The 56,458-nt window shown below is 61.8% G+C and carries 54 protein-coding genes, 3 tRNA genes and 3 pseudogenes (1 of these 60 cut by a window edge); 41 read left to right on the forward strand and 19 right to left on the reverse strand.

The features are described from left to right. The 11 genes from NCCP436_RS11665 to NCCP436_RS11715 all read left to right on the forward strand — a co-directional run. On the forward strand, window positions 1-888 hold an 888-nt coding region (locus NCCP436_RS11665), incomplete at its 5' end, for an AMP-binding protein (protein ID WP_220804175.1). 170 nt (window positions 889-1,058) lie between these two features. Further along, complete coding sequence (locus NCCP436_RS11670) at window positions 1,059-1,514, forward strand: GNAT family N-acetyltransferase (protein ID WP_220804176.1); 456 nt, start codon at window positions 1,059-1,061, stop codon at window positions 1,512-1,514. A 299-nt stretch (window positions 1,515-1,813) separates the two neighbouring features. Next, on the forward strand, window positions 1,814-2,641 hold the full coding sequence (locus tag NCCP436_RS11675) for a zinc-dependent peptidase (RefSeq protein WP_220804177.1): 828 nt from the start codon (window positions 1,814-1,816) through the stop codon (window positions 2,639-2,641). Window positions 2,642-2,719: 78 nt separating this feature from the next. Then, window positions 2,720-3,247, forward strand: coding sequence for an inorganic diphosphatase (ppa, locus tag NCCP436_RS11680; protein ID WP_220804178.1), 528 nt, complete (start codon window positions 2,720-2,722; stop codon window positions 3,245-3,247). A 392-nt stretch (window positions 3,248-3,639) separates the two neighbouring features. Further along, a complete protein-coding gene (locus tag NCCP436_RS11685; RefSeq protein WP_220804179.1) occupies window positions 3,640-5,277 on the forward strand; it encodes a methyl-accepting chemotaxis protein in 1,638 nt (545 codons plus the stop codon). 2 nt (window positions 5,278-5,279) lie between these two features. Then, window positions 5,280-5,771, forward strand: a complete 492-nt coding sequence (locus NCCP436_RS11690; protein WP_220804180.1) for a chemotaxis protein CheW — start codon at window positions 5,280-5,282, stop codon at window positions 5,769-5,771. A gap of 4 nt (window positions 5,772-5,775) precedes the next feature. Further along, entirely contained in the window at window positions 5,776-7,020 is a 1,245-nt protein-coding gene (locus NCCP436_RS11695; protein ID WP_220804181.1) for a CheR family methyltransferase, read from the forward strand. Next, the gene (locus NCCP436_RS11700) at window positions 7,013-7,681 is read left to right on the forward strand and encodes a chemotaxis protein CheW (protein WP_220804182.1); all 669 of its coding nucleotides are present in this window, start codon (window positions 7,013-7,015) and stop codon (window positions 7,679-7,681) included. The genes NCCP436_RS11695 and NCCP436_RS11700 overlap by 8 nt, the downstream gene beginning before the upstream one ends. Next, entirely contained in the window at window positions 7,678-9,933 is a 2,256-nt protein-coding gene (locus NCCP436_RS11705; protein WP_220804183.1) for a hybrid sensor histidine kinase/response regulator, read from the forward strand. The genes NCCP436_RS11700 and NCCP436_RS11705 overlap by 4 nt, the downstream gene beginning before the upstream one ends. Beyond that, window positions 9,930-10,934 carry a chemotaxis response regulator protein-glutamate methylesterase gene (locus NCCP436_RS11710; protein ID WP_220804184.1) on the forward strand — a complete coding sequence of 335 codons (1,005 nt, stop codon included), beginning with the start codon at window positions 9,930-9,932 and terminating at the stop codon, window positions 10,932-10,934. Before NCCP436_RS11705 ends, NCCP436_RS11710 begins: the two co-directional genes overlap by 4 nt. A gap of 45 nt (window positions 10,935-10,979) precedes the next feature. After that, window positions 10,980-11,993 carry a PleD family two-component system response regulator gene (locus NCCP436_RS11715; protein ID WP_220804185.1) on the forward strand — a complete coding sequence of 338 codons (1,014 nt, stop codon included), beginning with the start codon at window positions 10,980-10,982 and terminating at the stop codon, window positions 11,991-11,993. Window positions 11,994-12,023: 30 nt separating this feature from the next. Here the strand turns inward: NCCP436_RS11715 and eutC are convergent, their stop codons facing one another. The 3 genes and pseudogenes from eutC to NCCP436_RS11730 all read right to left on the reverse strand — a co-directional run bounded on the left by eutC (window position 12,024) and on the right by NCCP436_RS11730 (window position 14,521). Next, window positions 12,024-12,827, reverse strand: coding sequence for an ethanolamine ammonia-lyase subunit EutC (gene eutC, locus NCCP436_RS11720; RefSeq protein ID WP_220804186.1), 804 nt, complete (start codon window positions 12,825-12,827; stop codon window positions 12,024-12,026). Further along, window positions 12,824-14,215, reverse strand: a pseudogene (locus NCCP436_RS11725) (ethanolamine ammonia-lyase subunit EutB). Before NCCP436_RS11725 ends, eutC begins: the two are co-directional and overlap by 4 nt. 6 nt (window positions 14,216-14,221) lie before the next feature. Beyond that, the gene (locus tag NCCP436_RS11730) at window positions 14,222-14,521 is read right to left on the reverse strand and encodes a TRAP transporter large permease subunit (protein ID WP_220804188.1); all 300 of its coding nucleotides are present in this window, start codon (window positions 14,519-14,521) and stop codon (window positions 14,222-14,224) included. On the opposite strand from NCCP436_RS11730, the gene NCCP436_RS11735 reads away from it, so the two are divergent. The 4 genes from NCCP436_RS11735 (at window position 14,499) to NCCP436_RS11750 (ending at window position 16,946) form a co-directional block, all read left to right on the forward strand. Further along, window positions 14,499-14,786 (forward strand): aminotransferase class I/II-fold pyridoxal phosphate-dependent enzyme, encoded by a 288-nt coding sequence (locus tag NCCP436_RS11735; protein WP_220804189.1) that lies wholly within the window; start codon window positions 14,499-14,501, stop codon window positions 14,784-14,786. The genes NCCP436_RS11730 and NCCP436_RS11735 overlap by 23 nt on opposite strands. A gap of 177 nt (window positions 14,787-14,963) precedes the next feature. After that, window positions 14,964-15,350, forward strand: coding sequence for a hypothetical protein (locus NCCP436_RS11740; protein WP_220804190.1), 387 nt, complete (start codon window positions 14,964-14,966; stop codon window positions 15,348-15,350). After that, on the forward strand, window positions 15,334-16,575 hold the full coding sequence (locus NCCP436_RS11745; RefSeq protein ID WP_220804191.1) for an FAD-binding oxidoreductase: 1,242 nt from the start codon (window positions 15,334-15,336) through the stop codon (window positions 16,573-16,575). Before NCCP436_RS11740 ends, NCCP436_RS11745 begins: the two co-directional genes overlap by 17 nt. Window positions 16,576-16,595: 20 nt before the next feature. Further along, window positions 16,596-16,946, forward strand: coding sequence for a RidA family protein (locus NCCP436_RS11750; protein ID WP_220804192.1), 351 nt, complete (start codon window positions 16,596-16,598; stop codon window positions 16,944-16,946). A gap of 279 nt (window positions 16,947-17,225) precedes the next feature. On the opposite strand, the gene NCCP436_RS11755 is transcribed toward NCCP436_RS11750, so the two are convergent. After that, the gene (locus NCCP436_RS11755) at window positions 17,226-18,101 is read right to left on the reverse strand and encodes a DMT family transporter (RefSeq protein WP_220804193.1); all 876 of its coding nucleotides are present in this window, start codon (window positions 18,099-18,101) and stop codon (window positions 17,226-17,228) included. Between the two features lie 319 nt (window positions 18,102-18,420). Beyond that, window positions 18,421-19,014: a DJ-1 family glyoxalase III gene (locus tag NCCP436_RS11760; RefSeq protein ID WP_220804194.1), complete on the reverse strand. Its 594-nt coding sequence runs from the start codon at window positions 19,012-19,014 to the stop codon at window positions 18,421-18,423. Between the two features lie 167 nt (window positions 19,015-19,181). Here NCCP436_RS11760 and NCCP436_RS11765 point away from each other — a divergent pair, with 167 nt between their 5' ends. From NCCP436_RS11765 to NCCP436_RS11780, 4 genes are all read left to right on the forward strand, one after another. Beyond that, entirely contained in the window at window positions 19,182-20,474 is a 1,293-nt protein-coding gene (locus NCCP436_RS11765) for an NCS2 family permease (protein WP_220804195.1), read from the forward strand. Window positions 20,475-20,609: 135 nt separating this feature from the next. After that, window positions 20,610-21,698, forward strand: coding sequence for a tRNA (uridine(54)-C5)-methyltransferase TrmA (gene trmA / locus NCCP436_RS11770; protein ID WP_220804196.1), 1,089 nt, complete (start codon window positions 20,610-20,612; stop codon window positions 21,696-21,698). 99 nt (window positions 21,699-21,797) lie between these two features. Next, a complete protein-coding gene (locus NCCP436_RS11775) occupies window positions 21,798-22,232 on the forward strand; it encodes a DUF411 domain-containing protein (RefSeq protein ID WP_220804197.1) in 435 nt (144 codons plus the stop codon). Between the two features lie 45 nt (window positions 22,233-22,277). Next, entirely contained in the window at window positions 22,278-23,138 is an 861-nt protein-coding gene (locus tag NCCP436_RS11780) for a neutral zinc metallopeptidase (RefSeq protein WP_220804198.1), read from the forward strand. 173 nt (window positions 23,139-23,311) lie between these two features. Here the strand turns inward: NCCP436_RS11780 and NCCP436_RS11785 are convergent, their stop codons facing one another. After that, a complete protein-coding gene (locus NCCP436_RS11785; protein WP_220804199.1) occupies window positions 23,312-23,911 on the reverse strand; it encodes an HAD family hydrolase in 600 nt (199 codons plus the stop codon). After that, window positions 23,908-24,777: an acyl-CoA thioesterase II gene (gene tesB, locus NCCP436_RS11790; RefSeq protein WP_220804200.1), complete on the reverse strand. Its 870-nt coding sequence runs from the start codon at window positions 24,775-24,777 to the stop codon at window positions 23,908-23,910. The genes NCCP436_RS11785 and tesB overlap by 4 nt, the downstream gene beginning before the upstream one ends. A gap of 233 nt (window positions 24,778-25,010) precedes the next feature. Between tesB and NCCP436_RS11795 the strand changes: the two genes are divergently transcribed. After that, window positions 25,011-27,551, forward strand: a complete 2,541-nt coding sequence (locus NCCP436_RS11795; protein WP_220804201.1) for an EAL domain-containing protein — start codon at window positions 25,011-25,013, stop codon at window positions 27,549-27,551. On the opposite strand, the gene NCCP436_RS11800 is transcribed toward NCCP436_RS11795, so the two are convergent. Next, the gene (locus tag NCCP436_RS11800) at window positions 27,538-28,092 is read right to left on the reverse strand and encodes a GNAT family N-acetyltransferase (protein WP_220804202.1); all 555 of its coding nucleotides are present in this window, start codon (window positions 28,090-28,092) and stop codon (window positions 27,538-27,540) included. The genes NCCP436_RS11795 and NCCP436_RS11800 overlap by 14 nt on opposite strands. A 35-nt stretch (window positions 28,093-28,127) precedes the next feature. On the opposite strand from NCCP436_RS11800, the gene NCCP436_RS11805 reads away from it, so the two are divergent. Continuing rightward, window positions 28,128-29,045: a histone deacetylase gene (locus tag NCCP436_RS11805; protein ID WP_220804203.1), complete on the forward strand. Its 918-nt coding sequence runs from the start codon at window positions 28,128-28,130 to the stop codon at window positions 29,043-29,045. A 77-nt stretch (window positions 29,046-29,122) separates the two neighbouring features. Then, the gene (locus NCCP436_RS11810) at window positions 29,123-29,947 is read left to right on the forward strand and encodes a bifunctional 2-polyprenyl-6-hydroxyphenol methylase/3-demethylubiquinol 3-O-methyltransferase UbiG (protein WP_220804204.1); all 825 of its coding nucleotides are present in this window, start codon (window positions 29,123-29,125) and stop codon (window positions 29,945-29,947) included. Window positions 29,948-29,954: 7 nt separating this feature from the next. On the opposite strand, the pseudogene NCCP436_RS11815 reads toward NCCP436_RS11810, so the two are convergent. Continuing rightward, window positions 29,955-31,087: pseudogene (locus tag NCCP436_RS11815) on the reverse strand (aminotransferase class V-fold PLP-dependent enzyme). A gap of 113 nt (window positions 31,088-31,200) precedes the next feature. Here NCCP436_RS11815 and NCCP436_RS11820 point away from each other — a divergent pair. From NCCP436_RS11820 to yacG, 9 genes and pseudogenes are all read left to right on the forward strand, one after another. Continuing rightward, window positions 31,201-32,454 carry a TIGR03862 family flavoprotein gene (locus NCCP436_RS11820; RefSeq protein WP_220804205.1) on the forward strand — a complete coding sequence of 418 codons (1,254 nt, stop codon included), beginning with the start codon at window positions 31,201-31,203 and terminating at the stop codon, window positions 32,452-32,454. Window positions 32,455-32,551: 97 nt separating this feature from the next. Beyond that, complete coding sequence (locus NCCP436_RS11825; protein ID WP_220804206.1) at window positions 32,552-33,559, forward strand: response regulator; 1,008 nt, start codon at window positions 32,552-32,554, stop codon at window positions 33,557-33,559. Between the two features lie 4 nt (window positions 33,560-33,563). Next, entirely contained in the window at window positions 33,564-33,998 is a 435-nt protein-coding gene (locus NCCP436_RS11830) for a PAS domain-containing protein (RefSeq protein ID WP_220804207.1), read from the forward strand. An 84-nt stretch (window positions 33,999-34,082) separates the two neighbouring features. Continuing rightward, entirely contained in the window at window positions 34,083-34,640 is a 558-nt protein-coding gene (ampD, locus tag NCCP436_RS11835; RefSeq protein WP_220804208.1) for a 1,6-anhydro-N-acetylmuramyl-L-alanine amidase AmpD, read from the forward strand. Continuing rightward, window positions 34,637-35,470 (forward strand): regulatory signaling modulator protein AmpE, encoded by an 834-nt coding sequence (gene ampE / locus NCCP436_RS11840; protein WP_220804209.1) that lies wholly within the window; start codon window positions 34,637-34,639, stop codon window positions 35,468-35,470. The genes ampD and ampE overlap by 4 nt, the downstream gene beginning before the upstream one ends. Before the next feature lie 1,249 nt (window positions 35,471-36,719). After that, window positions 36,720-36,890: pseudogene (locus NCCP436_RS17850) on the forward strand (HAMP domain-containing protein); the annotation flags it as partial. Between the two features lie 150 nt (window positions 36,891-37,040). Beyond that, window positions 37,041-37,745 (forward strand): methyl-accepting chemotaxis protein, encoded by a 705-nt coding sequence (locus NCCP436_RS17855; protein WP_375709491.1) that lies wholly within the window; start codon window positions 37,041-37,043, stop codon window positions 37,743-37,745. Window positions 37,746-37,857: 112 nt separating this feature from the next. Then, window positions 37,858-38,466 carry a dephospho-CoA kinase gene (coaE, locus tag NCCP436_RS11850; RefSeq protein ID WP_220804277.1) on the forward strand — a complete coding sequence of 203 codons (609 nt, stop codon included), beginning with the start codon at window positions 37,858-37,860 and terminating at the stop codon, window positions 38,464-38,466. Beyond that, window positions 38,463-38,657: a DNA gyrase inhibitor YacG gene (yacG, locus tag NCCP436_RS11855; RefSeq protein WP_220804211.1), complete on the forward strand. Its 195-nt coding sequence runs from the start codon at window positions 38,463-38,465 to the stop codon at window positions 38,655-38,657. The genes coaE and yacG overlap by 4 nt, the downstream gene beginning before the upstream one ends. Before the next feature lie 156 nt (window positions 38,658-38,813). On the opposite strand, the gene NCCP436_RS11860 is transcribed toward yacG, so the two are convergent. Both NCCP436_RS11860 and NCCP436_RS11865 read right to left on the reverse strand, forming a co-directional pair. Continuing rightward, window positions 38,814-39,029, reverse strand: a complete 216-nt coding sequence (locus NCCP436_RS11860; RefSeq protein ID WP_220804212.1) for a hypothetical protein — start codon at window positions 39,027-39,029, stop codon at window positions 38,814-38,816. Window positions 39,030-39,133: 104 nt separating this feature from the next. Next, window positions 39,134-39,820, reverse strand: coding sequence for an energy-coupling factor ABC transporter permease (locus NCCP436_RS11865; RefSeq protein WP_220804213.1), 687 nt, complete (start codon window positions 39,818-39,820; stop codon window positions 39,134-39,136). 146 nt (window positions 39,821-39,966) lie between these two features. Between NCCP436_RS11865 and NCCP436_RS11870 the strand changes: the two genes are divergently transcribed. The 3 genes from NCCP436_RS11870 (at window position 39,967) to NCCP436_RS11880 (ending at window position 42,194) form a co-directional block, all read left to right on the forward strand. Then, a complete protein-coding gene (locus tag NCCP436_RS11870; protein ID WP_220804214.1) occupies window positions 39,967-40,596 on the forward strand; it encodes a DUF1780 domain-containing protein in 630 nt (209 codons plus the stop codon). Between the two features lie 59 nt (window positions 40,597-40,655). Beyond that, the gene (locus NCCP436_RS11875; RefSeq protein ID WP_220804215.1) at window positions 40,656-40,829 is read left to right on the forward strand and encodes a DUF3094 family protein; all 174 of its coding nucleotides are present in this window, start codon (window positions 40,656-40,658) and stop codon (window positions 40,827-40,829) included. Between the two features lie 63 nt (window positions 40,830-40,892). Next, the gene (locus NCCP436_RS11880) at window positions 40,893-42,194 is read left to right on the forward strand and encodes an NAD(P)/FAD-dependent oxidoreductase (RefSeq protein WP_220804216.1); all 1,302 of its coding nucleotides are present in this window, start codon (window positions 40,893-40,895) and stop codon (window positions 42,192-42,194) included. Window positions 42,195-42,293: 99 nt separating this feature from the next. Here NCCP436_RS11880 and NCCP436_RS11885 read toward each other — a convergent pair. The 4 genes from NCCP436_RS11885 to ettA form a co-directional block, all read right to left on the reverse strand. Continuing rightward, a tRNA-Lys gene (locus NCCP436_RS11885) sits at window positions 42,294-42,369 on the reverse strand. 7 nt (window positions 42,370-42,376) lie between these two features. Continuing rightward, window positions 42,377-42,453: transfer RNA gene (locus NCCP436_RS11890), tRNA-Pro, on the reverse strand. 9 nt (window positions 42,454-42,462) lie between these two features. Next, window positions 42,463-42,538 (reverse strand) — tRNA-Asn (locus tag NCCP436_RS11895). A 348-nt stretch (window positions 42,539-42,886) separates the two neighbouring features. Next, on the reverse strand, window positions 42,887-44,554 hold the full coding sequence (gene ettA / locus NCCP436_RS11900) for an energy-dependent translational throttle protein EttA (protein ID WP_220804217.1): 1,668 nt from the start codon (window positions 44,552-44,554) through the stop codon (window positions 42,887-42,889). A gap of 390 nt (window positions 44,555-44,944) precedes the next feature. On the opposite strand from ettA, the gene NCCP436_RS11905 reads away from it, so the two are divergent. From NCCP436_RS11905 to NCCP436_RS11925, 5 genes are all read left to right on the forward strand, one after another. Next, complete coding sequence (locus tag NCCP436_RS11905; RefSeq protein WP_220804218.1) at window positions 44,945-49,141, forward strand: GGDEF and EAL domain-containing protein; 4,197 nt, start codon at window positions 44,945-44,947, stop codon at window positions 49,139-49,141. Window positions 49,142-49,274: 133 nt separating this feature from the next. Continuing rightward, a complete protein-coding gene (gene glyA, locus NCCP436_RS11910) occupies window positions 49,275-50,528 on the forward strand; it encodes a serine hydroxymethyltransferase (RefSeq protein ID WP_220804219.1) in 1,254 nt (417 codons plus the stop codon). A gap of 131 nt (window positions 50,529-50,659) precedes the next feature. Then, entirely contained in the window at window positions 50,660-51,058 is a 399-nt protein-coding gene (locus tag NCCP436_RS11915) for an AprI/Inh family metalloprotease inhibitor (protein ID WP_220804220.1), read from the forward strand. 20 nt (window positions 51,059-51,078) lie between these two features. Further along, complete coding sequence (locus NCCP436_RS11920) at window positions 51,079-51,345, forward strand: hypothetical protein (RefSeq protein ID WP_220804221.1); 267 nt, start codon at window positions 51,079-51,081, stop codon at window positions 51,343-51,345. 171 nt (window positions 51,346-51,516) lie between these two features. Beyond that, window positions 51,517-52,155, forward strand: a complete 639-nt coding sequence (locus NCCP436_RS11925; protein WP_220804222.1) for an OmpA family protein — start codon at window positions 51,517-51,519, stop codon at window positions 52,153-52,155. A 51-nt stretch (window positions 52,156-52,206) separates the two neighbouring features. Here the strand turns inward: NCCP436_RS11925 and NCCP436_RS11930 are convergent, their stop codons facing one another. Further along, window positions 52,207-52,713 carry a DUF3015 domain-containing protein gene (locus NCCP436_RS11930; RefSeq protein WP_220804223.1) on the reverse strand — a complete coding sequence of 169 codons (507 nt, stop codon included), beginning with the start codon at window positions 52,711-52,713 and terminating at the stop codon, window positions 52,207-52,209. A 161-nt stretch (window positions 52,714-52,874) separates the two neighbouring features. On the opposite strand from NCCP436_RS11930, the gene NCCP436_RS11935 reads away from it, so the two are divergent. Further along, window positions 52,875-53,249, forward strand: a complete 375-nt coding sequence (locus NCCP436_RS11935) for a PilZ domain-containing protein (protein WP_220804224.1) — start codon at window positions 52,875-52,877, stop codon at window positions 53,247-53,249. Between the two features lie 210 nt (window positions 53,250-53,459). On the opposite strand, the gene NCCP436_RS17660 is transcribed toward NCCP436_RS11935, so the two are convergent. Together NCCP436_RS17660 and radA are read right to left on the reverse strand one after the other, a co-directional pair. Further along, a complete protein-coding gene (locus tag NCCP436_RS17660) occupies window positions 53,460-53,594 on the reverse strand; it encodes a hypothetical protein (protein WP_259651487.1) in 135 nt (44 codons plus the stop codon). Window positions 53,595-53,713: 119 nt separating this feature from the next. Then, window positions 53,714-55,072, reverse strand: a complete 1,359-nt coding sequence (radA, locus tag NCCP436_RS11940; protein WP_220804225.1) for a DNA repair protein RadA — start codon at window positions 55,070-55,072, stop codon at window positions 53,714-53,716. A gap of 125 nt (window positions 55,073-55,197) precedes the next feature. Here radA and NCCP436_RS11945 point away from each other — a divergent pair, with 125 nt between their 5' ends. Beyond that, entirely contained in the window at window positions 55,198-55,692 is a 495-nt protein-coding gene (locus NCCP436_RS11945) for a GNAT family N-acetyltransferase (protein WP_220804226.1), read from the forward strand. Between the two features lie 18 nt (window positions 55,693-55,710). On the opposite strand, the gene NCCP436_RS11950 is transcribed toward NCCP436_RS11945, so the two are convergent. Then, window positions 55,711-56,458, reverse strand: the 3' end of a protein-coding gene (locus NCCP436_RS11950) for a TerC family protein (RefSeq protein WP_220804227.1). Its footprint extends 803 nt past the window's final position; the window shows 748 of its 1,551 coding nt (coding positions 804-1,551); its start codon lies off the right edge, out of view — the gene reads right to left on this strand; its stop codon occupies window positions 55,711-55,713.

The raw sequence follows: 56,458 nt of genomic DNA on the forward strand, positions 1-56,458 counted from the left end.
ACCGCCATCCGCGCCATGATGGCCGAAGGCAAGGCCGCGGTCGAAGGCGCCGACGGCTCCAGCCTGCGCCTGCTGGGCTCGGTGGGTGAGCCGATCAACCCGGAAGCCTGGCAGTGGTACTACGAGACCTTCGGTCAGAGTCGCTGTCCGATCGTCGATACCTGGTGGCAGACCGAAACCGGGGGATTCATGATCACTCCACTGCCTGGCGCCCACGGGCTCAAGCCGGGGTCAGCGACTCGACCATTCTTCGGCGTACAGCCCGCATTGGTGGACAACCTGGGCAATATCATCGACGGTCCGGGCGAAGGCAACCTGGTGATCCTCGACTCCTGGCCGGGCCAGGCGCGCACCCTGTACGGCGACCACGACCGCTTTGTCGACACCTACTTCAACACCTTCAAGGGCATGTACTTCACCGGTGACGGAGCCCGCCGCGACGAGGATGGCTACTGGTGGATCACCGGCCGTGTGGATGACGTGCTCAACGTTTCCGGTCACCGCATGGGTACCGCCGAAGTAGAGAGCGCCATGGTCGCGCACCCGAAAGTGGCCGAGGCGGCCGTTGTCGGTGTGCCGCACGACATCAAGGGTCAGGGCATCTACGTTTACGTCACCCTGAACGCCGGTGAGGAAGCCTCCGAGCAGCTGCGCCAGGAACTGAAGAACTGGGTGCGCAAGGAAATCGGTCCGATTGCCACGCCGGACGTGATCCAGTGGGCGCCGGGCCTGCCGAAGACCCGTTCGGGCAAGATCATGCGGCGTATCCTGCGCAAGATCGCCACGGCCGAGTACGACAGCCTGGGTGACATCTCCACCCTGGCTGATCCGGGCGTGGTGCAACACCTGATCGACACCCACAAGCAGATGCAGGCCGCCTGCGCCTGACTCACAGCCGCAGGAGCCTTCCCCCGGGCCGGCTCCTGCAGCGCCCCTTCTGCAAAAAATCAAACGCTTGCTTGGATTGCCTATTCAAACGTCTTTCAGGCAGCATCCGGCCATCGGCTCGTCCAATAGTGGCGTTGCCAACCTATCCCTCACGCAATGCCGAGGCCACCATGCGTATCGTCCAAGCCACTCTGGAACACCTGGATCTGCTGACGCCCCTGTTCGTCAAATACCGCGAATTCTACGGCGAGCTGCCCTATCCCGAGTCATCACGCAAGTTTCTGGAAAAACGCCTGACGCGCAAGGAGTCGGTAATCTACCTTGCGCTGGCCGACGACGAAGAGCGTCTGCTGGGCTTCTGCCAGCTCTATCCCAGCTATTCGTCCCTGGCCCTCAAGCGCGTCTGGATTCTCAATGATATCTATGTGGCTGAGGATGCCCGCCGCCAACTGGTGGCGGACCGTCTGCTGCACACAGCCAGGCAAATGGCCAAGGACACCAATGCCGTGCGCATGCGCGTGGCTACCAGCCGTGACAACCAGGTGGCACAAAAAGTTTACGAATCCATCGGCTTTCATGAGGACAGCCAGTTCAAGAACTACGTTCTGTCCATCAGCGAAGACTAGGCTCCGCACGAAAACCTTCGCGCGAAGCTCAGCAGGGAAAGAACAGGCGAAGAAGCTCGGTTCACGTGCTGTACATGATCATTGCGAACCTGTTCCTAACACCGCATAACCTAACCCGGGTACTTTTCGTAAACACTCCAGGCTCGCCCAAGGTTTCTTCTGAGCTTACTTATCGGCACAGCCTATTAGGTACTGCATAACAATCGATTTGAACGAGGCGAAAGAGTGACCTGCCCCGGGCTTGTAGCAAGCCACACAGCGCCTTAAGGTTCGCAGCCAATTCTCACGAAACCTTAGCTATGTGGTCATTCAAGGCCTGGCGCCGACGCCGCATCCTTCAACGCCATCAGATCCAGCCCGCGCAGTGGCAAGCAGTGCTCGCGCGTCTGCCGATCCTCGATGGGTTAAGCGAACAGGAGTTGCAACGGTTGCGTGAGCGCGCCGTGCTGTTTCTCCACGACAAGCGTCTGACTGCCCTGCCCGGCGTCACTCTGGGCGAGCACGAACGCCTGCTACTGGCCGTCCAGGCACAACTTCCACTGCTTAATCTGGAGGATCTGGACTGGTATCAGGGCTTCCACGAAATCGTTCTCTACCCGGACGACTTCCTCAGCCCCCAGCGCTACCGCGACGCCAGCGGCGTCGAACATGAATGGGACGATGCCCGCAGTGGCGAAGCCTGGCAGCAGGGCCCGGTGATCCTTGCCTGGCCCGGCGTCGAGAGCAGCGGTGGCTGGGCGGGTTACAACCTGGTGATCCATGAGCTGGCGCACAAACTCGACATGCTCAACGGTGGCGCCAACGGTCTGCCACCGTTGCACCGCGACATGCGTGTGCAGGACTGGGCCAGCGCCATGCAAAGTGCATACGACGCACTGAATAAGGAGCTGGATGCGAACCCCGAGGCGGAAACCGCCATCGATCCCTATGCCGCAGAGGATCCGGCGGAATTCTTCGCCGTGACCAGCGAGTATTTCTTCAGCGCGCCGGATCTGCTGGAAGCCGCATTTTCAGAGGTCTACAGGCAACTGATGAGGTTCTACCGCCAGGATCCGCTGCAGCGCCTGCGTCGCCTGCAGGCCGAACACCCCGACTACCGGCCAGTCGAAAACACGACCAATGACTAAGCACGCCGCCGTAGTAACGCCTTCTGAATGCGCCTATAATGCGCCCCACTTTTTTGGCCCCTCCCTGGGAGTTCCCCCATGAGCTACAGCAAGATCCCGGCCGGTAAAGACCTGCCGAACGACATCTACGTTGCCATCGAAATCCCGGCCAACCATGCGCCGATCAAATACGAAATCGACCATGACAGCGACTGCCTGATGGTTGACCGCTTCATGGCCACCCCCATGTTCTACCCGGCCAACTACGGCTTCATCCCGCACACCCTGGCCGACGACGGCGACCCGCTCGACGTACTGGTCGTAACTCCTTACCCGGTTGCTCCGGGTTCAGTGATCCGCGCTCGCCCGGTGGGCGTACTGCACATGAGCGACGAAGCCGGTGGCGACGCCAAACTGGTTGCCGTTCCGCACGACAAACTGACCGTTCTGTACAAGGATGTTCAGGAGTACACCGACCTGCCCCCGCTGCTGATTGAGCAGATCAAGCACTTCTTCGAGAACTACAAGGATCTGGAGAAGGGCAAATGGGTCAAGGTAGAAGGCTGGGGCAGCGCTGAAGAAGCCCGTGGCCTGATCAACAAGGCAGTCGCGGCCTACCAGAAGTAAGCCCTGACACCTTCATAAAGCCGGCCACAAGCCGGCTTTTTTATTACTCGGAGAAATCCTGCGGCAAGTCGTGGTTTAAGAAACCCTCCACGCCCTTCCTGCACAAATCATCTCTGGCAACTTTCGAACGTTTCTGGAATCCGTAAACTGGCCGCCTTCATCGGTCCCGTGCTATTCATCACCACTCCCGGCCGGTCGGTTTCGATACTTCGGCCCACCCGGCAAGATCGGAATTCCTCTGTCATGAAATCAACGAAAGCTCCATTCCTCAGCTTCAGCTCCTGCCATCAACCTCATTCAGAGCAAATAGCATCGCCAAACTCTGGCAGAAAGACAGCATGCCGATATGCTGTATATGACACTTTTCAAGATCAACTGGCTGGCCTACACACATGATCAACCTGACCGTACGCACTCGAATCATCGTCAGCTTCATGCTGATCATTACCATCCTGGTGCTGCTGGTAGGTATTTCCCACACGCGCCTGACCGCTATAGAAAATGAGGCCACAAGCATACGCAACGATGCGATCGCCGGCCTAAACCAACTGAGCAAGGTGCAACACAATTGGGCGCGCCACATGCTCGATACCCGTCGCCTGCTGCTTCGCTACGGCGATGATGGAATCGAAAGTGCCACCGTGCTTGCTTCTCATCGCGAGGATCTGGCCACAAGCGAGAAGGGGCTGACCGAAAGCCTCGACGCCTTTCTGAAAACAATTACCGTAGAAGAAGAGCACAGGCTGGCAGAGCGACTGGACGAAGAAAAGCTGCTCTATCTGAGAAACCATGCCCAAATGCTGGAAATTCTCGAACATGCCGGCCTTGAAGAAGCCCGCGCCTTTAGCCGGGATCATGTTTATACGGAATGGGAGACCGGCCAGAGCACGCTGGGAGAGCTCTTTGCTCTGGGCTCCGAACGTACCGACCGTGCCGCTGAGATGATTCGTGAGTCGGTAAACAAGCTGGAGATTGCTCTGATCATTGCGATCCTGCTTGCCATCGCCATCTCGGCCATTTGCGGCTGGCTGATGATGCGAGCCATCACTCAGCCGGTCGAGAGTATCGTCAATACCCTGAAGATTCTGGAAAACGGCGACCTCTCGGCCACCCTTGATCTGCATCGGCGCGACGAATTCAACGCCATCGAGATAGGTTTCAACAGCATGGTCAGGGAGTTAAAGAACCTGGTCGGCAATGCCCAGCGTTCAGCCGTGCAGATGATCACGTCGGTAACCGAGATCGCCGCCACCTCCCGTCAGCAGCAGGCCACTGCCACAGAAACGGCTGCCACTACCACGGAGATAGGTGCCACCTCCAGGGAAATAGCAGCCACATCGCGTGATCTGGTACGCACCATGGGAGAGGTATCAGACAATGCCGAGCAAACCTCCATTCTTGCCGGCACCGGTCAGCTCGGGCTGTCACGCATGGAGGAAATCATGCACCAGGTGATGGGGGCTGCCGACGTGGTCAACGGCAAGCTTTCGATCCTCAACGAGAAGGCCGGCAACATCAACCAAGTGGTCACCACCATCGTCAAGGTGGCCGACCAGACCAACCTGCTTTCGCTCAATGCGGCCATCGAGGCGGAAAAGGCCGGTGAATACGGCAAGGGCTTCGCCGTGGTGGCCGTGGAGGTGCGCCGCCTTGCTGACCAGACCGCAGTAGCCACCTATGACATCGAGCAGATGGTGCGCGAAATCCAGTCTGCGGTCTCCGCCGGGGTGATGGGCATGGACAAGTTTTCCGAGGAGGTGCGCCGCGGTATCGGCGAGATGGCACAACTGGGCGACCAGTTGAGCCAGATCATCCAGCAGGTACAGGCACTGGCACCGCGCATCCAGATGGTCAATGAAGGCATGCAAGCCCAGTCAACCGGCGCCGAGCAAATCAATCAGGCACTGGTGCAACTGAGCGAAGCCAGCAGCCAGACGGTCGACTCGCTGCGTCAGGCCGGCAGTGCCATAGACGAGCTGAACCAGGTCGCCAATAACCTGCGCGTTGGCGTCAGTCGCTTCAAGGTCTGAACATGCCGGCCACCCGCAAGACCCAATCCGGCGAACTGCACCTGCAGTTCCGCCTCGGCCCGGACCGCTATGCCCTACCAGCCAGCGCCGTGGTCGAAGTGCTGCCCAGACGGCCGCTGAAGCAGTTGCCCGAGGCCCCCGAATGGGTTGCTGGACTGTTCGAGCATCGTGGCCGGATGATTCCGGTTATCGACCTGCCCTGCCGCCTGCTGGGTCAAGCAGCTCGCTCGCGCAGCAGCACACGCTTGGTACTGGTTCGCTTCGACGCCCGCCTGGGAGAAAATTCGCCTGTACTCGGCCTGCTGCTGGAGCAGGCAACCGAAACCCTGCGCCTACATCCCGAACAATTCGTCGCTAACGGCCTGGAGGCAGTGCTGCCGAATTATCTGGGCCCGGTTCAGAAAAGCGCACAAGGTGTCATCCAGCGCATAGAAGTCGATCAGTTGCTCGACGATGCACTGCGCGCCATGTTGTTCCGTGCAGGCAAGGACTGACGCCATGCTTGAGCAGATCGAACGCCTGCTAAAGCAACGCATCGGCCTGGACGCCGAATCGGTTGGGCGCAGTGTCATTGAACGCGCCGTGCGTCAACGCATGAAGGCCATCGGTCAGCACGAAGCGGAAACTTACTGGTTGACCCTCTGTAGCTCGCCCGGAGAGCAGCAGGCCCTGGTAGAGACGGTCGTAGTGCCGGAAACCTGGTTTTTCCGCTACCCCGACGCATTCCGGGCTCTGGCACGCCTGGCTCTGGAGCGGCACGCACAGTTGCAGGGGGCTCGCACCCTGCGCCTGATCAGCCTGCCGTGCTCCAGTGGCGAGGAACCCTACTCCATGGCCATGACCCTGCTCGATGCCGGTTTTGCCCCGAGCCAGTTTCAGATCGACGCTCTGGATGTCAGTGAGAAGGTACTGGAGCATGCGCGCCGAGGCCTGTACGGACGCAACTCGTTCCGCGGCAATACCCTGGAGTTTCGCGAACGCTACTTCCGCGAGCAGGCAGGTGAATTTCTGCTCGACGAGCGTGTGCGCTCCTGCGTACGCCTGCGCGCCGGCAACCTGCTCGACAGCAATTTGCTCACGACAGAGCCACCTTACGACTTCATCTTCTGCCGTAACCTGCTGATCTACTTTGACCGCGCCACACAGCTCCGCGCACTCCAACAGCTCAAGCGCCAGCTGCAACCCGAAGGCCTGCTATTCGTCGGTCCGGCCGAAGCCAGCCTGGCCAGCCAGAATGGTCTGCAAGCACTGGGGCACCAGCAGACCTTCGCCTTCCGTCTGTCACCCGCCACAGCAGCGGAACAACCGCCTCCCCGGGTACCGGACTGCCGCCCGCGCACGCGTGCCACGCCAGTGCCGCGTCTAGCTGCCACTGCCAAGCCACGAGCGAAGTCCCTTGAGGCCAAGCCCACACCCGCTCCGGCGAAGAGCAGCGATCTCTGGCAGGAAGTCGCCAACCTGGCCAATGCTGGTCGTAGTGCCGAAGCCCGCCTGCTCTGCGAACGTCAACTGCAACAGCAAGGGCCTTGTGCAACCGCATACTACTGGCTGGGGCTGCTCAGCGACGCAGACGGCAACGACGAACAGGCCAGCGCCTACTATCGTAAAGCGATCTATCTCCAACCCCGGCACCGCGAAGCGCTGGCTCACCTGGCTACACACCTGGAAGCCCAGGGGGACATGGCCGGCGCCAAGCGCCTGTATCAGCGGGCGCAGACCGATGGAGTAGCGGACAATGACTGATACCAGACACCAGACTACAGTGGACGACTGCTGGAATCGCATCGGAGTTTTCGGCGACAAAAGCTGCCCGCTGGTGGAGCGACATATCCACTGCCGCAACTGCGAAACCTACAGCGCTGCGGCCATTACCCTACTCGACCGCTATGGCGACAGTCTGTCAGACAGTGGCAACTACGGAAAAGACGAAGGCCGGCAGCACAGCGCCGAGCAAAGCTCGCTATTGATTTTCCGTCTTGGTGACCAATGGCTGGCCATCGCCAGTCGCTGCCTGGCCGAGGTCATGCCCGTTTCCCCCGTGCACGGCCTGCCCCACCGACGCAAGCGCGGCCTGTTGGGCGTGATCAACGTGCGCGGGACGCTGGTTGCCTGCCTGTCATTGGAGGAACTGCTGGGACTGGATGGCGCTACGCAAAACCACCATGAACGTCGGGTAATACCGCGCATGCTGATCCTGCAGAGCGACAGCGGCCCACTTGTGGTACCGGTCGACGAGATCCGCGGTATCCAGCGCATCCCCGACCATGCGATCAGTCCAGGCAAGGGCGATGCCGGCCAGACCATCAGCCGCTTCACCCTCGGCGTACTGCAATGGCAGGGATACAGCATCACCCTGCTCGACGAAGAACCACTGCTGCACCATATGCTGGGGAGCCTTGCGTGACACCGGACCAGATGAGGGATGCCTCGCTACTCGATCTCTTCCGCCTGGAGGCGGAGGCACAGAAGCAGGTACTCGAAGCCGGCCTGCTGATTCTTGAGCGCGAGCCGTCCAACGCCGCCCAACTGGAAGCCTGCATGCGCGCAGCCCACTCGCTCAAGGGTGCAGCTCGCATTGTCGGACTGGACGCCGGCGTACAGGTCGCTCATGCCATGGAAGATTTGCTGGTAGCTGCTCAGGAGGGCGTGCTACGCCTGCAGCCCGAGCATATCGACACGCTGCTGCAAGGCTCGGATCTGCTGCTGCGCATTGGCCAGTCCCAGCCCGAGGAAGGGCTTGAGGAACGGGTCGAAAGCGTCAGCAAGCTGCTTCAAGAGCTGCACGGCCAGGCACTTCCCAGCCTGCCGCCAGCGCTTGCTGCGACAATACCTTCTCCCGTCCCGCTGCCCCCCGAAACCGGCAGTCAGCCGGCCGCGACACAGTACGCCGAGAGCGAACGTGACGAGCGAGCCCACCGCGTGCTGCGGATTTCCGCCGAGCGCTTCGACCACCTGATCGACCTTTCAGGCAAATCCGTTGTGGAATTCCAGCGCACTCGGCCGTTGAGCGAGTCGCTGCACCGTCTCAAGCGCCAGCAGGAGTCGGCCCGGCGCACGCTGGAAACACTGCGCGAACACCTGCTGGGCCAACTGCAGGATCCCACGACACAGACCCTGTTCAACGAAAGCCGCAATCTGCTGATCGAATGCCAGCAACAATTGCAGGCCCATCAGGAGCTGTTCGAGGACTTCGTCTGGCATGGCAGTCAGCGCACACAGCAACTGTACGATCTGGCACTGGCTTCGCGAATGCGCCCCTTTGCCGATGGTGTCACCGGCATGGCTCGCATGCTGCGCGATCTGGGCCGCTCGCTGGGCAAACAAGTACGTCTGGAGATTGAAGGCGAGCACACCCAGGTCGACCGGGACGTACTGGAACGGCTGGAAGCACCGCTGACCCATCTGCTGCGCAACGCTGTCGACCACGGCATCGAAGAGCCAGCTGTGCGCAGTGCCAAGGGCAAGCCGACAGAAGGCCGTGTGCTGCTGCAGGCGAGTCACCATGCCGGGATGCTGGTGCTGAAAGTCAGCGACGATGGCGCCGGAATCGACCTGAAGGACGTCGCCCAGGCTGTGATAGAGCGGCACCTTGCGCCGAGCGAGCAGGTAGCGCGGATGACCGAGGACGAGTTGCTGGCTTTCCTGTTCCTGCCCGGTTTCAGTATGAGCAACCAGGTCACCGAGGTTTCTGGACGCGGCGTCGGCCTTGATGTCGTACAGCACGAGATCCGCCGCATGCGTGGCAACGTCCGGCTGACACAGCAAGCCGAGGGCGGCTGTCACTTCCATATCGAACTGCCACTGACCCTGTCGGTAGTACGGGCTCTGGTAGTGACCATTGGCGGCGAAGCCTATGCCTTTCCGCTGGTGCAGATCGAGCGCATGCTGCGTGTACCACGTTCATCCATCGTCCAACTGGAAGGGCGACAGCACTTCTGGCTGGATGGCGAACATGTCGGTCTGATATCGGCCGCGCAACTGCTGCAATGCGAAGAGAGACCGGGCGAGGACGACAACATCGCGGTGGTACTGATCCGCAACCGTGAGCAGTGCCACGGCCTGGCCGTGGAAAGTTTTACCGGCGAGTTCACCCTGGTGCTGATGCCTCTCGACGCCCGCCTGGGCAAGCTGCGTGACGTTGCCGCCGGAGCCCTGCTGTCCGACGGCACTCCGGTGCTGATCCTCGACATCGACGACCTGCTCAATTCGGTGGACAAGCTGCTCGGCGAAGGCCGGCTTGATCGCGTCGATGCCGGCAGCCAGATCCGTCACAGCCAGCGCAAGCGCGTGCTGGTGGTGGACGACTCGCTGACCGTACGCGAACTGGAGCGCAAACTGCTGCTCAGCCGGGGCTACGAGGTTGCCGTGGCGGTTGACGGTATGGATGGCTGGAATGCCCTGCGTGGCGACGCCTTCGACCTGCTGATCACCGACATCGACATGCCGCGGATGGATGGTATCGAGCTGGTAAGGCACATTCGCCAGGATTCGCGCCTGCGCAGCCTGCCGGTGATGGTGGTGTCCTACAAGGATCGCGAAGAAGACCGCCGCCGCGGTCTGGAAGCCGGCGCCGACTATTATCTGGCCAAAGCAAGCTTCCATGACGAGGCGCTGCTCGATGCCGTACAGACCCTGATCGGAGCCCCCCGCGAATGAAGATCGCCATCGTCAACGACATGCCTCTGGCAGTCGAGGCCCTGCGCCGGGCGCTGGCAAGCGAACCGGAACTGCAGATCTGCTGGGTCGCCCGCAACGGCGAGGAGGCTGTTCAATTTTGCCGCGAAGAGCGCCCGGATCTGCTACTGATGGACATGCTCATGCCCGGAATGGACGGTGTGGAGGCAACCCGGCGGATCATGCACGACACCCCTTGCGCCATTCTTATCGTCACCGCCGACGTCGAGCGCAATATGGCGCAAGTGTTTGCCGCCATGGGTGCAGGCGCGCTGGACGTGGTCGCAGCTCCGTCGCTTGGTTCGCAACAGTTGCTCGATGCCGCCACTGTGCGGCGCAAGATACACAACATGGCCTGGATGATCGGCCACAAGACCTCTCACTCGGGAAAGCCATCCCGCTGCCCGGTTAATGCCAGCAAGGACAAGCGCCTGGTCGCCATCGGCGCCTCGGCCGGCGGGCCTGCCTCACTGGTGGAACTGCTGCGCCAGATGCCAGCCGACTTTCCCGCCAGCATCGTGTTGGTACAACACGTCGATGAGGTATTTGCTGCCGGCATGGCCGAGTGGCTGGGCACTGAGTCGAACCTCCCGGTACGCCTGGCCCGGGAAGGCGACTCACTGCTCCCCGGTGCGGTACTGCTGGCCGGCACCAACAATCATCTGTACCTGTCAGCCGAGGGCAAACTGACCTACCGGCGCGAGCCAACCGAGCAGGTCTACCGGCCATCAATCGATGTATTTTTCGACAGTGTGGCCAGCCACTGGCGTGGCGAGGCTATCGGCGTGCTGCTGACCGGAATGGGTCGCGACGGTGCCAGGGGACTGCTGCATATGCGCAAACGCGGCTTCCACACCATTACTCAGGATCAGGCCAGTTGCGCCGTCTATGGTATGCCCAAGGCCGCAGTGGCGCTCGAAGCGGCAGTCGAGGTGCTACCGCTGGAACGGATCGCCCCACGACTAATAGAGCGATTGAGCTAGCAATCCTCCATGCCACCCCCCCAGAACAACGGCGGAGATACCCACATGCAAGGGAAAAAATGCGACCGCAGCCACCATCTTGGCCTGCCTGACTACTCCATGATGGTGCTGCTAGTAGACGATCAGGCCATGGTAGGCGAGGCGTTGCGCCGCGCCCTGAGTGAAGAAAGCGACATCGACTTTCACTTCTGTTCGGATCCACAGCAGGCCCTCAGCGTGGCCCAACAGATCAAGCCAACGGTGATCCTGCAGGATCTGATCATGCCCGGAGTGGATGGCCTCGAGCTGCTGACCCGCTACCGTGAAGCACCGGGCACTCAAGATGTTCCCATCATCGTGCTGTCGACCAAGGAGGATCCGCAGGTCAAGAGCGCAGCTTTCGCAGCTGGCGCCAACGACTACCTGGTAAAGCTGCCCGACAACATCGAACTGCTGGCGCGCATCCGCTACCACTCGCGTTCCTACCTGACCATGCTGCAGCGCGACGAGGCATTTCGTGCCCTGCGTGAAAGCCAGCAGCAACTGCTTGATACCAACCTGGTACTGCAACGGCTGATCAAATCGGACGGACTGACCGGCCTGGCCAATCGCCGTTACTTCGACGAGTATCTGGAAATCGAGTGGAACCGTGCTCTGCGCGATCAGAGCGAACTAGCCCTGCTGATGATCGATGTCGATTACTTCAAGGCTTATAACGATCTCTATGGTCATGTGGCCGGTGATGAGGTGCTGCGCCGTGTCGGCGAAAAGCTCAAGACCTGCAACTCGCGCGCATCGGATCTGACCGCACGTTACGGTGGCGAGGAGTTCGCTGTAATCATGCCGGGCACCTCGGCAGGAGGCGCGCGCCTACAGGCGGAGAAGATTCGCCGTGAAGTTGAAGCCATGGGCATTCCGCACGATCTGCCCACGCAGGGCTCCTCGGTCAGTGTCAGTATCGGCGTCGCCAGCCTGCGACCAACGCCGGAGGGCGAGCCGCTGAGCCTGGTGGTCAAGGCCGACGAAGGCCTCTACCTGGCCAAGCATGGAGGCCGCAACCAGATCGCCATAGCCCGCTAGCGTGCTACACGATCGGTTCCAGCGCAGCGCTCAGACCGCGTCGGTGCTCAGGCGAAACAACGCCTGCGGCGCCTCGGCGCCCAGTTCATGAGTCTGGGTTTCGTCCTTCAGCGCGACACCGCTCAGGCCACGGCGTAAGGCTTCGCGCAGCAGATAGGCAGCACGCGCAGCTGCCTCATCAACAGGTTGCCCAGCCGGCCGTATATTGGAGATGCAGTTACGCTCAGCATCGTGGCGACCGCTCCGCGGTGCATAGGTCAGGTACAGACCAAGGCTGTCCGGCGAACTCAATCCAGGGCGCTCGCCAATGAGCACCAGCACCAGTCGGGCGCGCAATAACTCGCCCACCGGATCGCCCACCGCCACCCGTCCCTGAAGCACGATGCTGGCTGGCCCGATTGTCAGCCCGGCGCTCTGCAACTGCGGCAGCAAAGCATCGATGAACGGCACCGCATGCTGCTGCACCGCCATTGCCGACAGACCATCGGCAATGACGAAAGCCAGGTCACAGGGTTCGCCGCCCAAGGCCTGCAACTGCTGGGTCGAAGCTTCGTCCAATACGCGTCCCAGATCCGGGCGGCGCAGATAGGTTTGCCGATCCGTTGCGGCACTATGCAGGCTGAGCACGGTTTTAAAACGCTGGCGCAGCGCCCGGGACAGCGCCGGAGCATCCAGAGGCAAATGCACCGCATCACGCGCTTGAGCGTGCGCCAGCTGAAAATCGAGCCAGGGACGGGTCGGCAGACTGGATCCCGCACGGCCCAGCGCAATGCGCGCATTGGTGAACTGGCGCAGGCGCTCCCAGGGATTGGAAGTCACGACCTTGATGCTCATGGCAGCACCGCCAGGGCACAGGCAAAGGCGCCAGGCAACTGCTGCTCCAGAGCAATGCGACCCTGCGCGTCGAAGATGCCCATTCGCTGTAGCCAATCCTAGAACTCCGGCGCCGGCCTGAGCCCCATTACCCGCCGTGCATACAGGGCATCGTGAAATGAGGTGGTCTGGTAATTGAGCATCACGTCATCGGAACCGGGAATCCCCATGATGAAGTTGATGCCGGCGTTGCCGAGCAAAGTCAGCAGGGCATCCATATCGTCCTGATTGGCCTCGGCATGATTGGTGTAGCAGATGTCGCAACCCATGGGCACGCCAAGCAGCTTGGCGCAGAAGTGATCCTCTAGCCCGGCGCGGATGATCTGCTTGCTGTCGTAGAGGTATTCCGGACCGATGAAGCCGACCACGCTATTGACCAAGAAGGGGTCGAACTCACGCGCCACGGCATAAGCGCGCACCTCGCAGGTCTGTTGGTCAACGCCATGGTGGGCATTGGCCGACAACGCACTGCCCTGGCCGGTCTCGAAATACATCAACTGGTTGCCGACGCTGCCGCGCCTGAGCGACAGCCCCGCCTCGTGCGCCTCCCTGAGCAGGCTCAGGGAAATACCAAAACTCTCGTTGGCCTTCTGCGTTCCGGCGATGGACTGGAATACCAGATCCACTGGCGCGCCCTGCTCGATTAATTGCAGGGTATTGGTAACGTGAGTCAGCACGCACGACTGGGTGGGAATCTCGTAATTGCGAATCACCTCGTCGAGCATATGCAGCAGGCGACTTACGGTCGGCACGTTGTCGGTGGCCGGGTTGATGCCGAGAGTGGCATCGCCGTTACCGTAGAGCAGGCCGTCGACCAGCGAAGCGGCGATACCGGACAGATCATCGGTCGGATGGTTGGGCTGCAGCCGCGTGGACAAGCGCCCGGGCAGCCCCACCGTATTGCGAAAGCGGGTAACCACCTGGCATTTCTTCGCCACCAGAATCAGATCCTGCAACCGCATCAGCTTGCTCACCGCCGACACCATTTCCGGCGTCAGGCCGCGCTGCAGCGCGGTCAGCGCTGCGGTATCAGCCTGTTCGCTAAGCAGCCAGTCGCGCAGTTCGCCAACGCACAGGCCGGCAATCGGGGCGAACGCCGCACGGTCGTGCTGCGCAGCAATCAGTCGGGTAACCTCGTCCTGCTCGTAATCGATCAGCCACTCCTCGAGAAAGCGCGTCAGCGGCACCTCGGCCAGCGCACGCTGAGCGGCCACTCGTTCTTCGGCAGTGTCGGCAGCAATGCCGGCCAGCACATCCCCCGAGCGCAGGGGCGTAGCTTTGGCCAGTAGCTGCGCCAGACTGCCAAAGCGGTATTCGCGTATACCGACGCGGTGGCTATAGATGGTCATGCTTGCTTAGAACCCCATCATCCGCGGCAGAGTCAGCGACAGCGCCGGGCAGTAGGTGGTCATGACCACCACCGGCAGATAGGCGAACAACAGGAATACACAGGTCGGCGAAAGCATGCGCACCAGCGGCACCTTGCCCACCAACGAGCCCAGATAGAGCAGCGGCGCCGTCGGCGGAGTGATCAGGCCCATGCCCAGGTTGGTGGCGATGATTGCGGCAAAGTGCACCGGATCGATACCCAGCTCACGCACCAGCGGCATCAACATCGGCGTGGCCAACAGAATGGCACTGGCTTTGCGAGCCATCGCTGACTCAGGGGATACGGTACTGGCCGACATGGTCACCTATCAGGGCATCGCCGCGCTGTGCCGCACCCTGGAACTCAACCTGCTGGGCGTGGCCTCTGACGAGCGCGGCATGGATCCTCAGGCTCTGCGCGAGGCTTGTCGGCGACACAAGCCGCGCGTGGTGTTCATCGTCAGCTCGATCCAGAACCCCACCGCGATCACCCTCGACGAAGAGCGTCGCCAACAGTTGGCCGAAGTGCTCGATGAAGCGGCGTCCTGGTGATCGAAGACGATGTCTACCGGCCAATCCTCGAAAAATCGCCTGCCCCGCTGGCCTATCGCCTACCCGAGCAGACGCTGTACCTGACCTCGCTGTCGAAATGCGTAGCCCCCGGCCTGCGCGTGGGATTTCGCCAGCCTGCGGGTCGATTGCTGGAGCATCGCACCGCTGTCGGCACTGGTGGCTACCCGTCTGATCGAGAGCGGCAAGGCCCGCGATTTGGTAGTGGTGCAGCGCGAGGAACTACGCGCACGCCAGGCCATCCTCCAGGAATACCTGGAAGGACTTGACGTGCGCAGTGGCGCCACCGCTCCGCACGCCTGGCTGACACTGCCCGAACACTGGCTCCATGCGGACTTCTGCAAAGCCTGCCTAGAAAACGGCGTGGCCCTGCTGCCCGGCTCCGCCTTCAGCCTCGACCCCGAACGTGCGCCCAATGCCGTGCGCATCAACCTCTCCGCCGCGCCCACCCGCGAGCAACTAGCGCGGGCTCTGGAGGTGATCGCCCGGTTGGCACACAAGGGGCCGGATCACCCACCCAGGATCGGACATGACTCCCAGACATAACGAGATTGTTGTAATCGGCGGCGGCGCCGTGGGCATTGCCTGCGCCCTCTGGCTACGCCGCGACGGCCATCAGGTAACCCTGATCGAACCCAACGCACTGGCTGCCGAGTGCTCTTTCGGCAACGCCAGCACTCTGGCCGAGTACGGTTGCACGCCGATTGCCAATGCCTCGGTGTGGGGCAGACTGCCGAGCCTGCTGTTCTCCCAGGACTCCCCCTTCGTGGTGCGCTGGTCACGCATCCCACAACTGATGCCCTGGTTGTTGCGCTTCCTCGGCCAGTGCAATACGCACGCGGCCAAGACCAATACCCACCGTCTGCTGCGCCTGCTAGAGCGTACCTACAGCGGTTACGAGCCGCTGCTTGAAGCCTCTCCCGAAGCCGCCGCACTGATTCGTCGCCGGGGCTGTCTGTACGCCTACACCACCGAGCAGGGCATGCAGGCCGGACGCGCCGAAATAGCTCTCCGCGAGTCGCTCGGCATCGAGCAGGAAGTACTCAATGCCAACCAGGTAGCCGACCTGGAGCCGGTGATGGCCGGCCAGAACGTCGGCGGCGTACTGTTCCCGCGCTCCTGCCATATCCGCAACACGCAGCAATTCTTCCAAAACCTTGCAGCACCGCTGCAAGGCAGCATCAAGCGCGCCCGGGTGCAACGCGTCGTCCCGCAGGACCACGGTGTGGCAGTGAGCTGTGATGACGGCTCCACCCTGCTGGCCGACCGAGTGGTTCTGGCCGCCGGAGCCTGGTCCGCACAACTGGCCGCCAGCTTCGGCGAGCGCATTCCACTTGGCGTCGAGCGTGGTTTCCACGTCGAATTCGACCTGGAAGAAGAACTTCTGACCCGTCCCACCTGCCCGGTGGAAAGCGCCTTCTACATGACCCCTCTGGAAGGTGGCCGCCTGCGCGCCGCCGGCACCGTCGAGCTGGCTTCGATGCGCGACCCGATCAATCTGCGCCGCACGAACTACATCGAGGAACGCGTCAGACAAATCCTGCACCTCGAACAACCTGCCAGCCGGCGCTGGATGGGTTTTCGTCCGACTCTGCCCGACTGCGTGCCGGTTCTTGGCCCCAGCCGGCAAGACCCACGCGTGCTCTACGCCTTCGGTCACCAGCACCTGGGCATCACCCTGGCCGGAGCCACCGGCCAGCTGATTGCCGACTGCATCCACGGTCGCGCTCCACAGTGGCTGGACGAATACAGCGCCTCGCGCTTTACCTGAACATCAAGCAAGGAGTCATCATGACCATCAAGCGTCTTCATACCGGCACCCGCATGAGCCAGATCGTCATCCACAACAACACCGTATACCTCGCCGGCCAGGTCGGAGAGCCCGGTGCCAGTGTGGCCGACCAGACCCGCCAGGCCATCGCTGAAGTGGAGCGGCTGCTGGCCGAGGCCGGCACCACCCCAGAGCACATCCTGCAGACCGTGATCTGGCTGGCCGACATTAACGACTTCGAAGAAATGAACAGTGTCTGGGATGCCTGGGTTCCGGCCGGCCATGCTCCGGCCCGCGCCTGCGGCGAAGCCCGCCTGGCGACCCCGGAGTACAAGGTGGAGCTGATCGTCACCGCCGCTCTGCCGGCCTGATCCTGAGCACATCAGCCCCCGCCCGCCTGCGGGGGCGCTTCACGTCCGTAGAAAGCTCCGCAAGCGCAAACCAACCGATAATCGTCGCCCCACTCTCACCAACTCACTAGCGCGCTCAACCACCGTGTGGTTACCGGGCTCTAACCCTCTCGGCAAACTCACCAGCGCATCCACTGCAGGCATGCTCTCGCCGATCACCGTCTGAATGATGTTCTCGCGAGTCTTTCCGGAACGCTCTTGCATAGCGCGCCCTTAAGAGAGTGCCTCAGTCATATGCGATCAAACCTGCCGCTGCGTCCACAATGCGGCCAGGCCGCTCAGGCAGATGATGGCAATACCGGCCAGAGCGCTGAGCTCCGGGACATGACCGAACATCAGCAGACCAAGCAGCCCGGCGAAGATGATCTGACCGTAGCCGAACGGTGCCAGCATCGCCGGCGCGGCATAGCGGAAGGAATGGGTCAGCAGCAGATGGGCCCCCATTCCGCAGCCTCCCAGAGCCAGCATTAGCAGTGCATGACCGAAGCTCGGTATCTGCCAGAAAAAGGGCACCAGCAGACTCATCATCAGCGTATTGACCAACCCGGCGAAAAAGTTGCTGGTGGTGGCGCTGTCCACCTCGCTGAGTCGGCGCGTCAGGATCTGATACAGGCTGAAGCTGAGCGCGGCACTCAGAGGCAGCAGGACTGCCGGAGTAAACAGTTCACCGCCAGGATGGACGATAACCAGCACACCGGTGAAACCGACAATCACCGCAATCCACTGCCCCAGACTTACCCGTTCGCCCAGCAGCGGCACCGACAGTGCTGTCACCAGCAGCGGCGCTAGGAAAATCACCGCAGTAGCCTCGGCCAGCGGCAGGAACATCAGCCCGGCAGTGAACAGCAGGCTGACCAGCAGCAGACACAGCGCCCGCAGAAACTGTAACCCGGGGCGCCGGGTACGCAGCACACTCAGACCGGATCGCGGCAGAAACACCACAGCCATCAGCAGGGTGTGCACGGCGTAACGTGCCCAGACGATGAGGATGATCGGGTAGAAGCCGGAGAGGTACTTGGACAGGGCGTCGTGGCTGGCAAACAGGAAGGTGGCCAGCACCATCAGGGCAATGCCGCGCAATGGCCGGCTGGTACCGGACAGGGGTGTGGAACTCATGAAATACCCGGCGAGCGGACAGACCGCAAATAGATAGGCGACTAACTATACAACCCATGAGCCACTTCCGCCTATGCCAACATCGCCTTGCGAGCTACCGGCAGACTGACGGAGCAAAGCCTGTAAAGAATCGGCAAGAGCCGCAGACAGGCCACCGGGCCCGCCTCCGCCCCAGCCTGAGCCAGTCGTTGCCAAGCACGCTCAGTCCTGAAAGCCGAGCCCCGGACACGACATACCACGCACCCGAACAGCGGTTCTTTCGTATTTCTCGTATCACGAATTGAAATAACCAGGAGGAGCTGCGCCGCATCGACCCGCGTCAGCGATGCGTTGCACTGCAGTCTGGCGGCTCAGTCCGGTCCATCACCAGCATCGCCCGCGCCACATTCTGACGAACGCTGCGTCCACACAGCTGCTCCACCAGACACAGAGCGAAGGGCAGCGCAGTGGCCGGCCCCTGGCTGGTAATGCAGTGGCCGTCGACCACCACCGGTGCGTTGACAAAACTACAGCCGCTCAGGCGCTCGGCAAAGCTTGGGTAGCAGGTCACTCGGCGCTGCTGCAATACGCCGTAGGCCTGTAGTGCCACCGCCGGAGCGGCGCAGATGGCGGCGAACAGGCCGCCGGCCTCGGCCTGACGACGCACTCGCTCAGCCAACAGCTGGCAGTCGGCCAGACGCTGCGCGCCAGGCATGCCACCGGGCAGCACGATCAGATCGAAATCCTCTGCGATCACGTCCACCAGCATGGCATCGGCGGTCAGCCGGGTGCCACGGGCACCGGTGATCATCCGCCGCGCTTCGACGCTGGCTACCACCACCTCGATATCGGCACGCCGCAGCACGTTGATCAGCGTTACGCTTTCCAGATCCTCGCTGCCATCGGCGACGGCAATCAGTGCACGCTTGCACATGGCTTATCCCTCCAAAAACAACCGTCCCAGAAGCTTCGGTGCAACTGGCAAAAGCCTGCTGCTATGATGCATGACGCAGTTAAAACCAACACTTTACCTGCCCATTGCGGGCAAGTGTGCTTTGCTGAGCATTGTCGGCGCGCCTTGCGCCTCAGGGGAGTTTCGCCATGCTGGAAAGACTGTTCCAACTCAAAGCCCACAACACCTCGGTGCGCACCGAAGTACTGGCCGGGATCACCACCTTCCTGACCATGGCCTACATCCTCTTCGTCAACCCCAACATGCTGGCCGAGACCGGCATGGATCACGGCGCGGTGTTCGTCGCCACCTGCCTGGCTGCTGCCGTCGGTTCGCTGGTGATGGGCCTGCTGGCCAACTACCCGATCGCCCTGGCGCCGGGCATGGGCCTGAACGCCTTCTTCACCTACACCGTGGTCATGACCATGGGCTACAGCTGGCAGACTGCCCTGGGCGCCGTATTCCTCTCCGGTGCGATCTTCTTCCTGCTGTCGATCTTCAAGATCCGCGAATGGATCATCAACAGCATCCCCCTGGCCCTGCGCGCCGGTATTGCCGCCGGTATTGGCCTGTTCCTGGCGATCATCGCGCTGAAGAACGCCGGCATCGTGGTCGATCATCCCGCCACCCTGGTCGGCCTCGGCGACATGAGCCAGGGCGGCGCGCTACTGGCCTGCCTGGGCTTTTTCGTCATCGCGGCGCTGGCCTATCGCAAGGTCACCGGCGCGGTGATGATCGGCATCCTGCTGGTCACCGGCCTGTCCATCGCTCTGGGTCTGTCCGAACTGCCGGGCGTGATCTCCATGCCGCCATCGCTGATGCCGACCCTGCTGCAACTGGATATCGCCGGTGCGCTGGATATCGGTCTGATCAGCGTCATCTTCGCCTTCCTCTTCGTCGACCTGTTCGACACCTCGGGAACCCTCGTGGGCGTCGCTCAGAAGGCCGACCTGCTGGACAAGGACGGCAAGATGCCGCGCCTGGGCCGTGCCCTGATGGCCGACAGCACCGCCACCATGGCCGGCGCCGCGCTGGGTACCAGCACCACCACCAGCTATATCGAATCCGCGGCCGGCATCAGTGCCGGCGGACGCACCGGTCTGACCGCCTGCGTGGTCGCAGCGCTGTTTCTGCTCAGCCTGTTCTTCGCACCGCTGGCCGGTTCGGTGCCGGCTTACGCCACCGCTCCGGCGCTGCTGTTCGTCGCCGTACTGATGATGAGCAGCCTGGCGCAGATCGACTGGGACGACCTGACCGTCGCCGCCCCGGTTGTGGCCGCCGCCCTGGCCATGCCGCTGACGTTCTCCATCGCCAACGGCATCGCCTTCGGCTTCATCGCCTGGACCGGCATCAAGTTGCTGTCCGGCCGTGCCCGCGAACTGAATGCCGCGATGTGGGTGCTCTCCGCCCTGTTCATCGTCAAGCTGGCGTACTTCGCCTGATTCATCAGACTGGAGCGTTCCCATGCAGTGTGTGGGGACGCCTCAACGCCTGCCCGCACCAGTCATCGACAGCCAGGCACGACAACATCGGCTCCGCTACAATGGCGCCCCGTTTTTCTGCCCCATGAGTGACCGATGAGCCGTCCCGCATTCGACCCCGCCACCTACGACGCCCAACTCGCCGAGAAGAAGGCCCGTCTGGTCGAATTGCTGGCGCCGTTCGCCGCACCTGAGCCCGAGGTGTTCGATTCGCCGCGCGAGCATTACCGCATGCGCGCCGAGTTTCGTCTGTGGCGCGAAGACGGTCAGCGCCACTACGCGATGTTCGCGCCGGGCGACAAGCACACACCCATCCTGCTCGACGACTTCCCCATCGCCAGCCTGCGCATCAACGAACTGATGCCGCGCCTGCGCGCGGCCTGGCAGGCCAGTGAGGCGCTGTCGTTCAAGCTGTTCCAAGTCGAGTTCCTCACCACCCTGGCCGGCGATGCGCTGATCACCCTGGCCTACCACCGTCCGCTGGACGAAGCCTGGCAGGCCGCAGCAGAAAAACTGGCCGGCGAACTGAACGTCAGCCTGGTCGGCCGTTCACGCGGCCAGCGCCTGGTAATCGGTCGTGACTACGTGAAAGAAGAACTGAACGTGGCCGGACGCAGCTATCGTTACCGCCAGCCGGAAGGCGCCTTCACCCAGCCCAACGCCCGGGTGTGCGAGAAGATGCTGGGCTGGGCCTACGAGGTGCTCGGCCAGCGCGACGACGATCTGCTGGAACTGTACTGCGGCAACGGCAACTTCACCCTGCCGCTGGCCACCCGCGTGCGCCGCGTGCTGGCCACCGAGATCAGCAAGACCTCGGTGAACGCGGCCCTGGCCAACCTGGCCGACAACGGCGTGGATAACGTCGAGCTGGTGCGTCTGTCCGCCGAGGAACTGACCCAGGCCCTGAACGAGGTGCGCCCGTTCCGCCGCCTGGCCGGCATCGACCTGAAGAGCTACAAGTTCGGCAGCGTCTTCGTCGACCCGCCGCGCGCCGGCATGGATCCGGACACCTGCGAACTGACCCGCCGCTTCCAGCGCATCCTCTATATTTCCTGCAATCCGCAAACCCTGGCGGACAACATCGCCCAGTTGAGCGACACCCATCAGGTAACGCGTTGCGCGCTGTTCGACCAGTTCCCCTATACCCATCATATGGAAGCCGGCGTACTGCTGGAACGGCGCTAGACGCCCTTCCAGCCGACCATCTGCCGCAGTCTGTTGCAACAACTTGGGCTCATCGCGATCCAAGCCTAAGCTTCCCCAACCTTCCTTCTGGAGACCGTCATGCGTCGCGCGCTGTTTACCCTCTTTCTCTTCACCGGCCTGGCCCAGGCCGGAGAGACTCTGGTCATCGACGTCCACCGCGATGCCAACTGCGGCTGTTGCAAGGCCTGGATCAGCCACCTGCAAGACAACGGCTTTACCGTTAACGATCATGTCGAGGCCGATATGGTGGAGGTCAAGCAGCGCCTCGGAGTGCCGCCCCGCCTGGCCTCGTGCCACACCGGGGTGATCGATGGCAAGTTTGTCGAAGGCCATGTGCCGGCTGCCGACATCCTGCGCCTGCGTCAGCGCCCGGATCTGATCGGCGCCGCTGTGCCGGGCATGCCGGTAGGCTCGCCGGGTATGGAGTACGGTGACCGTGTCGATGCCTATCAGGTCATCGGCCTGGATAAGCAGCGTCAGGATCAACTGCTGGCTGACTACCCCAGTCGCTGATCAGCGGCAACTACACTGCACGGATCACTATCAGGAGGACGAGCCATGCGCTGGCAACGAGGCAGACGCAGTGACAACGTGGTAGACGCACGCGGCCGCTCGGGCATGCGCGTAGGTGGCGGACTGAGCCTCGGCGGGGTCGCAATGATCGTCATTGTCGGCCTGCTGATGGGGCAGGATCCGCTGCAGATTCTCGGCCAGATTGCCGGCCAGGCCACTCAGCCGCAGGTCAGCCAGCCCGCCGGTACGCCACCGGCCGATGACCAGCAGAGCGAGTTCGTCCGGGCGATCCTCGGTGATACCGAGGACACCTGGCGCGAACTGTTTCGCAGCGCCGGCCAACAATACCGTGACCCGACACTGGTGCTGTTCAGCGGTGGGGTGAACTCGGCCTGCGGATTTGCCAGTTCGGCAGTAGGCCCCTTCTACTGCCCGGGCGACCAGCGCGTGTACCTGGACATGGCCTTCTTTCGCGAAATGGAGCAGCGCTTCGCCGCCGCCGGCGACTTCGCCCAGGCCTACGTAATTGCCCATGAGGTGGGTCACCACGTACAAACCCTGCTGGGCGTTTCGGCACAGGTCAATATGGCCCGCCGCCGTGGTGAACGGGTCGAGGGCGATGGCGGCCTGCTGGTACGCCAGGAGCTGCAGGCCGACTGCCTTGCGGGGGTCTGGGCTCACCATGCCCAGCGCCGCCATGACTGGCTGGAGCCAGGTGACCTTGAGGAAGCCCTGAACGCCGCCAGCGCCATCGGCGATGACCGCCTGCAAAAACAGGCCCGTGGTCAGGTAGTCCCCGATGCCTTCACCCACGGTACCTCAGCACAGCGCGTACGCTGGTTCCGCACCGGCTTCGACAGTGGCCGGCCCGGCAGTTGTGACACCTTCAAGGCCGCCCGCCTGTAGACAGCAGGCGGGGTTCCAAACAGGGCAGGAGAGGCAAAGAATACCCGACGCCAGATGCCCGATCGGACGAAAAGTCCCCGCGCATCGGTGCCACTTCGTCAAAACGGGTTGGGACTGCTCGCCTACAGAGCGCAAATCCGGCTTCTGCCTCGCCTGCTCTTCGCTTAACGGCTTTACCTACATAGCAGCTGCGCCAGTAACTGTCCGCAGTCACGAACATGCAGACTGGTCAGTTCCGGCCAGGGATTGTCCGGCAGATTGACCAGGACACTACGAGCGCCGGCCGCCTGGGCGCACTTCAGATCGAAGCTGTGGTCGCCGACCATTACCAGCTCGGCAGGCGCCACGCTCCAACGTTCAGCCAGGTGCAGCAGTCCGCCCGGGTGTGGCTTGGGCGGCGCCTCGTCACGACCAAGGATGTCATCGACGGCGAAGCAGTCATCAAGGCCAATGGCTGCAAGCGTCAGCAACGCCAGCTCGCGGGCATTGCGCGTGAGAATGCCAAGCCGGCAGTCACGCGCGAGCAAACTGCGCACCAGCGCCTCGGCACCCGCTGCCGGGCGGGCAGCCAGTGCCAGCTCGCGCTCGTGCGCAAGCAGCCAGGCATGCTTGGCTGCTGCCTCATCGGCAGGCAGTGCAGCCAGGTAATGAAGAATGTCGGCCTCCTGCGGAATACCCAGCTCCCGTTTGATGGCCGCAAAGTCATGTACCGCCAGGGTCAGGGTACCGTCCATATCGAATACCCAGTGGCGGGCCGCCTGTAACGTCTTCACTTCCAGTCCTCACGTAAACGGATCAGCCCCTCCTGGGCCACCGAGGCGACCAGTTCGCCCTGGCTGTTGTAGATGCTGGCACGGGAGAAACCTCGGGCGTTGCCGGCCCAGGGGCTGTCCATGCTGTAGAGCAACCAGTCGTCCATACGCAGGTTGCGATGGAACCACAGCGAGTGGTCGAGGCTCGCCACCTGCATGAATTTCTGGAACACCGAGACGCCGTGCGGCTGCAGCGAAGTGATCAGCAGGTTAAAGTCGCTGGCGTAGGCCAGCAGATACTTGTGCAGTTGCGGATCGTCCGGCAGCTCGCCAGAGGCGCGGAACCACACATGTTTGACCGGCTCGCAGGGCTTGGGATCGAAGGGGTTTATCAGCGTCACCGGACGAATCTCGATCGGCTTGTCAGCGGTAAAACGCTCGCGCAGGCGCTCCGGAATCATAGGTGCCACCAGCCGGGCCAGCTCGGTTTCCGACTTCAGGCCCTCCGGACCGACCACCTCGGGCATCTCCGTCTGATGGTGAAAACCTTCCTCATCGGACTGGAACGAGGCACTGCAGAAAAAGATCGGCTGGCCTTTCTGTACGGCAACTACCCGCCGGGTACTGAAACTGCCGCCATCGCGGGTGCGCTCGACCTGATAGAGCACAGGTAGCTCAGCATCGCCCGGACGCAGGAAATAACCATGCATAGAGTGCACATGACGCGCATCAGCCACCGTCTGGCTGGCAGCCGAAATGCACTGACCCAGCACCTGACCGCCAAACAGCTGGCGAAAACCGAGATCCTGGCTATTTCCACGAAACAGGTTCTCCTCAATTTTTTCCAGATTCAGCAAGGCCACCAGATCATCCAGAACCCGGGTCATTTCAACTTTCCTCTAAATACAGTGGTTGCGAGGGTAGACAATGGTAAAGGATCGGCAGACAAAACGCCGCCATTCGCAGCAAAAGCCCTCTTTTTCATCGCAGACTCTTGCCACAAACGTGCCATCACGACCAAAGCCTACTTGAAGGCACTTAACGCTCCGTCTTAGGGTCTAAAGCTCGCTGCAACCGCCAGACCGGTGCATATTTCCTCCAATCGTCACGGCTGATTCCCATGACAACCCGAAATCTCTCGGAAATCTTCATCCAGACTCTGGAACAAGCCGTCGACAGCGTGGTGGTCATCGACGGCAGCAACCAGGTCATGCTGTTCAATCGTGCGGCAGAGCAGCTCTGGGGCCTGAATCGCGAGCAGGTACTGAACCGCAACGTCAACCTACTGGTGCCCCCCGAGTTGCGCCAGCATCACGACGGTTACATTGAGGCCAATCGCCTCACCGGGATCAACAAAATCGTCGGCAGTACCCGCACGCTGGAAATCCGGCGCCCCGACGGCAGCACACGCTGGGGGTCAATGTCCATCTCCAAGATCGAGACTGGCAGCGAGGTGCTCTACACGGCCTTTGTCAAGGACATCACCGAACAATACCTGCAGGACGAGAAACTGCGCCTGCTCTCACTGGTGGTCGATCATACCGACAGCGCCATTCTCATAGTCGACGATCAATGGCGCATCCTCTACGTCAATGACGGTTTCACCCATATGTTCGGCTATGGCCGCGAACATCTTGATACACGCTCGCCAATGGAGCTACTGACGCCTTATCTGACGCCAGCGCGTATCGTCGCCGTCCGCACCCAGTTACTGGCCGGCAAACCCTACGCTAACGACGAGCTGATCTATTGCGCCAATGGCCAGCGCATCTGGTGTCACATGGCAGTCAACCCGATCATCGACAGTAGCGGTGCGATGAACAATGCCGTGGCGGTATTCACCGACATCACCCAGTCGAAGATGCACGAAGTACTCCAACAACGCATTCTCGAAGCGATGGCCCAAGAAGACCCTCTGGAAACGCTGATGGACAAGGCCTGTCGCGAGGTCGAACGCATCGCTCCGGAGATCACAGCCTCCATCCTGCGCGTCAGCGAGAACGGCCAACTGCAGCCACTGGCTGGCCCCAATCTGCCACCCAGCTACTGCGCGGCTCTGGAGGGCGTGCAGATCAGTCCCCGATGCGGTTCCTGCGGCACGGCCGCCTACTGCGGCGAAGCGGTACTGGTCGAAGATATCGAAAACGACCCGCTGTGGATCGACTACAAGGAACTTGCACTGCCAGCAGGGCTACGCGCCTGCTGGTCCACACCGATCAAGGACAACCACGGCCGCGTACTCGGCACCTTCGCCTTCTACTACCGCGAACGCCGAGGCCCAAGCGCCTTTCATAAGCGCCTGCTGGATGTACTGGTACACCTCTGTTCACTGGCCCTGCAACGCGAGGAAAACCGCGCCCAGATCCGTCGACTGGCCTTCTACGACAGCCTGACCCAACTGCCCAATCGCAGCCTGCTGCACGCCCAAGCCGATCTGCTGCTTGCCGAAGCAGGACGCAACACACAGACAGTGAGCGTACTGTTCGTCGATCTCGACCGCTTCAAGCAGGTCAACGACTCCCTCGGCCACCACGCTGGCGACGAACTGCTGCGCCTGGTTGCCAAGCGCCTGAGTGAAAACCGCCGGGCCGATGACATCGTCGGCCGACTGTCCGGTGATGAATTCGTTTTAGTACTGCCGCGCTGTGGCAACCAGCAGATTGCCGAGACGATCGAGCAACTGCGCCATAACCTCAGCCAACCCTGCCGGATTTCCGGAGTAACACTGTGCCCGTCGGCCAGCATCGGCATTGCCATGTTTCCCACAGATGGCCACGACATGGGCACGCTGATTCAGCGTGCCGACATGGCCATGTATCAGGCCAAGAACACCGGTCCCGGCCGCTACAGCTTCTTCAGGCATGAGTTGAACCAGTTGGCGCAGGAGCGTATGACCCTAGAAAGCGCTTTTCGCGAAGCCCTTGAGCAGGGTCAACTGAGTCTTAACTACCACCCACAGGTACGCATGGACGACGGCCGCCTGCACGGGCTCGAAGCCCTGGCGCGCTGGCACCACCCGCAGCTGGGCGAGATTTCTCCGGAGCGCTTCATCCCGCTGAGCGAGGAGTGCGGCCTGATCAACCAGTTCGGTCTGTGGGCCGTGCGCGAAGTCTGCCGCCAGTTGGCTCAATGGCGACGCAAGGGGCTATCGATCCCTGCTGTTTCGGTAAACCTCTCGCCGACCAACTTTCACAATCTCGATCTGCCGGAAACGATCGCCACAATCCTCAGAGAGAACCAATTGCAACCGGATGACCTGATCCTGGAGATCACCGAAAGCGTGCTGCTGGATAACAATCCCCGTACGCTGAATATCCTCGATGAAATACATAGCCACGGCATCCGGATGTCCATGGACGATTTCGGCACCGGCTACTCCAGCCTCAGCTACCTGCGCCGCCTGCCGGTACAGGAACTCAAGCTCGATCGCAGCTTCGTCCTCGACCTGGAACAGGACACCACCAACCAGGCGCTGGCAGAAGCGGTGATCCGCCTCGGCGAGAGCCTGAGCCTGACTGTTGTCGCCGAAGGCGTGGAAACCGCCGCTCAGCACGAAATCCTCCGCCAGCAGGGCTACCATGTGGGCCAGGGCTACCTGTTCTCCCAGCCGCTCTCGAGCGCCGATCTGGAGGTTTGGCTGCAAAATCTCAGCCAAGCCTGAGCAGGCCTTCATCCCGGCCGATGCGGTACAGCAGATGCAGACGCAGCGGATGCCCCGGCGGCAACCGTGGATGCTCGAACACACCGTCGCGGCGCATGCCAAGACGCTCCATAAGCCCCCAGGAGCGCTGGTTGGCTAGCGTGGTGAAGGCCACCACCTGATCCACGTCCAGCTCTTCGAAGGCAAACCGTAGCGCCCGCTGCGCAGCCTCACGCGCATAGCCCTGCCCCCAGTACGGGAGCGCCAGGCGCCAGCCGATCTCCACTGCCGGCGTGAAGTGCGCGGCAAAGCCGACCCGTGCCAGCCCGGCGAAGCCGACAAAGGCAGCGTCGACCTGTCGCTGCAGATACCAGAAAGTAAAGCCGTGCTCGTCCTGGTGCTCCTGCAAACGACGCAGCAACGCCTCACTGCCGGTGCGATCCAGAGGCGCGGGGAAGTGCGCCATGACCTCGGGATCCGAGCACAACCCTGCCAGGGCATCGAAATCTTCATCGCGCCAGGGGCGCAGGATCAGCCGCGCGCTGCGCAGAGGGGTCGACATATACTGGCCAGCCTAGCGTTCATCCCGGACCTCCCATGTTGCCACTGGTCTATCACGACGACTACAGCCCGCCCTTCCCCGCCGGACACCGTTTCCCCATGGAAAAATTCCGCCTGCTACGCGATCACCTGGTCGATAGCGGCCTGACCAGCGATGCCGCACTGCAACGGCCACAGCCCTGCCCGGCCAACATCCTCGCCCTGGCCCACTGCCCGGACTACATTGCCCGCTACATGGCCGGCGAACTGTCGGCGCAGGACCAGCGCCGTCTCGGCCTGCCCTGGAGCCCGGCATTAGCGCAGCGCACAGTGCGCGCCGTAGGTGGCTCGCTACTGACCGCCGAGCTGGCGTTGCAGCACGGTCTGGCCTGCCACCTGGCTGGCGGCACGCACCATGCGCACTACGATTTTCCTTCCGGCTTCTGCATTTTCAACGACCTGGCAGTGATTGCCCGCTACCTGCTGGACGCCGGTCGAGTGCAGAGGGTGCTGATCTTCGACTGCGACGTGCACCAGGGTGACGGCACTGCCCGCCTGCTGGAGGATGTGCCAGAAGCGGTCACCGTGTCACTGCACTGTGAACAGAACTTTCCGGCACGCAAGGCCCAAAGCGATTGGGATATCCCTCTGCCGTGCGGCCTCGGCGACGAGGACTACCTGAAGGTGGTGGACGATACGCTGAACTACCTGCTGCCAATCTACCAGCCGGATCTGGTTCTCTATGACGCTGGCGTCGACGTACATAAGGATGACGCGCTGGGTTACCTGCGACTGACCGATAGCGGCCTGGCTGCTCGGGACGAAGCCGTGCTGCAGCACTGCCTGGGCCGCGACATCCCGGTAATGGCCGTGATCGGCGGCGGCTACTCGAAGGACCTGCCCGCCCTCGCCCGCCGCCATGGCGTCCTCCACCACAGCGCGGCGCGCGTGTGGGCCGCGCGCGGGCTGGGCTGAGCGACAAACGCGAACAGCGCTATCGATTCGGCCATGGCATCGGCATAATCCGCCGTTGCCCTCAAGGAGAACACCTCATGGATGATTCATTCGCGCTGAACAAGGCCAACTGGAACGACCGCGCCGCCCTGCATGCGGCCTCCCCCGAGTACCAGGCGCAGCAGTTCATCGACACGGCCGAGCACCTGTCCGACGTGGTGCGCTTCGACCGTGTTCGCCTCGGCGATATCAGCGGGCTGCAGGCGGTTCACCTGCAATGCCACATCGGCACCGACACCCTGTCACTGGCGCGCCTGGGCGCCGAGCTTACCGGCCTGGACTTTTCCGATGCGTCGCTGGCGCAGGCGCGACAGCTGGCCAGTGCCTGCAACCAGCCTATCCGCTTCGTCGAGGCCCCGGTCTACGACGCTGCGCAGGTGCTCGGCGAGCAGCGCTACGACCTGGTCTACACGGGCATCGGCGCGCTCAACTGGCTGCCACGCATCGACAACTGGGCCGCCAACGTGGCCGCTCTGCTCAAGCCGGGTGGGCGACTCTTTCTGCGCGAGGCGCACCCCGTTCTGCTGAGCCTCGACGAGACCTGCGAAGGTGAGTTGCGCATCGTCCATCCGTACTTCGAACACCGCGAGCCGCTGGTCTGGGACGACGCGCAGACCTATGTGCAGACCACGGCGCCGCTGACGGCGACCGTGACCCACGAGTGGAACCACGGCCTGGGCGAGATCATCTCGGCCCTGCTGCGCCACGGCATGCAGCTGAGCGCACTGCAAGAGCACGACAGTGTGCCCTGGGAGGCGTTGCCAGGGCAGATGGTGCGCGGCGCTGATGGTGAGTGGCGCCTGCAAACGCGGCCGGAGCGCCTGCCGCTGAGCTACACGCTGCAGGCGGTGAAACGCTCCTGAGCGTGCTTCAGGGCGCCAGCACCTTGTCCAGCGCCTGTTCCAGGGTTGCCACGCTGCGCTCGACGTTGCCCAGCTTGTCCAGCCCGAACAGGCCCAGGCGGAAGGTCTGGAAGTCCGCCGGCTCATCGCATTGCAGTGGCACGCCCGCGGCGATCTGCAGGCCGACGGCAGCGAACTTGGCGCCGCTTCTGATCTGTGCATCGTCGGTGTAGCAGACCACCACGCCCGGGGCCTCGAACCCCTCGGCAGCAACGCTGGCGAAACCGCGAGCAGACAGCAGACCGCGCACCCGCCGGCCCAGCTCCAACTGCTGCTCACGCACCCTTTCAAAGCCGATATCCCTGGCCTCGAACATGGCGTCGCGGAAACGCGCCAGGGCATCGCTGGGCATGGTCGCAGGTAGGCATGTCCGCCCTGCTCGTACGCCTGCATGATCTGCAACCACCTCTTCAGGTCACAGGCGAAGCTGGTGCTCTGCGTGGCCTCGACACGCGCCCGGGCTTTCTCACTGAGCATCACCAGAGCACAGCACGGTGAAGCACTCCAGCCCTTCTGCGGCGCGCTGAGCAAAACGTCCACACCACAAGCCTGCATGTCCACCCAGAGAGTACCGGAGGCAATACAGTCAAGCACGAACAGGCCGCCAACGGCGTGTACCGCATCGCTCACGGCACGCAGGTAATCGCCCGGCAGCAGCATGCCCGAAGCAGTTTCCACGTGCGGAGCGAACACCAGCTGCGGCCGGTATTCGGCGATGCAGGCCAGTACCTCATCCAGCGGTGCAGGGGCAAAGGCAGCCTGAGCGTGCGTGGACACCCGACGAGCCTTGAGCACTCGTGCCTCGGCCGGAATGCTTCCTGCCTCGAAGATTTGCGACCAGCGATAGCTGAACCAGCCGTTACGCAGAACCAGGCACCTCTGCCCCGTGGCCAACTGGCGTGCCACCGCCTCCATGCCATAGGTGCCGCTACCAGGCACCACCGCGACAGCATGGGCATTGTAGACCTGCTTCAGCGTTGCGGAGATGTCGCGCATGACACCCTGAAAGGCCTGTGACATGTGGTTGAGCGCACGGTCCGTGTAAACCACCGAGAATTCAATCAGGCCATCGGGATCGACAGCGGGATGGATTTGAGACATGGCTGACTCCGGGCAGAAAGACTGCCCCTGAACCTGCACGAAACGCGGCCAAATGACAAGGCTGCCGATCTCTCGGGTAGAATACGTTACCTCTTTCCTGCCGCCCTGCCAGCATGTCCGCAGCCAGCTCCGTTACCGCTCACCGTGTCGCCGTCATCGGCGGCGGCCCCGCTGGCCTGATGGCCGCTGAAGTACTGGCCCGGGGCGGCGTGCGCGTCGACTTGTTCGATGCCATGCCCTCGGTAGGACGCAAGTTTCTGCTGGCCGGCGTCGGCGGTATGAACATCACCCATGCCGAGGCCAGACCAGCCTTCCTCAGCCGTTACGGCAAGCGCCAGGCAGAACTCACCGAGCTGCTACAGGATTTCGATGCAGACGCTCTGCGTGCCTGGATTCACGAGCTGGGCATCGACACCTTCGTCGGAACATCCGGCCGCGTCTTTCCAACCGACATGAAAGCAGCACCACTGCTGCGCGCCTGGCTGCGGCGCCTGCGCGAACTGGGCGTGGCCATTCACACCCGCAGCCGCTGGCTGGGCTGGAACGCCGACGGCAGCCTACGCATCGCCGGTATCGATGGTGAACAGGCAGTGTCGGCAGACGCCTGCCTGCTGGCCCTCGGTGGAGGCAGTTGGCCACGCCTGGGTTCCGATGGTGCCTGGACCTCGCTGCTACAGGAACGCGGAATACAGGTGACAGCGCTCAAGCCAAGCAACTGTGGTTTCGAAACAGCCGGCTGGAGCGAACATCTGCGCAACCGCTTCGCTGGCGCGCCACTGAAGAACGTCGCTCTGGCACTGCCAAACCAGCCAGCCCGCATCGGTGAGTTCGTGCTCACCGAGCGTGGTGTCGAAGGCAGTCTGATCTACGCCTTTTCCGCCGCCATCCGCGACACCATCGAAACCGAAGGCCGGGCTGTCGTCCACCTCGATCTACTGCCGCAGACTCCGCTGGCGAAGCTGCAACAGGCCCTGGCCCGGCCACGCGGCAAGCAATCGCTAGCCAAGCACTTGCACCGCCAAACCAGTCTGGAGGGCGTCAAGGCCGCCCTGCTGCGCGAACTTGCAGCGCCGGAGGCCTTCGCCGAGCCCGCTTCGCTGGCCCCCTGGATCAAGGAATTGCCACTCACGCTGGTACGCCCGCGTCCGCTGGATGAGGCCATCAGCAGCGCTGGCGGCGTGCGTTTCGAGGACCTGAATGCACAGCTGATGCTCAAGACCATGCCCGGAGTATTCTGCGCCGGCGAAATGCTTGACTGGGAAGCGCCCACCGGCGGCTACCTGCTCACTGCCTGCTTCGCCAGCGGCAGGGCAGCGGCAAAGGGCTTGCTGGCCTGGCTCGGCGACCGGTCAGACATCTGTCACTGAGCGGGACAACGCAGAAAGCCATCACACTCCTGTGACGCGATACTGGCGGAAGGCTATGCTCATAGCCAGCGTTCCCACACACAGGTCATTTCCCGCCGTGATTCCCCTGTTGGTCTGCGACGATTCGAACATGGCGCGCAAGCAGCTGATACGCGCTCTGCCGGCCGACTGGCCGGTATCCATCAGTCAGGCTGCGAACGGCCAGGAGGCGCTGACTCTGATCCGTCAGGGACAGGCCCGGGTAATGCTGCTGGATCTGACCATGCCGGTACTCGACGGCTACCAGACTCTTGCAGCACTGCAGGCCGAGGGCCTGAGTTGCCAGGTGATCGTGGTCTCCGGCGATGTGCAGGAAGAGGCCGTACGCCGCGCACTCCAGCTCGGTGCCCTGGCCTTCCTGCGCAAGCCTGCGGATCCTGCGGAACTGCACCGGACACTGGCCGAACTGGGCCTGCTGACGCCGTCGGAGCCCACGCCCGCCCCGGCAACAACTTCAGCGCCGGAGTTGCCGGAACTGAAAGTCAGCTTCCGTGACGCCCTGCGCGAGGTCAGCAACGTTGCCATGGGCCGTGCCGGCGCACTTTTGGCCCGGGCACTGGGAGTATTCGTACAACTGCCAATCCCCCAGGTAAACATCTTCGAAGTCGGCGAACTGCACATGACCTTGCTCGAAGCCCAGCGCGGCGAGCAATTCAGCGCCATCTGCCAGGGTTTTATCGGCGAAGCCATCGCCGGCGAGGCCCTGCTGCTGTTCCACGACTCACAGCTGCAGGACATGGCCCGCCTGCTCGGCATCCAGCCACACGACAATACGCAGAACGCGGAGATGCTGCTGGATCTGGCCAGCATTCTGATTGGTGCCTGCCTCAGCGGGATTGCCGAACAGCTGGATCTGCGCTTTTCCCAGGGCCATCCGCAGTTGCTCGGCCAGCATGCCTGTCTTGAACAACTGATCCGCGTCAACAGCCGGCGCTGGCGCAAGACCCTGGCAGTGGAGATCAGTTACAGCCTCGAAGGACACGCCATCCATTTCGACCTGCTGCTTTTATTCACCGAAGACTCGATCCGGCGCCTGACCGCCAAGATCGGCTACCTGATGGAGTGAGGCGATGCCCGCACAGATCGACATCCGCGAAGTCCACTGGCTGCTGGATATCATCCAGTGCATCGACGTGGGCATTATGGTGCTCGATCGTCAGTACCGCATCGAAGTCTGGAACGCTTTCATGGAGAATCATTCAGGCCTCAGCCCGGATCAGGTGCAGGGACGTTCGCTGTTCGAACTGTTTCCGGAAATCGACCGCCCCTGGCTGGAGCGCAAGGTCGAGAGCGTGGTATTGCTCGGCACCCGCGCTTTCAGTCTGTGGCAGCAGCGCCCCTACCTGATGCGCTTCAACAGCTATCAGCCAATCACCGGCCAGGCCGACTTCATGTACCAGAACGTCACCCTGCTGCCGCTGGCCGGCCAGCCGGTGGAGCATATCTGCCTGGTGATCTACGACATGACCGGAGTCGCGGTGCAGGCACAGCAGACCGCCGATTGAGTCATCCGCCTCCGGCAACGGCACGGCGGTTCTTGGCCGACATGGCTGGCTGCACTAGAGTGGAGGCACGTTCAGGAGCATCGCATGCAGCTCGATCTTGCCAGCGGCTGGTTCAACGGAATACGCCACTGCCCCTCGCCCAACTTCAACACCCGCCCGACCGGGGAAATTTCCCTGCTGGTGGTGCACAACATCAGCCTGCCGCCCGGAGAGTTCGGCACAGGGCGGGTACAGGCGTTCTTCCAGAACCGCCTGCCGGTGGAGGAACATCCTTTCTTTGCCGAAATTGCCTCGCTGCAGGTCTCGGCGCATTTCCTCATCGAACGCGACGGCAGCCTGACCCAGTTCGTATCCTGCCTCGACCGGGCCTGGCATGCCGGAATGTCGCAGTTCGACGGGCGCGACAACTGCAACGACTTTTCCCTTGGTGTGGAGCTGGAAGGCACGGACGACCTGCCTTATACCGATGCCCAGTACCACTGTCTGGCCGCACTGACCCGTCAGCTGCTAGCCGCCTACCCGGCGTTGACGCCGGAACGCATCCGCGGCCACAGCGACATCGCCCCCGGCCGCAAGACCGACCCGGGCCCGGCCTTTGACTGGTCGCGCCTGTATGCCGAACTGAAGGAGAGATGGTCATGAGTTTTCTGGTGATTCTGCTGGTTGTCTGGGCGGAGAAATTTTCTTCCGCACGTCAGCACATCCAGCAGGACGACCTCTGGCTCGCCCAGCTACAGCGTCTCCAGCAAAGCAGCCTGCAGCACTCACCCTGGCTCTGCCTGGCGCTGCTGGTGCTGCTGCCGGTACTGCTATTGGGCCTGCTGCTGATGTTGCTGGAACCACTGGCCTACGGCTGGCTGGCACTGCCACTGCATCTGCTGGTACTGATCTACAGCCTGGGACGGGGTGACCTGCAGGCAGCACTGGGACCGTTCCGTGACGCCTGGCGCCGCGGTGATCTACAGGCAGCCTACAGGGTGGCCGAACGGGATCTGGCCCTGCAACCGGAAGAAGGCCTGGCGCTGTTGCGGCAGGTTCAGGGGCATTTGCTCTGGCAGGCCTACCAGAGCTTCTTCGCCGTACTATTCTGGTATCTCCTGCTCGGCCCACTGGCAGCACTGGCCTACCGCCTGCTGGCGCTGACTGCCGAACGCGCCGAACTGTCCGGTTTGCGCGAGCGTGCCGGCCAACTGCGACATGCCTTCGACTGGCTGCCGGTACGAGTATTGGCCTTCAGTTTCGCCCTGGTCGGCAACTTCGTCGCTGTCAGCCGCGCTCTGCTGCATGAGCTACTGAACTGGGATCTCTCCGCCGATCAATGGATGGCCCGGGCTGGCCGCGCTGCCGCTGAGCTGGATACTCCGGTCAGCGGCGAGCACGGTGTGGAGACACTGGATCGGCTCTGGCAATTGCTGATCCGTGCCGCAGTGGTCTGGTATGCCGGTTACGCATTGTGGGTTCTGCTGGTCTAGCCTAGCCCGCAAGTAGCACAGCGCCATCTTAACCTTAAGTTACAGAGCGACAGGTCGATACGAGGTATAAAGAGCTCGCAGTCATGCCAGTTCGGTGATATTTCCGCCCTTTTTCTGCCCGCAACACCGGCGGCATCACCTCCCCAGGCTGGCTTGTCTGCAAAGGATGCCTGGCAGCGATCCATAGCGGATCGGTAGTCGTCACGGCCACATCTATAACAATAATGGCATCTGGAGAACTCCAGTGAAGACCGTGTTGTATCCGGCCATCGCGCTGATGAACCGTCTCAGCTTCGGCATGAAGTTCAGCCTGATCAGCATCCTGTTCTTCCTGCCCATGCTGATCAGCAACTTTTATCTGGTGCGCGACTCTTATCGCCAGTTCGTCGATACCCGTATTGCTCTGGACAGTCTCGAACTGCTTGGCAGCAGCCTGCAATTGCGCCGCGACCTGGAGAGCCTGAACGACCTGGCGCAGATCAACGCACTGATCGGTCAGTCCGGCCAGGCCGGCAACCTGGAAAGTCGCATCGCTCAGCTGGAAAAGACCCTGCTCGACGGACTGCAGCAACTCGAACCGGTGACTCGCGACGTCGAGCAGGCCGGCGAATTCATCAGCAAGCGCGATGAGCTGCTGGCCGAACTGCGCAACGCCCAAACCGAATCCTCGCTGCAGAGCAAGGCAGTGATGGTAGAGAAGCTGATCAGCTCCTCCCAGGTATTTATCAAGCTGGTGGTCAGCCAGGCTGGCCTCAGCCAGGATCCGCAGCGGCAGATCCGCCAGATCAGCGAACTGATCAGCAACGTCACCCCGCAGATCACCAGCGCCCTGAGCCAGGGACGCGCCATCGGCTCCTATTCTCTTGGCCAGGGCTTCCTCAATTCTGCTGCCAGCACCCAGTTCGACGAACTACTACAACGTCTCGAAAGACTGCATGCCGAGTACGGCCTAAATCTCCAGGAAGCGCTCAACGGCAACGCAGCCGCCCGCAACGGGCTGGGTAGTCTGGCCGAAGCCAGCCGCCAGACACTCAAGGACAGCGCCACGCTGTTCGAAGACCAGGTGATAGTGGCAGACAGCCTGGATACCCCGTGGAGCCAGTTCTACGACCAGGTCAGCGAACAGTTGGCCCGCACCTATGCCTTCAACGACGGCCTGCTGGCGTTCCTCGACACCCAACTGGAGCAACGCCTGGAGCACAAGCGCTTGCAGATGCTCTTGCTGGTCGCTGCGCTGGTCGGCGTATTTATGCTGATCCTCTACCTCTACAGCGGCTTCTACGTGTCCATCCGCTCCACCCTTAAGAATTTCGGCCAGGTGATGGATCGGGTCGCGGCCGGCGACATGACCGTCCACTACCAGCCACACAGCCGCGACGAACTCGGCGAACTGGGCCAGGTCTTCAACCAGACCGTGGTGCGAATCCACGAACTGATCCAGCGGGTCGGCCAGACCGTTGGCGAAGTCGGCACCCAGGCCGACCGCGTTGAACACATCTCCGGCGAGAGCAACCAGGCGGTAATCAACCAGCGCGCCCAGATCGAACAGGTTGCCACAGCGATGAACCAGATGTCGGCCACAGCCCAGGAGGTGGCACGCAGCGCTGCGGCTGCCGTCAATAGCGCGCAGAGCGTCAACCAGGAAACCGTCAATGGACGCGAGCTGGTCGAGACCCAGGTGGAAGCCATTCGGAAGCTGGCCGGCGAGATCGATCAGTCGGTTGCAGTCATCAACCAGCTGGCCAGTGACAGCGCAGCCATCAGCCAAGTACTGGATGTGATCAAGGGCATCGCCGAACAGACCAACCTGTTGGCACTCAATGCCGCCATCGAGGCTGCACGGGCCGGCGAGCAGGGCCGTGGGTTTGCCGTGGTTGCCGACGAAGTGCGCAATCTGGCCAAACGCACGCAGCACTCCACCGAAGAGATCGAAACGATGATTGCCCGGCTCCAGGGAGGTGTCGATGCCGCGGTGCAGACCATGAGCAGCAGCCACCAGATGGCCGACGCCACCGTCAGCCAGTCGGCCCAGGTGCAGCAGGCACTGGAAAACATCCTCGCCGCTGTTGGCATCATCGTCGACCAGAACCAGCAGATCGCTGCAGCTGCCGAGCAGCAGACGGCGGTCGCCCATGACATCGACCGCAACATCGTCGAGATCAACCACACCGGCGAACGTACCGCCCAGGGAGCCAGCCAGACCGAGCAGGCCAGCCACGAGCTGAGCGAGCTGGTTACACGCCTGAAACAATTGATCGGCGCCTTCCGCGTCTAATCTCGCGCTGGCTCATCAACGACCATGCAAACAGGACAGATTGCCGGTTCGCATGGCCGCCCAATCCTCCTACAATCGCGACCCTGAACAGCAACGGGATCGCAATGGCGTCATGAAACCCTGGATACTCGGCCTCACTGGCGGCATCGGCAGCGGCAAGAGCGCGGCTGCCCAAGGCTTTATCGAGCGCGGAATACTGGTGGTCGACGCCGATCATGCGGCGCGCTGGGTGGTCGAGCCGGGCCGCCCGGCGCTGGCGCGCATCGTCGAGCACTTCGGCCCGCAGGTACTACAAGCCGACGGCCAGCTCGACCGCGCCGCCCTGCGCCAGCAGATCTTCGCTGATGCCGAACAGCGGCGCTGGCTGGAAAACCTGCTGCACCCGCTAATCGGCCAGGAAATTGTTCGGGTTCTGAATCAGGCCGAATCGCCCTACGCCGTGCTGGTCTCACCTCTGCTGATCGAATCCGGTCAACACCGCATGACTCAACGCATCCTGGTGGTCGACACGCCGCCCGAGCGACAGATCGAGCGCACCATTGCCCGCGACCGAAACAGCGAGCAGCAGGTACGGGCCATTATGCAGGCCCAGGCCAGCCGCGAGGAACGACTGCGCCATGCCCACGACGTTCTGCTCAACGATCGCGACCTGGCCTGGCTGGATCGCGAAGTCGAACGCCTGCACCACTTCTACCTGTCCCTGCGCGGAGGCCAGCCATGACCACTATCGTCAAGTGTCCAACCTGTGGCGCACCCGTCGAATGGAAGACGGAAAATGCCTATCGTCCCTTCTGCTGCGAACGCTGCAAGCTGATAGACCTGGGGGCCTGGGCAGCCGAACAACACGCCATTCCCGGCAACGAGCTGGAAGACGAACTGTTCAGCACCGATTTGCCGACCCGACCGCACTAGGCTCTGTACGGAGCGTCGTCGAGCGCAAGTGAGCCAAGTGAACAGGCGCTGCTTACCGATCGTAAATGCGCATTCTGAGCCTGTTTCTAACGCCGCTCCTCGATTGCACAGGTACTTTACGTACAAAGCCCAAGCTACACCGCAAGGCCTATCCCCTCAGGGGCGGATAAAGCCATAGTCGCGCTGCAGATCGAGGTTGTCAGCGAGAAATTGCAGTTCGTGTGCCAGTTCAGCGGGGGCGCGCCGACTGCCATTGAGTTCCACGCAGACCTCCGGCAATGCCCGCACTGCCAGCAACGGATCTCGCCCCTGCATCTCGGCTGCGTTCAGACTGGCCTGCAGTTGCTCTCTGGCCCATTGATGAATCGTCATGTCGTTGCCCTCCAGGCTATGCCCAGATTGCCAGCGGCGCTGTCCGGCCCTTCCTGATCCGGATCAACTGCCACGAACGATTCAATCCGCAAATGAGCGGTCATTCACTCGTCGCGCCCCTCATTCCATGGGGCCGAGAGATATCGGGTTCGATTGAAGGTTTCCAGCCAGTCCGGACAGAATACCACCAGCGCACTGACCACGGTGCCGTTGATGAAGGCCTCCGGAAACATCACCAGCCACAGGTAGCCGGCAAAATCCTGAAGCCAGGGCGGCATGGGGTACAAACCATCGAACCACAGCAATCCCATGCCGCCCAGCAGTGAGAGCAGCGTGGCCAAGGCGGCCGGAAAGAAGCCGCAACAGAAGATATAGACGAACAGGTTGCGCGGTTGCGCCCGCTCCACGCGCAGCGCGCAGAACTCGGTGACCAGTACCGGCAACAGCACCAGCAACACCCCGTTAACCCCCAGTGCAGCCAGATCGAGTCGGCCAATGGCCAACAGCCCAAGCTGGGCCGCCAGACCTGCCAGCACGGCCAGTGGCCAGTCCAGCAGCAAGGTGACGGCAGTCATGCCGATGAAATGGTAGGAAAGCCCCGAATCGAAATCACGACGCACCAGCCAGAGCAGAAAAAGAGCCAACATGGTGCCGAACAGCAGGTGCTGCCGGCGCAGATCGCTGAACAGCTCCAGCCATGGCGCCCGCAAACCCGCCCAGAACAGCGCCAATGCATAGATCAGCCAGCCGCAAAGCAGCGTTGAGAATGCCAGCAGGTTGGAAGCGATCATGCACAGACACCCTTTCATTCGTCGACAAGCCCGAAGCTACGCAGTCTACACTGCCGACCGCAGCACCGGTCGCCGTGCCTATCCACTCTGTGCCCCGGAGGCTACCTACTGGAAGGCGGGGACAGGCTACGGCTAAGCTTGATCCCATGAACGAGTCCGACTACCTGCGCCTACTAACCAGACAGGCCGAGGAAGCCAATGCCTTCCTCTCCAATGCCCGCAAGTGGGAACGTGAACGCTGGGTCTGCCAGCGACTGCTGCAGGCACTCAACGTTCGCCATCATCCTGAAGAGTTCGCAACCAGCCCGCAGGAGCCGCCAGATGTACTTTTTCGCGACGCCAACTTCGAGGTATTCTTCGTGCTCGATGAGGGCCGCCGCCTGAATGACGAATGGCGCGCCGAACTGGAGCGACGGCGTAGCGCCTTCTCGCTCAGCCAACTGGTGCGACGCGAAACTCGCCCCAAACGCATCCCAGCCAGCGAGATGCAGGCCCGACTGGGGCCCACGCTGCGCAAGAAGGCCGGCAACTATCGCGAACGAGGCATCGACCCGGGCGAGTTGGATCTGGTGGCCTTCGTCAGTCTCAAACGTGCGGTACTGGACTACAACAGCTACTTCCCACCGCCCACCGAGTACCTGCGCCAGAGCTGGCGTTCACTGTCACTGGTCAGCCCGCGTTTCGCCAGGGTGCTGTTTGCCCATCCGGATGCCCCCGACTTCCTGCGTCACAACCTGGGACGCAGCCTTCTGTTCGACGTCGGCATAGGCCTATGACTCGCCAAGGCTGGCAGGCGGGCCTAAAATGCTGCTCATTCACGCAGAGGCCCGCCGAGATGACCAGCCGCCTGAGCCCGGAAGACCAGCAGAGAGTCCAGCAGTACCTGAGCGCCCCCCAGCATCAGGTTGAACGTCGGCCCTTTCGCGTCTGGCTTCTGTTGCTGGTGGTACTGGCCGTGGTCATCGGCCTCGGACTGCTAAGCCGCTTTCTGGGAAGACTGGTGCTATGAGCTGCCTCGCGCTCTCCCGGTCCCTCCCACACTGCCTTCTTCAAAGCCTTGTGAGCAATAACCATGTCCCATCGCATAGTGATTGTCGGCGGCGGCGCCGGCGGTCTGGAACTGGCTACCCGCCTGGGTAGAAAACTCGGTCGTAGCGGCGCAGCCCAGATCACTCTGGTCGATGCCAAGCTCACCCACATCTGGAAACCACTGCTGCACGAAGTGGCTGCCGGCTCGCTGAACTCCGCGGAGGACGAGCTGAACTACGTGGCCCAGGCCAAGTGGAACCACTTCGAGTTCCAGCTTGGCCGCATGTGCGGACTGCAGCGCAGTACCCGACAGATCGTACTGGCTCCGGTACTCGATGAGGACGGCCGGCAGCTGCTGCCGGAACGGCGCATCGGCTACGACAGCCTGGTGCTTGCAGTTGGTAGTACCACCAACGACTTCGGCACGCCTGGAGCCGCCGAGCACTGTATCTTCCTCGATACCCGCGAACAGGCCGAACGCTTCCACCGACGCATGCTCAGCCATTATCTGCGTGCTCATGCCAGCACACAAACGGATAGCGCGCACATCGATATTGCCATCGTCGGTGCAGGGGCCACCGGCGTCGAGCTGGCCGCCGAGCTGCATCATGCCGCGCGCCAGCTGGCCGCCTACGGCCTCGACCGGATTCGCCCGGAGGACATGCGCATTACCCTGATCGAGGCCGGCCCGCGGGTGTTGCCGGCGCTACCGGAACGCATCGCCCAACCGGTGCACCGCACACTGGAGAAACTTGGCGTTACCGTGCTGACCGGCGCAGCTGTCAGCGAAGTGACGGCCGAGGGCCTGAAAACCGCCGATGGCCAATTCATCCCGGCCAGTCTCAAGGTTTGGGCGGCAGGCATTCGCGCACCGGCCTTCCTCAAGGACCTGGACGGCCTTGAGAACAACCGAATCAACCAACTGCTGGTGCGCCCTACCCTGCAAACCACACTCGACGACGATATCTTCGCCTTCGGTGACTGCGCGGCCTGCCCCCAACCGGGTGGCGACGGCCGCAACGTGCCTCCCAGAGCGCAGGCGGCGCATCAGCAAGCATCGATGCTGACCCGTTCACTGAGACTGAAGATCAGCGGTCAGCCGCTACCGGAGTACCGCTATCGCGACTACGGTTCGTTGATCTCACTGTCGAGCTTTTCTGCTGTCGGCAACCTGATGGGTAACCTGACCGGTAGCGTCATGCTTGAGGGCTGGCTGGCCCGGGTGTTCTACGTCTCGCTCTACCGCATGCACCAGATGGCGCTGTACGGCTTGCCGCGGACCCTGCTGCTGATGCTCAGCGACCGCATCGGCCGTAGCACCGAGCCACGCCTGAAATTGCACTGAGTCGCCCTGCGCGGGGCCTTGCGCCCCGCTCATCCGGCGACACGGAAAGCAGGCGTGCAGAAACGACAAAGCCCGCTCATGGCGGGCTTGTCGTTTTTATGGTGGGTCGTGAAGGACTCGAACCTTCGACCAATTGGTTAAAAGCCAACTGCTCTACCAACTGAGCTAACGACCCAAATAAATGGTCGGGGTAGGGGGATTCGAACTCCCGACATCTTGCTCCCAAAGCAAGCGCGCTACCGGACTGCGCTATACCCCGTCTGGAAGTTGGCTCCGCGACCTGGACTCGAACCAGGGACCCAATGATTAACAGTCATTTGCTCTACCGACTGAGCTATCGCGGAACATTCGGCCTTCCATCTCTGCAGTGCTTCAGCTTTTTGCTTTAGCGCTTCAGAGGCGCGCCATTTTACGTAGCAGAACGTCCCTGTCAACCCCCGCAAACTGCTTTTATGCCAATACCTTGCAGAGACTCCCCGTTCCCCCTGGCTGCGACGCTTGCTGGCACACTATGAAGACCTACCCGGAGCTTTCGCAGACAACCGCCCCTCTTCAGCGTCGGTTCGGCTGCATCCCTGACATACAGGTTAGCGGCCCAGGCTGCGCACACCTGAACCTGCCGTTCGGAAACGGCCAAGACGCAAACGAAAACGGAGCCCGCAGGCTCCGCTTTCAGGCGTATCACCGACGCATTACTGCGCCAGCTTCTTGTAGCGTACGCGGTGCGGCTGCGCAGCAGCTTCGCCCAGGCGTTTCTTGCGGTCGGCTTCAAACTCGGTGTAGTTACCTTCGAAGAAGGTCACCTTGCCATCGTCCTCGTAGGACAGGATGTGCGTAGCAATACGGTCGAGGAACCAGCGATCGTGGGAAATCACGATGGCCGAACCCGGGAAGTCCAGCAGCGCCTCTTCCAGCGCACGCAGGGTTTCCACGTCAAGATCGTTGGACGGTTCGTCGAGCAGCAGCACGTTGGCGCCCTGCTTGAGGGTCAGTGCCAGGTGCAAACGACCGCGCTCACCGCCGGACAGATCCTTGACGAACTTCTGCTGATCCGCGCCCTTGAAGTTGAAGCGTCCGACATAACCGCGTGACGGTACTTCGTAGTTGCCCACCTTGATCATGTCGAAACCGTCGGAAATCTGTTCCCACACGGTTTTGCTGCCGTCGAGGTTGTCGCGGCTCTGGTCGACGCTGGCAATCTGCACGGTTTCGCCGATTTCGATGGTGCCGGAATCCGGCTGCTCCTTGCCGGTGATCATGCGCAGCAGGGTCGACTTGCCCGCGCCATTGCCACCAATCACGCCGACAATGGCACCTTTGGGGATGCTGAAGGACAGGTTGTCGATCAGCACACGGTCGCCGAAGGACTTGGACACGTTGTGGAAGTCGATGACCTTGTCCCCCAGGCGCGGGCCCGCCGGGATATAGATCTCGTTGGTTTCACTGCGCTTCTGGAATTCCTGCGACTGCATTTCCTCGAAACGCTGCAGACGCGCCTTGGACTTCGCCTGACGCCCCTTGGCGCCCTGGCGAACCCATTCCAGCTCGGCCTTCATGGCCTTGGCATGAGCAGCCTCCTGCTTGGCCTCCTGAGCCAGACGGGCAGCCTTGGATTCCAGCCACTGGGAGTAGTTGCCCTCGAACGGGATGCCATGACCACGGTCAAGCTCGAGAATCCAGCCGGCAACGTTATCGAGGAAGTAACGGTCGTGGGTAATGGCTACCACGGTGCCCGGGAAGTCGTGCAGGAAGCGCTCAAGCCAGGCCACCGAGTCAGCGTCCAGGTGGTTGGTCGGCTCGTCCAGCAGCAGCATGTCGGGGGCTGACAACAGCAGGCGGCACAGGGCCACCCGGCGTTTCTCGCCACCGGAAAGGTGCTCGATCTTCGCCTCCCATGGCGGCAGACGCAGCGCATCAGCGGCTACTTCCAGCTGACGCTCCAGATTATGACCGTCAGCGGCCTGCAGGATGGCTTCGAGCTTGGCTTGTTCAGCAGCCAGTGCATCGAAATCGGCATCCGGTTCGGCATAGGCGGCGTAAACCTCATCCAGGCGGGCCTGAGCCTGCTTGATCTCGCCAACGGCTTCTTCAACCACATCGCGCACGGTCTTGCTCGGATCGAGCTGCGGCTCCTGCGGCAGGTAGCCAACCTTGATACCGGGCATCGGCCGGGCTTCGCCGTCAATCTCGGTGTCGACGCCGGCCATGATGCGCAACAGGGTCGACTTACCCGCACCGTTCAAACCCAGAACGCCGATCTTGGCGCCCGGGAAGAACGACAGGGAGATGTCCTTGAGAATTTCACGCTTCGGCGGGACGACCTTGCTGACCCGATGCATGCTGTAGACGTACTGAGCCATGGAGAACCTGACTTAAGGAAAATGGGAGCGGAAAATGGCGTGCCATGCAGACCGGACACTGGCGGCCGACATTCACCTGCCGAAACCGCTGACAGTGCCTGAGCCAGCCTGCGCGTACACTGTGAACAGCGACCTTAGTCCCTGCCGAGGCGAACGCCAACCATCGCGCGGATCGATTCAACGCGCGGGCGCAAAGCTACCGGAATGTGGACTACAGGGCAAACCTGGCGCATCGGCACATCTGGCACTTGGCCACATTTACAGGCATTCTAGCTCACCGCATGCCATCGGACAGGCCATTGCCGTCATCCCGCCTCCAGCCCGATGTAACGGCAGGACGTCAATCGCATCATTGCAACCTCTTCGCCGTAGCCGCAGGTTCATAAGCACGTGTCGAGCCCCCCGCAACTCCCCTCCTTTTCTCCGGGCGAGCCTCAACCGCCCAGCCGCCGTGAACTACTGCGACGGCTGCTGATAGTGCTGGTACTGGTCATCCTGGGTCTGCTGGCCTGGCAACTGAGTGGGCAATATCGTCAACTGCTCGACACCCGCCAGCAGCTAGCTCGCAGCTACAGCGAACAACTGGCACGCCATCTTGAGCTGAACATGCGCCTGAAGGCCAAATCCGGCCTGGCCGTACTGCAGAATAACGACAGCACCACGATTATCCCGGCACTCAGAGGGCTGTTTCCCGGCCTCGAAAGCCTGGTGAACTTTGACAGCCGCGGCAGGCTGGTCGACGACTCGGCACGCGGCACAGAAGATCTTCTGCTCATCCGCGAGTTACTGCCGCGCGATGTGCCCTACCATTTCGCCTTCAATCCTTACGACAACGACCGACTTTACCTGCTGCTGCGCCTGGACGACGGTAGCAGACGGGTGCTGCGCCTGCAGGTGAGCGTCCTGCGCGAGTGGCTGCGCGAGCAGCACACCGGCGAGCATCGCTGGCTGCTGGAAGACATACCAAGCGGCCAGGTGATTGCTCGCGCCGATGCAGCGCTGCCAGCAGATGTCGGTTTTCGGGCACCTGCTTCGGAAGAACTGGCGCAGAGCCTGCACCTGATTCCGCTAGAGGGAAGCGACTGGCAACTGCGCGCCCTGTTCGACGCCAATGCAGTTCGTCAGCAACTGGCAGGTTCTCTGAGCGGCAAGTTCCTGCTTTTTGCACTCTGCAGCCTACTGATCCTGCTCGTACTGCACGGTCTGCAACGTGAGCAACGCCGCCTGCAGCGGCTGAACAGTGAAACCCGGCGCTCCCTGCGCCAGGCCGCCACAGCGCTGGCAGCAGTTGAGGAGCGCATTTTAGTGACTCAGGCCGACGGCCGGCTGCGCTACCTCAATCCCCAGGCAGAAGCACTGTTCGGCCTCAGCAGCCTGGCCGCCTGGGATCTGCACCTGTCGGATCTTATTCCGGATCTTGACCCACAACTGCTCAGCAATGCGGACAACGTCGAAGCAGGCTCAAAACTGGTGCAAGTCACACAGAACAGCATTTCCCGCCTGTTTGCCGTCACCCGTAGAGATATCAGCGGCTTCGACTCTCAGGTCGGCTATGTCTGGGTATTGCGCGACGTCACCGACGAGCAACAGGCGATGCGCGTGCTGCAGGAGACCCGCCGGCGCTATCAGGACATTTTCGAAGGCACCGGCGTGGCCTTGTGCGTACTCGACCTCGCCGGACTGCGCGACCTGCTGTTGCAGCATAGACTGCGCGACTCAGCCGGCCTGGCGCGCTGGATGGCCACCGACGGCAGCCACCTGCAACTGGTACAGGAGCGGATCCGCATCACCGAGGCCAATCAGGTGGCGCTCAACCTGCTGGGAGTGAAATCCACGGATCAGGCCTGGCAGCAACTACTCGACAACGGCCCGCAGCGCAGCGACGACCTGTGCCGACGCTTGGCCATGGCCGTACTGGAAGGCCCCAATCTGGTGGAGCTGGAAACCCAACTTATCACCGCCCAAGGCCTGCAGCGCCATGTCTGGCTGGTACTGCGCCTGCCGGAAATGATCGAAGACTACCAGGCCGTCACTTTAAGCATCAGCGACATTACCAGCCGCAAACACATCGAGCTGTCACTGGCCGAGCGCGAGCGCTTCTGGTCCGAGGTGGTTCGCTCGGTACCAGATCTGCTTTACGTACATGACATACAAAATCGCCGACTGCTGTTCAGCAATCACAGCCTCGGCCTGCAATTGGGCTACAGCAAAGCCGAACTTAAGGCCATGCCTGGCGAGTTCTGGGTCCAGGTGCTGCACCCGGACGACAGCGAGTACTACTGGCGTATCCGTAACCTGCAGCAGGTGATCGGCGACGGCCTGCTGCTGGAGTCAACGTTGCGCTGGCGTCACCGCAACGGTCAGTGGCGCTGGTTCAGCATCCGTGAGCAGGCTCTGGCTCGTGACGAACATGGCAGGGTCAGTCGCCTGATCGGCGTGGCCAAGGACATCACCGAACAGATCCAGCGCAATCAGTCGCTACACGAGAGCGAACAGCGCTACCGCCTGCTGGCAGAGAGCATCAGCGACGTGATTTTCTCCACTGACAGCAGCCTGACGCTCAATTACGTAAGCCCCTCGGTGCAACCGGTGCTGGGCTATTCGGTGCAATGGATCATGAGTGGTGGCCTTGACAACCTTCCGGCCAATCCGCAGCAGCTCGACAGCCTGAAGCATAAGCTCGATCTGATTCGCGATGCGCTGAATGACCGCAATCGCCTGCAGCGCCTGCGTGACGAGTTGCCGGATCAACTGTTCGTACTCGACTGTCTGCGCGCCGACGGCCACAAGATCCCGATAGAACTGCGCCTGGTTCTGATGTGGGACGAAAACGGTCATTTTGAGGGGCTACTCGGTGTCGGCCGCGACATCAGTCAACAACGCCGTGCGGAAAAGGATCTGCGCATGGCCGCCACGGTATTCGAACACTCTACAGCAGCAATCCTTGTCACCGATCCGGCCGGTTATATCGTGCAGGTCAACAACGCTTTCAGTCGTGTCACCGGCTATTCCGCTGCCCAGGTGCTCGACCAGCAACCGGCCATGCTCACCGCCGATCGCCAGCAGGCCAGCCACCTGCAGTACATTCTTTCCCAACTCAGCCAGCACGGCAGCTGGGAAGGTGAGGTCTGGCTCAAGCGTCACGACGGCGAGCCCTTCCCCGCCTGGGTCGGCATCACCGCCGTACACGACGAAGAAGGCGATCTGGTCAGCTACGTCAGCTTCTTCAGCGATATCAGCGAGCGCAAGGCCAGCGAACAGCGTATCCACCGCCTGGCCTATTACGATGCCCTGACCCATCTGCCCAACCGTACGCTGTTCCAGGACCGACTGCACAGTGCCTTGCAGTATGCCGAGCGCCACGGCCAGTGGGTGGTACTGATGTTCCTTGACCTCGACCGCTTCAAGCCGATCAACGACTCCCTGGGTCATGCTGCTGGCGACCACATGCTCAAAGACGTAGCCGTCCGTCTATCCACCTGCGTCGGCGGTGAAGACACGGTGGCACGCATGGGCGGCGATGAATTTACCCTGCTGCTGCAGCCCCAAGCCAAACGCGAGAGCGCGCTGAATCGCGCCATCCACGTGGCCGAGCAGATTCTCTCCAGCCTGGCCTGCCCCTTCATCCTCGAGGGCCGCGAGTTTTTCGTCAGTGCCAGTATCGGCATTGCTCTCGCACCGCAAGACGGCGATGAACTCAGTCAGCTGATGAAAAATGCCGACACCGCCATGTATCACGCCAAGGAGCGCGGCAAGAACAACTTTCAGTTCTATCAGGCGGACATGAACGCCCGAGCGCTGGAGCGCCTGGAACTGGAAAGTGACCTGCGTCATGCCCTGGAGCAGAGCCAGTTCATACTTCACTACCAGCCGCAGTTCTCAGGCGACGGGCAGCGCCTGACTGGCGTCGAAGCGTTGCTGCGCTGGGATCACCCAACCCGCGGCCTGGTGCCACCTGGCGATTTCATTCCAGTGCTGGAAGAACTGGGTCTGGTGGTGCAAGTTGGCGAATGGGTGCTGGAAGAGGCTTGCCGCCAGATTCACCGCTGGCACGCGGCGAAGATCCGCATCCCGAAGGTGGCGGTCAACCTCTCCGCCCGCCAGTTCTCCGAAGGCAATCTGAGTACGGCCATCGCCGCCATCATCGAACGCACGGGCATACCGCCGGCCTGCCTGGAGGTCGAGCTGACCGAAAGCATCCTGATGCGTGACGTTTCCAGCGCCATGCAGACATTGGCCGATCTCAAACGCCTCGGCCTGTGCATCGCGGTTGACGACTTCGGTACCGGCTATTCATCGCTGAACTACCTCAAGCAGTTCCCCATCGACGTGCTGAAGATCGATCGCAGCTTCGTCGATGGACTGCCCGAAGGCGAGCAGGATGCACAGATCGCCCGCGCCATTATTGCCATGGCCCACAGTTTGAATATGGCGGTGATTGCCGAAGGAGTGGAAACCCAGGAACAACTGGATTTCCTGCGCGAGCATGACTGCGACGAAGTACAAGGCTACCTGCTCGGACGGCCAATGCTGGCTGGGCAGATCAGCGCGGCGTTCAGCGGCAAGGCGCTGTTCGAGCTGACCTAGCGCCACTCTCATCAAGTAAAACGATGAAGGCCTTTTGTCCAGCTCATGATCGACCTTCATGTGCCTGCTTGCGACCTTTGCGGTAGAATCCGCACCCTCTTTCATCCGCCCAACGGGTTTTCAGGGGAGTGCCATGTTCAGCCGTGATTTGAATCTTGCTCGTTTTGACGCCGAATTGTTTGCCGCGATGGAGCAGGAAGCCCAACGCCAGGAAGAACACATCGAGCTGATTGCCTCGGAAAACTACACCAGCCCTGCGGTGATGGAAGCCCAAGGCAGCGTACTGACCAACAAGTATGCAGAAGGCTATCCGGGCAAGCGCTACTACGGCGGTTGCGAGTACGTCGATGTGGTCGAGCAACTGGCCATCGACCGCGCCAAGGAACTGTTCGGTGCCGATTACGCCAACGTCCAGCCGCACTCCGGCAGCCAGGCCAACAGCGCCGTCTACATGGCCCTGCTCAACGCCGGTGACACTGTGCTGGGCATGAGCCTGGCCCACGGCGGTCACCTGACCCACGGTGCCAGCGTCAGCTTCTCCGGCAAGATCTACAACGCCGTTCAGTACGGCATCAACGATCAGGGTTTGATCGACTACGACGAAGTCGAGCGTCTGGCCGTCGAACATAAACCGAAAATGATCATCGCCGGCTTCAGCGCCTACTCGCAGGTACTGGACTTCCCGCGCTTCCGCGCCATCGCAGACAAAGTCGGCGCCTACCTGTTCGTCGACATGGCTCACGTGGCCGGTCTGGTGGCTGCCGGTCTGTACCCGAACCCGGTTCCGTTCGCTGACGTGGTTACCACCACTACCCACAAGACCCTGCGCGGTCCGCGGGGCGGCCTGATCCTGGCGCGTAAGAACGAAGAGCTGGAGAAGAAGCTGAACTCCGCCGTATTCCCGGGTGGCCAGGGCGGCCCGCTGGAGCACGTGATCGCTGCCAAGGCCGTGTGCTTCAAGGAAGCGCTGCAGCCCGAGTTCAAGGCCTACCAGGCCCAGGTCATCAAAAACGCCCAGACCATGGCTCAGGTGTTTATCGAAAACGGCTATGACGTCGTATCCGGCGGCACCGAAAACCACCTGTTCCTGCTGTCGCTGATCAAGCAGGACATCACTGGCAAGGACGCTGACGCCGCCCTGGGTCGCGCCTTTATCACCGTGAACAAGAACAGCGTTCCGAATGACCCACGCTCGCCGTTTGTCACCTCGGGCCTGCGCATCGGCACCCCGGCTGTGACCACTCGCGGTTTCAAGGAAGAGGAATGCCGCCTGCTGGCCGGCTGGATCTGCGAAGTACTGGCCAACATCGGCAACGACGAGGTCGAAGGCCGCGTACGCGAGCAGGTCAAGGCGCTGTGCGCCAAGTTCCCGGTCTACGGTAACTAAGGTTCAGCCTGCCTAAAAAACCCGGCCCCGGCCGGGTTTTTTGTGCGCAGACAATTCGCTGTGTGCGTCACAGTGCGTGCGCAGTGGCTCGCTATACTTAAGGCCCAACACATCCGCCGAGGACATCTGTCATGCGACTGCTGCCCCTGACCTGGCTGTGTTTGAGCCTTTCGCTCAGCACCACCTACGCGCAAGACGACGGCCTTAACCACGATCTCCCCAGCGATGCCACTGCCCTGACCGGCCAATGGGATCTGTGGCAAGACGGTGAGGGCGGTGCCACTTGCCCGCTGCGACTTACCGACGAGCTCACCGTGGGCGGTCTGGCGGTGCATATCGATGCGACCTGCGCTGAAGACCTGGGGCTCAGCGATACGCCACATGCATGGTTCTTGCGTCAGGACGGCGCGCTGATCATCAGCGATGCCACACGCCAGGTGCTGCTGCAGCTTTCTCCCTTGCCCGACGGCAGCTTCCGCGATGTACGCAACGGCGAATACGTCGACGCCGTACTGCTCACCCGTCCCTAGGTCACACCGGATGGTTAGCGATGGACACCCGAGCCCTGCTTTTACCCTTGATACTATTGGCCACCCCGACGTTGGCCGATGCCCCGCTGCCCAGTGCCGATCTGCCCGGTGCGCGTGACAGCGAACTGCTCAAACGCTACGAAGGCGCCTATATCATTTCCTACCAGCACAGTGAGTACGATGCCCTGCGCATTCCGCTTTCCCCTCTCAAACCCACTGACACCGCAGGCGAAACCGACGCACACAACAACCGTCTGCACCGGCCCGAGCGCAGCGTCACGGCCTAGGGCAAGACCACGCGGCTGGTCTACCTGATACCGGAGAACCGCTCACCGCTGGAGGTACTGCGCAATTATCAGCAAGAACTTGAAGCCCTGGGTGGTTCGGTTGAGTTTGAGTGCCAGGGCCCCGAATGCGGCGGCGATCCACACCGTGCCACCTCGGGAGGCGGCGGCAAGATGAGCCTGGCGCAGTATTTTCTCTACGAGGACAGCATCAAGGACGCGGCGTTCTCCAATGGCGCCTGTGCACTCACCTCCCGCATCGACGAACAACGCTTCCTCGCTGTCCGGGTACCACAAGAACACACCGACAATTGGGTTACCGTGCACACCTACCGACTAACCCCCGGCAGCTACTGCAAGCCGCTGTCCAGCCGAGTCGCGGCACTGGTACACGTGATCCAACCCAAGCTCCGCGAGCAGAAGATGGTGCAGGTCAGCGCCGACGAAATGGCAGGCGCACTGACGGCCGACGGCAGCATTGCCCTCTACGGAGTCTACTTCGACACCGACCAGGCGCAGATCAAGCCGGATTCGGCCGCAACCCTGCAGGAAATCGCCGCACTTTTACAGCAACACGCCAACCTGAAACTTCTGGTGGTTGGACATACGGACAATCAGGGGGATTACGCCCACAACCTCAGTCTGTCCGACCGTCTCGCTCAGGCGGTCAAGGCGGCGCTTGAGCAGCAGTTTGGTATCGCCCCGGCACGTTTGACAGCCGCCGGCGCAGGCATGCTCGCTCCAGTGGCCAGCAACGACACCGAAGCAGGGCGAGCAAAGAATCGCCGTGTCGCCCTGGTGAAACTCCAATAGGCGACTGGAGATAAAAAAGCCCGGTCTATACCGGGCTTTTTTCGCGGCGGATCAGGCCGATTGCTTAACGTAACGTGCCAGCTGCGCGTCGCGGCTCATAACGTCCAACGTAGCAGCCAGAACCTGCTCACTGGAAACATCAGCCCCGCTGAAAATGCTGGAGAAGTTTTCGTGGGTCACTTTGGCGAAATGCGCTCGATCCTGCGCCTCGACCCCCAGCAGAGTAGCATAGGCATCCAGTGCCTCCCCCTGCCCCTGTGCCATGTCCTCGGCAATGGAGTCGAGCATACCGTTCATCGCCAGCAGCGAACGACCGTTGTAGCCGAGCGCGCCGCTGGTATCGCAGCCATTGGTGCCGGAGGTCATGCCGAAGGTGGCGTTGCCCGAGGTACCGTTGGTGGTGGTGGCCAGAATGTGTGGTGCAAAACCACGCTGCCCCTCAAATAGCATGTTGCCCCAGCCGCAGCCGTTTCCGCCGGCGGCATCGGCAAACGCCCCTGCACTGGCCATGCTCAGCAGACCGAAGATCAAACCCTTGCCCAGCAGTCGCTTGCTCATATGTATCACTCCGTAATAATAAGTTGCGAAAAACGCATAAGTAGATTTGGCGAGATAAGCCTCGCTGTCAATCCCGTTTATCAATACCTGATGACACGAATGACGCCACCGACCCACGCATTGACTATATTCAGACTAGACTGACACAGGCGGAGTTCGGGATGACTGACAAGGATCATGACCGTCGGCGCTTTCAGCGTATCGACTTCAATGCCCCCTGCCTGCTTGTACAAGGCAAGCGACAATGGCCGGTGAAACTCCACGATCTGTCCCTCAAGGGACTGATGGTGGAGCCCCCAGGCGACTGGGACGCCGATCCCGAGCACCCGTTCGAAGTGCACATCAGGCTGGGCAATGAGGCAGAGGTAACCATGGAGGTACTACTGGCTCGCAGCCAGAACCGATACCTCGGTTTCGTCTGCAGCCACATCGACCTGGACTCCATCAGCCACCTACGGCGCCTGGTAGAACTGAACCTAGGCGACGAAGCGCTACTGGAGCGCGAGCTGAACGCCCTCGGCGAAGCCTCTGACTGACGAATATTGCTCACCTGGCGATGAAGCCCGCGCCACACAGCTTCACGATGCCAACGCGCCGATAGCTATCGGCGCGACTCAGCGCCATGCAAAAGGCAGACACCAGCCTGATCCCCGGAGGTCCTGATTGACCATGAATCCCCGGGGATCGCCCCGGTAGCGGGATGACCGACTAGCGGCCGGCGGGCTGCCCCCCCGTAGGTTAACCGCTTAGCGCAGGCGGTCACCGCTGTTGCGGCGCAGACGGCGCGCCTTAAGCTGCTGACGCTCTTTGTCGGTGAGCTGTTCGCGACGGGGCTGATCGATCTGGAAGGATTTGGCGAAAATATCGAAGAAGAGAAACACGGTGGTATACCCATTGTGGATGGATGTGCCTATTCTAGCTCAAAGTTAGGCAGCTAACTATCGATTTAGGTCAATCGCAGCTCGCCTCTGCCTCTGACATAACGCCGCACCCCGCCGCCTCACTCAAAAAGCGCATCCAGCGCCTGCTCAAGACGAGTAACCGCAATTACCTGAAGGCCCGCCGGCGGCTCTTTCGGCGCATTCCCTCTCGGCACGATGGCGCGCTTGAAGCCATGCTTGGCCGCTTCCTTAAGGCGCTCCTGACCGCTGGGTACCGGGCGAATCTCCCCAGACAGGCCGATTTCGCCGAACACCAGAAGATCATGCTCCAGGGGCCGGTTGCGCAGACTGGAAATCACTGCCGCCATCAGCGCCAGGTCGGAGGCTGTCTCCAGCACCTTGACCCCACCAACCACGTTGAGGAACACGTCCTGGTCGTAGGTCGGAATACCGCCATGTCGATGCAACACGGCCAGGAGCATGGCCAGGCGGTTCTGATCCAAACCCAGGGTAACGCGACGCGGATTGGCCAGGTGACTGGTGTCGACCAGTGCCTGAACCTCCACCAGCATCGGTCGCGAGCCTTCCCAGGTAGCCATCACTACACTGCCAGGCACCGACTCTTGGGCACGGGTAAGAAAAATCGCCGATGGATTGGACACCTCCTTGAGCCCCTTGTCGGTCATGCCGAACACGCCCAGCTCATTGACCGCGCCGAAACGGTTCTTCACAGCCCGCAGGAGACGCAGCCGACCATCGGACTCGCCCTCGAAATACAGCACAGTGTCGACCATGTGTTCCAGCACCCGAGGACCGGCCAGTGCGCCCTCTTTGGTCACGTGGCCGACCAGGAAGATTGCCGTACCGCTCTGCTTGGCATAGCGCACCAGCAGTGCTGCACTCTCTCGCACCTGAGCCACGCCGCCGGGTGCCGATTGCAACTGCTCGGTGAAGATGGTCTGGATTGAGTCGATCACCATCACCTTGGGCTTTTCCTGGCGGGCGGTGGCGATGATCGCCTCGATACAGGTCTCGGTCATTACCTTGAGGCGATCCAGCGGCAAATCCAGCCGCCGGGCACGCATCGCCACCTGCTGCTGGGATTCCTCACCTGTGACGTACAGCGCCGGAAATTGCCTGGCGATGTTGCACAGTGTCTGCAGCAAGATGGTCGATTTACCGATACCCGGATCACCACCAATAAGCACCACAGAGCCATCTACCAGGCCGCCACCAAGCACCCTATCCAGCTCTCCGGAAGCAGTGGAAAAGCGCGGAATCTCCTCAACGCTGACCTCGGCCAAAGTTCTGATATTGGCCCGGTCGCCGGCCCAGCCACTGCGTCCGGACGCGGCCCCTCCCTCAATCAGAGTCTCCACAAGGGTATTCCAGGCACCGCAATCGCCACACTGCCCGGCCCACTTGGGAAAGGTGGAGCCGCACTCGGTGCAACCGTACATGCGCTTTGCCTTGGCCATAAGGAGACTCCCACCGCTGTAACTGAGGGCGAAACCATACCGAACAACTGGATAAATTTACAGACCCATAGTGCTTCATCTGCCGGAGATAATGCCCCGCAATCCAGCAACATCCGGGCCAGACCATGCATATAGAACTGTTTCCCGCCACGCCGGATCAGCAGTCGCTGATCCGCAACCTGTACCAGTTCTATGCCTACGACAGCTCGGACTGGGAGGGAGAAGATGTCGAAGCCGACGGTCGTTTCTATATCAACGATGCGCACTTGCTGCGCTATTGGCAGGAGCCGGGCTGGAGCGCCCACCTGATACTTGCCGATGGATTCATCGCCGGCTTCCTGCTGATCGAACGCAGCGAGCTGCCGAGCCTCGATGTGCCGGAGTTCGCCGATCTGTTTCTGCTCAGACGTTATCGCCGACTGGGCATCGGCCGTGCCCTTGTTCTGCAGTTGATGGGCGATGGCAGTAGCTGGCTGCTGCGCTTCTACCGACAGGACGAACTCGCCAACCGATTCTGGCAGCAGTTGTTTACCGAACTACCGAGACCCCCACTGGAAGTCTCGGACCTGGACGAGACAGACGGGCTGCTCAGCTATCTGATCAACCCGCCCGTGCATTAGGAAGGCCGCAAGAGGGTCTCAGCCAGCCAGCGGCTGCAACAGCACCTTGCTGACCCGGCGATCCTTAACTTCGGTCACGGTCAACTGCCAGCCGGCATGTTCCAGACTATCGCCAGTCACCGGCAGACGGTCGAGCAGGCTCATAACCAGGCCGGCGAGCGTCTGATAATCGTCGCTTGGCGCCGCAGCAAAACCTAGCCGTTCGCGCAGCACCGCCAGGTTCAACGCACCATTGATGCGGTAACCGGTGCCGGCGGCTTCGATTTCCGGGCCGTCAACTTCACTGGCGTCCGGCAGTTCGCCGGCTATTGCCTCGAGGATATCGGTCATGGTCAGCAGCCCTTCGAAGGCACCGAACTCGTTGACTACGAAGGCCACGTGGGTGGATGCCTGGCGCATCTGCTCCAATGCACTGAGCACCGAGACACTATCCGGCAGGTTTATCGGTGCACGCACCAGTGGCTCGATGTCCAGTACCTCCCCCTTGAGCAACTCCTTGAACAGCTCCTTCTTGTGGATATAGCCGAGCGGCTCGTCGGGGCTGGTGGAACGACACACCAGCAGACGAGAGTGCGGCGAGTCCAGCAGAACCTGATGGATTTTCTCCTGCGGCGCGTCGATGTCGATGCGATCCACCTCCATGCGATCCGTCATGGCCTTGCGAATCGACTGCTCAGCCAGGCCCAGCACACCACGGATCATAACCCGCTCACGACGATCGAACAGCACCTGATCGCTGCTGTCACCGATCATGTCGGCAATCTCC

Source organism: Pseudomonas sp. NCCP-436, from assembly GCF_019656335.1.
Taxonomy (GTDB): Bacteria; Pseudomonadota; Gammaproteobacteria; order Pseudomonadales; family Pseudomonadaceae; genus Aquipseudomonas.

Bases quoted from the DNA above. Each gene is read 5' to 3' on its own strand.
- NCCP436_RS11670 (WP_220804176.1), top strand. From the start codon at position 1,059: ATGCGTATCGTCCAAGCCACTCTGGAACACCTGGATCTGCTGACGCCC.
- NCCP436_RS11675 (WP_220804177.1), top strand. From the start codon at position 1,814: ATGTGGTCATTCAAGGCCTGGCGCCGACGCCGCATCCTTCAACGCCAT.
- ppa (WP_220804178.1), top strand. From the start codon at position 2,720: ATGAGCTACAGCAAGATCCCGGCCGGTAAAGACCTGCCGAACGACATC.
- NCCP436_RS11685 (WP_220804179.1), top strand. From the start codon at position 3,640: ATGATCAACCTGACCGTACGCACTCGAATCATCGTCAGCTTCATGCTG.
- NCCP436_RS11690 (WP_220804180.1), top strand. From the start codon at position 5,280: ATGCCGGCCACCCGCAAGACCCAATCCGGCGAACTGCACCTGCAGTTC.
- NCCP436_RS11695 (WP_220804181.1), top strand. From the start codon at position 5,776: ATGCTTGAGCAGATCGAACGCCTGCTAAAGCAACGCATCGGCCTGGAC.
- NCCP436_RS11700 (WP_220804182.1), top strand. From the start codon at position 7,013: ATGACTGATACCAGACACCAGACTACAGTGGACGACTGCTGGAATCGC.
- NCCP436_RS11710 (WP_220804184.1), top strand. From the start codon at position 9,930: ATGAAGATCGCCATCGTCAACGACATGCCTCTGGCAGTCGAGGCCCTG.
- NCCP436_RS11715 (WP_220804185.1), top strand. From the start codon at position 10,980: ATGCAAGGGAAAAAATGCGACCGCAGCCACCATCTTGGCCTGCCTGAC.
- eutC (WP_220804186.1), bottom strand. From the start codon at position 12,827: ATGAGCATCAAGGTCGTGACTTCCAATCCCTGGGAGCGCCTGCGCCAG.
- NCCP436_RS11735 (WP_220804189.1), top strand. From the start codon at position 14,499: ATGGCACTGGCTTTGCGAGCCATCGCTGACTCAGGGGATACGGTACTG.
- NCCP436_RS11730 (WP_220804188.1), bottom strand. From the start codon at position 14,521: ATGGCTCGCAAAGCCAGTGCCATTCTGTTGGCCACGCCGATGTTGATG.
- NCCP436_RS11745 (WP_220804191.1), top strand. From the start codon at position 15,334: ATGACTCCCAGACATAACGAGATTGTTGTAATCGGCGGCGGCGCCGTG.
- NCCP436_RS11750 (WP_220804192.1), top strand. From the start codon at position 16,596: ATGACCATCAAGCGTCTTCATACCGGCACCCGCATGAGCCAGATCGTC.
- NCCP436_RS11755 (WP_220804193.1), bottom strand. From the start codon at position 18,101: ATGAGTTCCACACCCCTGTCCGGTACCAGCCGGCCATTGCGCGGCATT.
- NCCP436_RS11760 (WP_220804194.1), bottom strand. From the start codon at position 19,014: ATGTGCAAGCGTGCACTGATTGCCGTCGCCGATGGCAGCGAGGATCTG.
- NCCP436_RS11765 (WP_220804195.1), top strand. From the start codon at position 19,182: ATGCTGGAAAGACTGTTCCAACTCAAAGCCCACAACACCTCGGTGCGC.
- trmA (WP_220804196.1), top strand. From the start codon at position 20,610: ATGAGCCGTCCCGCATTCGACCCCGCCACCTACGACGCCCAACTCGCC.
- NCCP436_RS11775 (WP_220804197.1), top strand. From the start codon at position 21,798: ATGCGTCGCGCGCTGTTTACCCTCTTTCTCTTCACCGGCCTGGCCCAG.
- NCCP436_RS11780 (WP_220804198.1), top strand. From the start codon at position 22,278: ATGCGCTGGCAACGAGGCAGACGCAGTGACAACGTGGTAGACGCACGC.
- tesB (WP_220804200.1), bottom strand. From the start codon at position 24,777: ATGACCCGGGTTCTGGATGATCTGGTGGCCTTGCTGAATCTGGAAAAA.
- NCCP436_RS11795 (WP_220804201.1), top strand. From the start codon at position 25,011: ATGACAACCCGAAATCTCTCGGAAATCTTCATCCAGACTCTGGAACAA.
- NCCP436_RS11800 (WP_220804202.1), bottom strand. From the start codon at position 28,092: ATGTCGACCCCTCTGCGCAGCGCGCGGCTGATCCTGCGCCCCTGGCGC.
- NCCP436_RS11805 (WP_220804203.1), top strand. From the start codon at position 28,128: ATGTTGCCACTGGTCTATCACGACGACTACAGCCCGCCCTTCCCCGCC.
- NCCP436_RS11810 (WP_220804204.1), top strand. From the start codon at position 29,123: ATGGATGATTCATTCGCGCTGAACAAGGCCAACTGGAACGACCGCGCC.
- NCCP436_RS11820 (WP_220804205.1), top strand. From the start codon at position 31,201: ATGTCCGCAGCCAGCTCCGTTACCGCTCACCGTGTCGCCGTCATCGGC.
- NCCP436_RS11830 (WP_220804207.1), top strand. From the start codon at position 33,564: ATGCCCGCACAGATCGACATCCGCGAAGTCCACTGGCTGCTGGATATC.
- ampD (WP_220804208.1), top strand. From the start codon at position 34,083: ATGCAGCTCGATCTTGCCAGCGGCTGGTTCAACGGAATACGCCACTGC.
- ampE (WP_220804209.1), top strand. From the start codon at position 34,637: ATGAGTTTTCTGGTGATTCTGCTGGTTGTCTGGGCGGAGAAATTTTCT.
- NCCP436_RS17855 (WP_375709491.1), top strand. From the start codon at position 37,041: ATGTCGGCCACAGCCCAGGAGGTGGCACGCAGCGCTGCGGCTGCCGTC.
- coaE (WP_220804277.1), top strand. From the start codon at position 37,858: ATGAAACCCTGGATACTCGGCCTCACTGGCGGCATCGGCAGCGGCAAG.
- yacG (WP_220804211.1), top strand. From the start codon at position 38,463: ATGACCACTATCGTCAAGTGTCCAACCTGTGGCGCACCCGTCGAATGG.
- NCCP436_RS11860 (WP_220804212.1), bottom strand. From the start codon at position 39,029: ATGACGATTCATCAATGGGCCAGAGAGCAACTGCAGGCCAGTCTGAAC.
- NCCP436_RS11865 (WP_220804213.1), bottom strand. From the start codon at position 39,820: ATGATCGCTTCCAACCTGCTGGCATTCTCAACGCTGCTTTGCGGCTGG.
- NCCP436_RS11870 (WP_220804214.1), top strand. From the start codon at position 39,967: ATGAACGAGTCCGACTACCTGCGCCTACTAACCAGACAGGCCGAGGAA.
- NCCP436_RS11875 (WP_220804215.1), top strand. From the start codon at position 40,656: ATGACCAGCCGCCTGAGCCCGGAAGACCAGCAGAGAGTCCAGCAGTAC.
- NCCP436_RS11880 (WP_220804216.1), top strand. From the start codon at position 40,893: ATGTCCCATCGCATAGTGATTGTCGGCGGCGGCGCCGGCGGTCTGGAA.
- ettA (WP_220804217.1), bottom strand. From the start codon at position 44,554: ATGGCTCAGTACGTCTACAGCATGCATCGGGTCAGCAAGGTCGTCCCG.
- glyA (WP_220804219.1), top strand. From the start codon at position 49,275: ATGTTCAGCCGTGATTTGAATCTTGCTCGTTTTGACGCCGAATTGTTT.
- NCCP436_RS11915 (WP_220804220.1), top strand. From the start codon at position 50,660: ATGCGACTGCTGCCCCTGACCTGGCTGTGTTTGAGCCTTTCGCTCAGC.
- NCCP436_RS11920 (WP_220804221.1), top strand. From the start codon at position 51,079: ATGGACACCCGAGCCCTGCTTTTACCCTTGATACTATTGGCCACCCCG.
- NCCP436_RS11925 (WP_220804222.1), top strand. From the start codon at position 51,517: ATGAGCCTGGCGCAGTATTTTCTCTACGAGGACAGCATCAAGGACGCG.
- NCCP436_RS11930 (WP_220804223.1), bottom strand. From the start codon at position 52,713: ATGAGCAAGCGACTGCTGGGCAAGGGTTTGATCTTCGGTCTGCTGAGC.
- NCCP436_RS11935 (WP_220804224.1), top strand. From the start codon at position 52,875: ATGACTGACAAGGATCATGACCGTCGGCGCTTTCAGCGTATCGACTTC.
- radA (WP_220804225.1), bottom strand. From the start codon at position 55,072: ATGGCCAAGGCAAAGCGCATGTACGGTTGCACCGAGTGCGGCTCCACC.
- NCCP436_RS11945 (WP_220804226.1), top strand. From the start codon at position 55,198: ATGCATATAGAACTGTTTCCCGCCACGCCGGATCAGCAGTCGCTGATC.